General features: G+C 66.2%; 58 protein-coding genes and 1 pseudogene (2 of these 59 cut by a window edge). 10 read left to right on the top strand and 49 right to left on the bottom strand.

Annotation, left to right across the window (positions count from 1 at the left end):
• From L540_RS11280 to L540_RS11325, 10 genes are all read right to left on the bottom strand, one after another.
• Positions 1–245 carry the 5' portion of a Bug family tripartite tricarboxylate transporter substrate binding protein gene (locus tag L540_RS11280; protein ID WP_043213225.1) on the bottom strand. It extends 706 nt beyond the left edge of the window, so only the first 245 of its 951 coding nucleotides appear in the window; its start codon is at positions 243–245; its stop codon lies beyond the left edge, outside the window.
• Between the two features lie 77 nt (positions 246–322).
• The gene (locus tag L540_RS11285) at positions 323–1,087 is read right to left on the bottom strand and encodes an SDR family NAD(P)-dependent oxidoreductase (protein ID WP_043213223.1); all 765 of its coding nucleotides are present in this window, start codon (positions 1,085–1,087) and stop codon (positions 323–325) included.
• Positions 1,088–1,097: 10 nt separating this feature from the next.
• Complete coding sequence (locus L540_RS11290) at positions 1,098–2,114, bottom strand: cyclase family protein (protein ID WP_043213221.1); 1,017 nt, start codon at positions 2,112–2,114, stop codon at positions 1,098–1,100.
• A 27-nt stretch (positions 2,115–2,141) separates the two neighbouring features.
• The gene (locus L540_RS11295) at positions 2,142–3,185 is read right to left on the bottom strand and encodes a zinc-dependent alcohol dehydrogenase (RefSeq protein WP_043213220.1); all 1,044 of its coding nucleotides are present in this window, start codon (positions 3,183–3,185) and stop codon (positions 2,142–2,144) included.
• A gap of 26 nt (positions 3,186–3,211) precedes the next feature.
• Entirely contained in the window at positions 3,212–4,474 is a 1,263-nt protein-coding gene (locus L540_RS11300) for an ABC transporter substrate-binding protein (protein ID WP_043213219.1), read from the bottom strand.
• A 42-nt stretch (positions 4,475–4,516) separates the two neighbouring features.
• Positions 4,517–5,227: an ABC transporter ATP-binding protein gene (locus L540_RS11305; protein WP_307833147.1), complete on the bottom strand. Its 711-nt coding sequence runs from the start codon at positions 5,225–5,227 to the stop codon at positions 4,517–4,519.
• A complete protein-coding gene (locus L540_RS11310; RefSeq protein WP_043213215.1) occupies positions 5,214–5,933 on the bottom strand; it encodes an ABC transporter ATP-binding protein in 720 nt (239 codons plus the stop codon). The genes L540_RS11305 and L540_RS11310 overlap by 14 nt, the downstream gene beginning before the upstream one ends.
• Entirely contained in the window at positions 5,926–6,933 is a 1,008-nt protein-coding gene (locus L540_RS11315; protein WP_048026293.1) for a branched-chain amino acid ABC transporter permease, read from the bottom strand. The genes L540_RS11310 and L540_RS11315 overlap by 8 nt, the downstream gene beginning before the upstream one ends.
• Positions 6,930–7,814, bottom strand: coding sequence for a branched-chain amino acid ABC transporter permease (locus tag L540_RS11320; protein ID WP_043213212.1), 885 nt, complete (start codon positions 7,812–7,814; stop codon positions 6,930–6,932). Before L540_RS11320 ends, L540_RS11315 begins: the two co-directional genes overlap by 4 nt.
• 40 nt (positions 7,815–7,854) lie before the next feature.
• Positions 7,855–9,588 (bottom strand): acetolactate synthase catalytic subunit, encoded by a 1,734-nt coding sequence (locus L540_RS11325; protein WP_414734125.1) that lies wholly within the window; start codon positions 9,586–9,588, stop codon positions 7,855–7,857.
• A gap of 136 nt (positions 9,589–9,724) precedes the next feature.
• Between L540_RS11325 and L540_RS11330 the strand changes: the two genes are divergently transcribed.
• From L540_RS11330 to L540_RS11340, 3 genes are all read left to right on the top strand, one after another.
• Positions 9,725–10,423 carry a GntR family transcriptional regulator gene (locus L540_RS11330; RefSeq protein WP_165590414.1) on the top strand — a complete coding sequence of 233 codons (699 nt, stop codon included), beginning with the start codon at positions 9,725–9,727 and terminating at the stop codon, positions 10,421–10,423.
• A 35-nt stretch (positions 10,424–10,458) separates the two neighbouring features.
• Positions 10,459–11,250 carry an aminoglycoside adenylyltransferase family protein gene (locus L540_RS11335; protein ID WP_043213208.1) on the top strand — a complete coding sequence of 264 codons (792 nt, stop codon included), beginning with the start codon at positions 10,459–10,461 and terminating at the stop codon, positions 11,248–11,250.
• Positions 11,251–11,316: 66 nt separating this feature from the next.
• Positions 11,317–11,988 carry a GntR family transcriptional regulator gene (locus L540_RS11340; protein ID WP_043213207.1) on the top strand — a complete coding sequence of 224 codons (672 nt, stop codon included), beginning with the start codon at positions 11,317–11,319 and terminating at the stop codon, positions 11,986–11,988.
• Between the two features lie 167 nt (positions 11,989–12,155).
• On the opposite strand, the gene L540_RS11345 is transcribed toward L540_RS11340, so the two are convergent.
• From L540_RS11345 to L540_RS11380, 8 genes are all read right to left on the bottom strand, one after another.
• A complete protein-coding gene (locus L540_RS11345; RefSeq protein WP_043213204.1) occupies positions 12,156–13,148 on the bottom strand; it encodes a Bug family tripartite tricarboxylate transporter substrate binding protein in 993 nt (330 codons plus the stop codon).
• Positions 13,149–13,171: 23 nt separating this feature from the next.
• Complete coding sequence (locus tag L540_RS11350) at positions 13,172–13,897, bottom strand: maleate cis-trans isomerase family protein (protein ID WP_131726031.1); 726 nt, start codon at positions 13,895–13,897, stop codon at positions 13,172–13,174.
• A gap of 41 nt (positions 13,898–13,938) precedes the next feature.
• Positions 13,939–15,108 carry an FAD-dependent oxidoreductase gene (locus L540_RS11355; RefSeq protein ID WP_053073196.1) on the bottom strand — a complete coding sequence of 390 codons (1,170 nt, stop codon included), beginning with the start codon at positions 15,106–15,108 and terminating at the stop codon, positions 13,939–13,941.
• A gap of 17 nt (positions 15,109–15,125) precedes the next feature.
• A complete protein-coding gene (locus tag L540_RS11360) occupies positions 15,126–16,604 on the bottom strand; it encodes an aldehyde dehydrogenase (RefSeq protein WP_109842504.1) in 1,479 nt (492 codons plus the stop codon).
• A gap of 548 nt (positions 16,605–17,152) precedes the next feature.
• Positions 17,153–18,541: an ATP-dependent RNA helicase DbpA gene (dbpA, locus tag L540_RS11365; protein WP_043213713.1), complete on the bottom strand. Its 1,389-nt coding sequence runs from the start codon at positions 18,539–18,541 to the stop codon at positions 17,153–17,155.
• Positions 18,542–18,629: 88 nt separating this feature from the next.
• On the bottom strand, positions 18,630–19,664 hold the full coding sequence (locus L540_RS11370) for a DUF1254 domain-containing protein (RefSeq protein WP_043213200.1): 1,035 nt from the start codon (positions 19,662–19,664) through the stop codon (positions 18,630–18,632).
• A 167-nt stretch (positions 19,665–19,831) separates the two neighbouring features.
• The gene (locus tag L540_RS11375) at positions 19,832–20,749 is read right to left on the bottom strand and encodes an MBL fold metallo-hydrolase (RefSeq protein ID WP_043213198.1); all 918 of its coding nucleotides are present in this window, start codon (positions 20,747–20,749) and stop codon (positions 19,832–19,834) included.
• Positions 20,750–20,814: 65 nt separating this feature from the next.
• Positions 20,815–21,642 (bottom strand): alpha/beta fold hydrolase, encoded by an 828-nt coding sequence (locus L540_RS11380; RefSeq protein ID WP_043213195.1) that lies wholly within the window; start codon positions 21,640–21,642, stop codon positions 20,815–20,817.
• Between the two features lie 258 nt (positions 21,643–21,900).
• Between L540_RS11380 and L540_RS11385 the strand changes: the two genes are divergently transcribed.
• The 3 genes from L540_RS11385 to L540_RS11395 all read left to right on the top strand — a co-directional run bounded on the left by L540_RS11385 (position 21,901) and on the right by L540_RS11395 (position 24,473).
• Complete coding sequence (locus tag L540_RS11385) at positions 21,901–22,779, top strand: RNA polymerase sigma-70 factor (RefSeq protein WP_043213194.1); 879 nt, start codon at positions 21,901–21,903, stop codon at positions 22,777–22,779.
• Between the two features lie 106 nt (positions 22,780–22,885).
• The gene (locus L540_RS11390) at positions 22,886–23,320 is read left to right on the top strand and encodes a cupin domain-containing protein (RefSeq protein ID WP_043213191.1); all 435 of its coding nucleotides are present in this window, start codon (positions 22,886–22,888) and stop codon (positions 23,318–23,320) included.
• 157 nt (positions 23,321–23,477) lie between these two features.
• Positions 23,478–24,473 (top strand): LysR family transcriptional regulator, encoded by a 996-nt coding sequence (locus L540_RS11395; protein ID WP_043213189.1) that lies wholly within the window; start codon positions 23,478–23,480, stop codon positions 24,471–24,473.
• A 3-nt stretch (positions 24,474–24,476) separates the two neighbouring features.
• Here the strand turns inward: L540_RS11395 and L540_RS11400 are convergent, their stop codons facing one another.
• From L540_RS11400 to L540_RS11455, 12 genes are all read right to left on the bottom strand, one after another.
• Positions 24,477–24,971, bottom strand: coding sequence for an Ohr family peroxiredoxin (locus tag L540_RS11400; protein ID WP_043213186.1), 495 nt, complete (start codon positions 24,969–24,971; stop codon positions 24,477–24,479).
• 2 nt (positions 24,972–24,973) lie between these two features.
• Positions 24,974–25,741, bottom strand: a complete 768-nt coding sequence (locus tag L540_RS11405; RefSeq protein ID WP_043213184.1) for an SDR family oxidoreductase — start codon at positions 25,739–25,741, stop codon at positions 24,974–24,976.
• Positions 25,742–25,750: 9 nt separating this feature from the next.
• Positions 25,751–26,230 carry a carboxymuconolactone decarboxylase family protein gene (locus L540_RS11410; protein WP_043213711.1) on the bottom strand — a complete coding sequence of 160 codons (480 nt, stop codon included), beginning with the start codon at positions 26,228–26,230 and terminating at the stop codon, positions 25,751–25,753.
• 149 nt (positions 26,231–26,379) lie between these two features.
• A complete protein-coding gene (locus L540_RS11415; protein WP_043213180.1) occupies positions 26,380–26,640 on the bottom strand; it encodes a hypothetical protein in 261 nt (86 codons plus the stop codon).
• 169 nt (positions 26,641–26,809) lie between these two features.
• A complete protein-coding gene (locus L540_RS11420; protein WP_043213178.1) occupies positions 26,810–27,718 on the bottom strand; it encodes an SDR family NAD(P)-dependent oxidoreductase in 909 nt (302 codons plus the stop codon).
• 26 nt (positions 27,719–27,744) lie between these two features.
• On the bottom strand, positions 27,745–28,686 hold the full coding sequence (gene kce, locus L540_RS11425; protein WP_043213176.1) for a 3,5-dioxohexanoate:acetyl-CoA acetone transferase: 942 nt from the start codon (positions 28,684–28,686) through the stop codon (positions 27,745–27,747).
• A 48-nt stretch (positions 28,687–28,734) separates the two neighbouring features.
• Entirely contained in the window at positions 28,735–29,457 is a 723-nt protein-coding gene (locus L540_RS11430) for an ABC transporter ATP-binding protein (protein WP_043213173.1), read from the bottom strand.
• On the bottom strand, positions 29,454–30,209 hold the full coding sequence (locus tag L540_RS11435) for an ABC transporter ATP-binding protein (protein WP_043213171.1): 756 nt from the start codon (positions 30,207–30,209) through the stop codon (positions 29,454–29,456). Before L540_RS11435 ends, L540_RS11430 begins: the two co-directional genes overlap by 4 nt.
• Positions 30,206–31,483, bottom strand: a complete 1,278-nt coding sequence (locus L540_RS11440; protein WP_043213170.1) for a branched-chain amino acid ABC transporter permease — start codon at positions 31,481–31,483, stop codon at positions 30,206–30,208. The genes L540_RS11435 and L540_RS11440 overlap by 4 nt, the downstream gene beginning before the upstream one ends.
• 4 nt (positions 31,484–31,487) lie before the next feature.
• A complete protein-coding gene (locus L540_RS11445) occupies positions 31,488–32,429 on the bottom strand; it encodes a branched-chain amino acid ABC transporter permease (protein ID WP_043213167.1) in 942 nt (313 codons plus the stop codon).
• Positions 32,430–32,436: 7 nt separating this feature from the next.
• The gene (locus L540_RS11450; protein ID WP_043213165.1) at positions 32,437–33,684 is read right to left on the bottom strand and encodes a branched-chain amino acid ABC transporter substrate-binding protein; all 1,248 of its coding nucleotides are present in this window, start codon (positions 33,682–33,684) and stop codon (positions 32,437–32,439) included.
• 52 nt (positions 33,685–33,736) lie between these two features.
• Positions 33,737–34,528, bottom strand: coding sequence for an SDR family oxidoreductase (locus L540_RS11455; RefSeq protein WP_043213710.1), 792 nt, complete (start codon positions 34,526–34,528; stop codon positions 33,737–33,739).
• 130 nt (positions 34,529–34,658) lie between these two features.
• Here L540_RS11455 and L540_RS11460 point away from each other — a divergent pair, with 130 nt between their 5' ends.
• Positions 34,659–36,632 carry a helix-turn-helix domain-containing protein gene (locus tag L540_RS11460; protein WP_043213163.1) on the top strand — a complete coding sequence of 658 codons (1,974 nt, stop codon included), beginning with the start codon at positions 34,659–34,661 and terminating at the stop codon, positions 36,630–36,632.
• 55 nt (positions 36,633–36,687) lie between these two features.
• Here L540_RS11460 and L540_RS11465 read toward each other — a convergent pair whose 3' ends face one another.
• The 9 genes from L540_RS11465 to L540_RS11505 form a co-directional block, all read right to left on the bottom strand.
• Positions 36,688–37,761: an ABC transporter ATP-binding protein gene (locus L540_RS11465; RefSeq protein WP_043213161.1), complete on the bottom strand. Its 1,074-nt coding sequence runs from the start codon at positions 37,759–37,761 to the stop codon at positions 36,688–36,690.
• Positions 37,762–37,829: 68 nt separating this feature from the next.
• Positions 37,830–38,651 carry an ABC transporter permease gene (locus L540_RS11470; protein WP_043213159.1) on the bottom strand — a complete coding sequence of 274 codons (822 nt, stop codon included), beginning with the start codon at positions 38,649–38,651 and terminating at the stop codon, positions 37,830–37,832.
• On the bottom strand, positions 38,648–39,490 hold the full coding sequence (locus L540_RS11475) for an ABC transporter permease (protein ID WP_043213158.1): 843 nt from the start codon (positions 39,488–39,490) through the stop codon (positions 38,648–38,650). The genes L540_RS11470 and L540_RS11475 overlap by 4 nt, the downstream gene beginning before the upstream one ends.
• 15 nt (positions 39,491–39,505) lie before the next feature.
• Positions 39,506–40,567: an ABC transporter substrate-binding protein gene (locus L540_RS11480; protein WP_043213156.1), complete on the bottom strand. Its 1,062-nt coding sequence runs from the start codon at positions 40,565–40,567 to the stop codon at positions 39,506–39,508.
• A 40-nt stretch (positions 40,568–40,607) separates the two neighbouring features.
• On the bottom strand, positions 40,608–41,660 hold the full coding sequence (locus L540_RS11485) for an ABC transporter substrate-binding protein (protein WP_043213154.1): 1,053 nt from the start codon (positions 41,658–41,660) through the stop codon (positions 40,608–40,610).
• Positions 41,657–42,613 carry an amidohydrolase family protein gene (locus tag L540_RS11490; protein WP_231584776.1) on the bottom strand — a complete coding sequence of 319 codons (957 nt, stop codon included), beginning with the start codon at positions 42,611–42,613 and terminating at the stop codon, positions 41,657–41,659. The genes L540_RS11485 and L540_RS11490 overlap by 4 nt, the downstream gene beginning before the upstream one ends.
• A gap of 39 nt (positions 42,614–42,652) precedes the next feature.
• Positions 42,653–44,371, bottom strand: coding sequence for a M28 family metallopeptidase (locus tag L540_RS11495; RefSeq protein ID WP_043213152.1), 1,719 nt, complete (start codon positions 44,369–44,371; stop codon positions 42,653–42,655).
• Positions 44,372–44,374: 3 nt separating this feature from the next.
• A complete protein-coding gene (locus L540_RS11500; RefSeq protein ID WP_043213151.1) occupies positions 44,375–45,409 on the bottom strand; it encodes a phosphotriesterase family protein in 1,035 nt (344 codons plus the stop codon).
• Between the two features lie 82 nt (positions 45,410–45,491).
• The gene (locus L540_RS11505; protein ID WP_043213149.1) at positions 45,492–46,199 is read right to left on the bottom strand and encodes a FadR/GntR family transcriptional regulator; all 708 of its coding nucleotides are present in this window, start codon (positions 46,197–46,199) and stop codon (positions 45,492–45,494) included.
• 176 nt (positions 46,200–46,375) lie between these two features.
• Between L540_RS11505 and L540_RS11510 the strand changes: the two genes are divergently transcribed.
• The 3 genes from L540_RS11510 to L540_RS11520 are packed head-to-tail and all read left to right on the top strand — an operon-like array spanning position 46,376 to position 48,678.
• The gene (locus L540_RS11510) at positions 46,376–46,795 is read left to right on the top strand and encodes a DJ-1/PfpI family protein (RefSeq protein ID WP_043213145.1); all 420 of its coding nucleotides are present in this window, start codon (positions 46,376–46,378) and stop codon (positions 46,793–46,795) included.
• Between the two features lie 27 nt (positions 46,796–46,822).
• Positions 46,823–47,503, top strand: coding sequence for a type 1 glutamine amidotransferase domain-containing protein (locus tag L540_RS11515; RefSeq protein ID WP_048026299.1), 681 nt, complete (start codon positions 46,823–46,825; stop codon positions 47,501–47,503).
• Positions 47,500–48,678, top strand: coding sequence for a C45 family autoproteolytic acyltransferase/hydolase (locus tag L540_RS11520; RefSeq protein WP_053073198.1), 1,179 nt, complete (start codon positions 47,500–47,502; stop codon positions 48,676–48,678). Before L540_RS11515 ends, L540_RS11520 begins: the two co-directional genes overlap by 4 nt.
• A 31-nt stretch (positions 48,679–48,709) precedes the next feature.
• On the opposite strand, the pseudogene L540_RS21970 reads toward L540_RS11520, so the two are convergent.
• From L540_RS21970 to L540_RS11570, 10 genes and pseudogenes are all read right to left on the bottom strand, one after another.
• Positions 48,710–48,958, bottom strand: a pseudogene (locus L540_RS21970) (fumarylacetoacetase); the annotation flags it as partial.
• A gap of 216 nt (positions 48,959–49,174) precedes the next feature.
• Positions 49,175–49,897: an arsenical resistance protein ArsH gene (gene arsH, locus L540_RS11530; RefSeq protein WP_043212090.1), complete on the bottom strand. Its 723-nt coding sequence runs from the start codon at positions 49,895–49,897 to the stop codon at positions 49,175–49,177.
• Positions 49,890–50,312 (bottom strand): arsenate reductase (glutaredoxin), encoded by a 423-nt coding sequence (arsC, locus tag L540_RS11535; RefSeq protein WP_043212093.1) that lies wholly within the window; start codon positions 50,310–50,312, stop codon positions 49,890–49,892. Before arsC ends, arsH begins: the two co-directional genes overlap by 8 nt.
• Positions 50,313–50,343: 31 nt before the next feature.
• Positions 50,344–51,531: an MFS transporter gene (locus L540_RS11540; RefSeq protein WP_043212096.1), complete on the bottom strand. Its 1,188-nt coding sequence runs from the start codon at positions 51,529–51,531 to the stop codon at positions 50,344–50,346.
• A 3-nt stretch (positions 51,532–51,534) separates the two neighbouring features.
• Positions 51,535–51,894: an ArsR/SmtB family transcription factor gene (locus tag L540_RS21545; protein ID WP_082149613.1), complete on the bottom strand. Its 360-nt coding sequence runs from the start codon at positions 51,892–51,894 to the stop codon at positions 51,535–51,537.
• 107 nt (positions 51,895–52,001) lie between these two features.
• Positions 52,002–52,637 (bottom strand): isochorismatase family protein, encoded by a 636-nt coding sequence (locus tag L540_RS11550; RefSeq protein ID WP_043212100.1) that lies wholly within the window; start codon positions 52,635–52,637, stop codon positions 52,002–52,004.
• Complete coding sequence (locus L540_RS11555) at positions 52,634–53,692, bottom strand: M29 family metallopeptidase (protein ID WP_043212102.1); 1,059 nt, start codon at positions 53,690–53,692, stop codon at positions 52,634–52,636. The genes L540_RS11550 and L540_RS11555 overlap by 4 nt, the downstream gene beginning before the upstream one ends.
• Before the next feature lie 23 nt (positions 53,693–53,715).
• Entirely contained in the window at positions 53,716–54,537 is an 822-nt protein-coding gene (locus L540_RS11560) for an alpha/beta fold hydrolase (protein WP_043212103.1), read from the bottom strand.
• 16 nt (positions 54,538–54,553) lie between these two features.
• A complete protein-coding gene (locus L540_RS11565) occupies positions 54,554–55,306 on the bottom strand; it encodes a maleate cis-trans isomerase family protein (RefSeq protein WP_043212105.1) in 753 nt (250 codons plus the stop codon).
• A 36-nt stretch (positions 55,307–55,342) separates the two neighbouring features.
• Positions 55,343–55,957: the 3' portion of an amidohydrolase family protein gene (locus tag L540_RS11570; RefSeq protein ID WP_231584777.1), read on the bottom strand. Its footprint extends 339 nt past the window's final position; 615 of the gene's 954 nt are visible here — the last part of the coding sequence; the start codon falls outside the window, past its right edge — the gene reads right to left on this strand; its stop codon occupies positions 55,343–55,345.

Here is a 55,957-nt window from a genome sequence, read left to right on the forward strand (position 1 = left end):
TCCGCCGGCTGGCGCGCCACATAGGCCGGCCCCAGCGTCGCCTGCCCGCCCGGCTTGTTCTCGACCACCACAGGCTGGCCCAGGCGCGCCTCCAGCGCCTTGACCATCACGCGCGTGGCGACATCGGTCACGCCGCCCGCGCCGTAATTGACCACCATCCGAATCTCCCGCTCCGGATAGGCGGCCTGCGCGCCGACCGAGCCCGCCAGGCAGAGCGCCGCCACCACATGCTTGAACCCTTGCATCGTTGTCTCCTCCGGCCTCTTGGGCCTGTTATCCGGCGCCGTGCGCCGTGCTTGCCGCCGCGTCCGGACGCGCGCGGTCAGGGCATATAGCCTCCCCCGTTCACATCGATAATCGCGCCGCTCACGAAACCCGCCTCCTCCGAGGCCAAGTAGGCCACCGCGCCGGCGACATCGCCGGGCGTGCCCAGCCGCCCGACCGGAATGCGCTGCAGATACTGGGCGTTGGCCGCCGCGCCGGCTTCGGCAGCCATGGGCGTCATGATGCGTCCGGGCGCCACGCAATTGGCCGTGATCCCATCCGGGCCGCCCTCCAGCGCCAGCGTGCGCGCCAAGCTCAGCAGGCCGGACTTGGACGCCGCATAATGCCCGCCCGCGATGGCCGACACCATGCGCGCGGCCTGCGACGCGATGTTGACGATGCGGCCATAGCGCTGGCGCCGCATATGCGGCAGGCAGGCCTGGGCACAGAGCAAGGCGCCGGTCAGGTTGATCTCCAGCACCCGCCGCCACTCGTCCGGATCGACCGTGGCGGTGGGCGCGCGCACGCCCCCATGCTTGGGCGAAATGCCGGCGTTGTTGACCAGGATGTCGATGCGGCCGTAGCGCTGGACGGCCGCATCGGCCAGACGCGCCGTATCGGCCGCGCTGGCCACGCTGCCGCCGACCGCCATGGCCCGCGCGCCGCTTGCGTCCAGGCTGGCAACGGCCGCCTCCAGCTGCGGCTCGTCGAGATCGAAGAGCACCACGCTGGCGCCCTCCTCGCACAGGCGGGCGGCCACGGCCAGCCCGATGCCGCGCTGCCCTCCCGTCACGACCGCCACACGGCTGTCAAAGCGTCCCATGGGTGCGCTCCTAGACCGTGGCCACCGGCGTGACAGGCGAGCCGAATGAACCGGGCAGGCGCAAGGGCGGGCAGGTCAGCATGAAACGATGGCGTTTGTGTTCGCGCAGCCAGGCGGCCAGCGGGGTCAGATACCAGAGTTCGCCCAGGTGGATGCCCAAACGGAACAGGCAGGCCTGGTGCAGCGGCAATCCTTCGCAATGCGAACAATCGCCGTGATCATAGGGATAGCCCTCGACCGCGAAGTTATCGGCGATCAGCACCGATATCCCGCTTTCGTCTATCCAGCGCAGAAGCTCGGGATCGCGCCCATCCAGCACGGCGCAGCTATGGTGCAGCACACGGGGATCGGGATCGCCGCCCATGTCGATCAAGCGCTGGGCAAAGCCGGTATGCAGGCAAAGCATGTCGCCGCGCTCGACCTCCACACCATCGGCGCGCATGATGGCGCGCAGCTGCTCATAACCCACATAGACGCGCTCATTGCCCAGATGGGCATGCAGATCGACCAGCACGCCCCGGCCCTGCACGCCGGTCTCGGCCATCTTTTCTATGCCCAGCCGGCGCGCCACCGGCCCGCCATCCTGCGGCGCCAAAACATCCTCGCCACCGCGGAAACCGTTGTAATAGAGCGGTTCGGCCACGCCGTCGCCATCGGCATCGAAATGCTGGCCCACATGGGACAGCGCATCCCATTGGGTGGAGTACTGCGTGAACAGCGTCACGGAATCGTCGCTGGAGCAATCGATATAGCGCTCATCCTCCAGCCGCAGCGGATAGTTGACACTGGGCCGGCCCTCCTTGCGCTGGGCCACGTGCCGCACCGGCGGATGCCGGTTAGGATTGAGCGCCGTGCCGCCAGGCAGATCCAGGGGCAGACTCAGGCAGAACACCTCTCCAGTACGCACCTCGCGCGCCGCCCGCAGCCGCCCTTCGGGCGTGAGCAGGTTCAAGCGTCCCAATTCATCGTCCGGCCCGAAGTCGCCCCAATTGGACCCGGGGGGCCGCTGTTTCCATCTCCCTGCCATCGCTATCTCCTTTGAGCGCGCGCCGGTCTAGTCGCCGGGACGCAGAATGATCTTGGACACCGCGCGTGCGCGGCACTGCGCAAATCCCTGCAGGCCCTCGGCCAGCGGCAGCTCGGCCGACACCATGGGCAGCACGTCCTCGGGCTGTTCGGCGATGCGCCGCGCGATGCTCAACCACGATGCCCGCCGCGAGGCGTGCGCGCCGCGTATCTGCTGACGGTTGCGCACCAGCGCCGTCATGTCCAGGCTGGCGGGCCGGGCATGTATGCCGGCGCTCACCAGGACGCCGTCCTTGCGCAGGATGGACAGCCCGTCGGCAATGCTGGACGGATGCCCCGTCGCCTCCACCACCACGTCAGCCTGTCCGGCGCCCAGAGCCTGCTCCAACGCCTGGGGCAGCGTCAGCCCCTGTTCCAGGTCGATGGCATGCGTGGCGCCCACGGCCAGCGCCGTGCGCAGGCGCGGGCCGTCGCCCTTGCCCACCACCACGACGCGCTCGGCGCCGCGCCAGCGGGCCGCGCGCGCGATCGCCTGCCCTATCGTGCCCGGGCCCAGCACAACCACCGTATCGCCAAAACCGATCTCGCCTACCAGCGCGGCGTTGTCGCCCACGGCCAACGGTTCCAGCATGGCGGCCAGGGCAGGCAGCGTATGCCCGGCCAGGCGGATGCAGCTCAGGGCCGGCACCCTCACCTGCCGGGCGAAAGCGCCATCGCGCGTCAGACCCAGCGTGGAGCGCGACAGACAGCGCTGCGGCTGGCCGGCCGCGCACAGCTGGCACTTCATGCAGCTGGCCGTCGGCACCACAGCCACCAGGTCACCTTCGGCCAGCCCGGCGGCCTGGCTGCCCAGCGCCACGACGCGACCGCAGAACTCATGCCCTATCGTCACCGGCAGACGGGCGCGCATGAACGCATAGCTCGCATCCCAGTCGTAGACGTGCAGGTCGGAACCGCAGATGCCTGCGGCCTCCACCTGTATCAAGGCCTCATCCGGGCCAGGCGCCCCCGGGGCCGCGACTTCTTCGAAATTCAGGCCCGGCTGCGGGCCCGTTTTGCGCAAGGCAAGCATGCGATCTCCTTGTGAAATGGCCGCGCCTATTTGCCGACGTTGGCGCGCTGCCTCCAGGCCGGCAGCGGCGTGGTAATGCGGTCGGTGACGCCGAATTCGGTGGGATAGATGGTGCGGATCTGCTGTTCCTGCCACTGGTCTATCATCGGAAAGGCGCGGGTGTTGTTGCCTGTCTGCGGATCGAACTTCAGGCCCCAGCCGACCATGGTCGAGCCCACCGGCTTGTCCAAGGCCAGGAAAGCTTCGCGCACTTTCTTCGGGTCGGTGCCGCCGGCAGCCGGCAGCACATCGCTCAGGAGCACCCACATCGCGTTAAAGCCCATGGCCGAATGCGCCGAGGGCTTGCGGCCGAACTTCTTCTCGTACTCGCGGTGGAAATCGCGGAACAGCTGCGCCGCCTCGGGCTTGAGGCCTTCCGGATTGAAATACGCCGAGGTTCCGGCATTGAAAATGCCATTGACGTCATCGCCCAGGGCCTGCGCGAAATCCGGAATGTTGTGTGCCCCGCCATTGCCTATCATGGCCTTGAGTTCCAGGTTCGCTTCGCGCGCCTGGCGCCAGAACAGAATGCCGTCGGGCGTATACGAGCAGGCGATCACGATGTCGGGGCGGCTGGCCTTGAAGCGCTGCACCACCGAGGACAGGTCGGTGGTCCGATAGCTATAGCTGGCCGAATCCACCACCTGCACGCCTTTTTCCTTGAGCCACTTGCGCGCGCCCTCGGCCACGGCCTCGCCATACGAGCTGTCCTCGTTCATGATGGCGACCCGCGTCTTGCCGGGCTCCAGGCCGAGGCGGGGCAGGAGCTCATCGGTGGCGTACTGCGCCCCGCCGCGCCCCAACTCGGACGCGGGATAAATAAAGCGGAACAGATTCTTGAAGCCACGCTTGGTGATGTCGTCCGCCACCGCGCCCTGCTCGACATAGATCACGCCATTGCGCTCGGCCACCTGGCTGGCGGCAAAAGAAATCGAACTGGCGTAAGAGCCCACGATCACCTTCACGCCGTCGCGCGTGATCAGGCGCGTGGCCTGCGAGGCCGCTTCATTGGAGCCCGGCACGTCCACGGTGACGAAGCGCACGCTCTCGCCCTTGACCCCTCCCTTGGCGTTGACCATCTCTCGGGCCAGCTCGAAGCCCCGGTTGACGTCATTGCCCAGGGAGGCCAGCGGCCCGGTCAGCGGCAACACCACGCCGATCTTGATCTCGGCCCGCGCCGCCGTCGCGGCGCCCAATGAAACCGCCGCGAACAGGGCGCCCAGCGCCGCCGCCCAACTTTGCTTGAACATCATTGTCTCCTCCGCCCGTTCATGCGGGCATGTGTTTTCGGGTTAAATCCCCAGATAGGCCCGTCGCACCTCGGGGTTGTCGTTCAACTCATCACGGTCGCCGGCCAGCACCACTCGGCCCTGCTTGATCACATAGCCACGGTCGCAAGCCTTGATGGCCTGGCGCACGTTCTGCTCCACCAACAGCACCGAGGTGCCCAGCGCGCGGATGCGGGCTATGGCCTCGTAGACCTTGGAAACCACCACGGGCGCCAGGCCAAGCGAGACCTCGTCTATCATCAGCACACGCGGCTGGGCCATCAGGCCGCGGCCGATGGCGCACATCTGCTGCTCACCGCCGGACATCGTCCCCGCCAACTGCGAGGCGCGCGCCTTGAGCACCGGAAACAACTCGTAGACGGTCTGCAGCGTCTGCTCGCGCCCGGCCCGGGCGTGCGGCGTAAAAGCCCCCAGTTCAAGATTGGTCTTCACGCTCAAGCGCGGGAACAGACGCCGGCCTTCAGGCACATAGACCAGCCCACGCGCCACGGCGTCATGCGTGGCCGTGCCGGTCAGGTCGCGGCCATCGAGGCGGACACTGCCGCTGTCGGCCGGCTGCAACATGGCGATGGCGCGCATCAGCGTGGTCTTGCCTGCCCCGTTGGCGCCAACGATGGCCACCACCTCGCCCTGTTCCAGCGTGATGTCCACGCCGAACAGCACCCGGGTATCGCCGTACGAGACGTGCAGCGCGTCGATTTCAAGCAATGACACAATCGTCTCCCAGATAGGCCCGCACCACGTCGGGATGGTCCAGCACCGCCCTGGGCGCGCCATCGGCGATCTTGCGGCCCTGGTCCAGCACCACCACCCGGTCGGCCACGCTCAATACCGCTTCGATGTTGTGTTCGACCAGCAAGACCGTCATGCCGCCGTCCCGCAGCGCGCGTATCAGGTCGAGAATGCCCGCGACTTCGGCCATCACCAGTCCCGCCATGACTTCATCCAGCAGGATCATGCGCGGCCCCGTGGCCAGGGCGCGCGCGACCTCCAGGCGCTTCTTGCCGCTGATGGTCAGCGTCGCGCTCGGCTGCTCCTCGCGCCCGCCCAGGCCGACCCGGTGCACGACTTCCCGGGCAAGCTCTCGCGCGCGTCCGATGTCGGCATGGCGGCGCAAGGCCCCCACCATGACGGTATCCAACACCGACATTGAGCTGAACAGCTGGGGAATCTGGAAAGTGCGCGCCAGTCCGCGGCGGCAGGTGCCGGCGGCATCGCCCGCGGGCAGCGCCTCGCCCTGAAAGCGGATAGCCCCCGCGTCCGGCGCGAGCGCGCCGGCAATCAGGTTGAATAGCGTCGTCTTGCCAGCCCCGTTGGGACCGATCAGGGCGAGGATTTCGCGCTCGGCCACCGAGAGGCTGACCTTGTCGACGGCGCACAGGCCGCCGAAACGTTTTTCCACGGCATCGACATCAAGCATGGCGCGCCGCCTCCCGGGTTCGATTTACCTGTTTGCGCCGGCGCTGCGACCAAGCGCCGACCACGCCTTGGGGCATGATCATCACGATGACCACCAGCAAAGCGCCATAGACCGCCAGATGCGCGCCGGCGCCGGCCGAACCCAGCCAGTCGCGCAGGAATTCCTGCAAGGGCACCGCCACGGCCGCCCCCAGCAACGGGCCGGCCAGCGTGCCCAGCCCGCCCAGGATGGACATCAGCGCCAAGTCGACCGATATCGCCAGACTGAACACCGTGCCCGGTTCGATATAGAGCACGTACTGCGCCATCAACGTGCCGCCCAGCGAGGTGAAGGCCGCGCTCAGCAGCAGGGCCAGCAGCTTGTAGCGGCGCAGATCGATGCCGCTGGCGCGGGCCGCCTCCTCGTTGTCGCGCAGGGCGTTGAGGTAATAGCCCGGCCGGCTGCGCGACAGCACGTAGGCCACGGCGCAGACCATCAGCATGAACAGACCGCCCAACAGCGCATAGCTGCGCGGCTCGGCGAACATCATGCGCGCCAGGCCCGGCTCATAATTGATGCTGATGCCATAGGGGATCTCGGCATAGCGCCGCAACCACAACAGCACGATGCGCGCCGTCTCGCCGACCGCGATGGTGGCCATGGAGAAGAACACGCCGCGCAGGCGGAAGGTCGGATACGAGATCAGAAAAGCCAGCAAGGCCGACAAGGCCACGCCGGCCAGCGCGCCTACCCAGGGCGACACGCCCGCCATGGTGTAAAGCAGCGTCGAGGTATACGCGCCTATTCCGAAGAAGGCCGTGTGGCCGAGCGAGAACTGGCCCGCGAAGCCGCCGAGCAGATTCCAGGCCGAGGCCAGCCCGCCGTAGAGCATCACCAGGAACAGCAGGTTCAGATAAAAGCGGTCCTCGACCACGAAGGGCAGGCCCAGGGCCAGCGCCAACAGCGCCAAGGCGCCGGCGCCATCTCCCCGCCGCCGGTCCAGCCAAGCAAGCGCTTTCATTTCAGCCCCTCCTTTTCCGCGCCCTTGACGCCGAACAAGCCATTGGGCAGGCAGGCGAGCAGCACGATGAGCAAGACAAAATGCGTGGCTTCCTTCAGGTCCGGCTCGAAAAAGCCGACCACGGTTTCGATCAGGCCCAGGATGAGCCCCCCGGCCACCGTGCCGGCCACATTGCCCAGGCCGCCCAGCACCACCACCACGAAGGAAATCAGCACAAAGCTCGAGCCCACGCTGGGAAAGGCATAAAAGCTGGGAATGAGCACGCCGCCGGCCAGCACCGTCAGCCCGATGCCCAACGCGAATGCCACGCTGAGCACCCGGTTGACATTGATACCGACCAGTCGGGCCGCCGAGAGATCCTGCGAGACGGCCTCGATGGCCTTGCCCAGGTAGGTGCGCTTGATGAAGAGCAGCGTGCCGCCCATCGCCGCCACGGCAAACAGAAACGACACCAGGCGCGTGGTGCTCACATAGGCGCCGAACAAAGGCAGGGACTCCCGCTGCGGCGGCAGGATCTTCACCGTGAGATAGTCGGCCGAGAAGGCCATCAGGGCCACGTTCTGCAACACGATGCCCACGCCCAGCGTGGCGAACACCTGGGTCATCTCAGTCTTGTAGATCGTGTAGCGGATCAGACCTTGATAGAACACCAGGCCCAGCACGGCCCCGCCGGCGAAGATCAGCGGCGAACCCCAATACGGATTGATGCCCGTCAGGGTCCACAGCCAATACGCCGCATACATCCCTATCATCAGGAATTCGCCATGGGCGAAGTTCACCACCTTGGCCACGCCGAAGATAAGGTTCAACCCCATCGCGCCCAAGGCATAGACGCCGCCCAGCAGGACGCCTGATATCAACAACTGCACAACGGTTTCCATCCTGGCCCTCCAGAAACCGGGTTGCGAGAAGCGCGGGCGTTCAGGCGCCCTCGTACCAAGTCACCGGCGGGTAGGCGTTCGGGTCGGTCACCACGTCCAGCAAGGTGACCGTGCCAGCCTTCAAGGCCTCCTGTAGCGCCGGCGCCAGATCGTGGGCCTGTTCGATGCGCTGGCCGCGCGCGCCCACCGCGCGCGCGATGGCGGCATGGTCGACCGGCGCGAACTCGCAAGCATCCGTGTAGGCGCCGAACTTGATGTTCTCGGCGTGCTTCTGATAGCCCAGGATGCCGTTGTTCAACACCACCAGCACCACCGGCAGCTTCATGCGCACAGCGGTCTCCAGCTCCGCCCAGGCGTGGGCGAAACCGCCGTCGCCGACCAGACAGATAACCGGCGCCTCGGGCCGCGCCACGCGCGCGCCCAGCGCCATCGGCAAGCCCCAACCCAGGCCGGCCAGGCCGCGTGGGGTAATGAAACGGCTGCCCACGCCACGGGCGCGCAGGCAGTTGGCCACCCAGATCGAGGAATAGCTGGCGTCGGCCACCACCAGGGTCTCGGGAGTCAGCAGACGATCGATCTCGCGCATCAGCCGCTCCGGACGGATGGGCGAGGCTGCGCTGCCGTTGACATCACCAGTCTGGCGCTCATAGGCCTGGCGGCCTTGCGCGATGGCCGCCTCGACGCCGGCGCGCGCGGCGCGTCGGCGGCCCAGGTCCTGCTGCTGCAATGCGCGCGCCAGGGCCTCCAGGCTCAGCCGCGCATCGCCCACCAGGCGCAGCGCCTCATAATTGCGGCCCACCTCCTGGGGATCGACGTCGATGTGGATGTAGCGCGCATCGCGCGGATACAGCTTCCAGGAATCCGTGCCGTTCTGATTGGTCCGGTTGCCCACCAGCAGCACCACATCGGCCTCGGCGATCAGGGGCTTCATCGGCCGCGCCGCGCCGTTCTCGCCCATGAAGTACGACGCCACCCCGATGGACAGCGGATGGGTCTCGTCCACCGCGCCCTTGCCCATCACGGTCGTGGCCACGGGCAGCGAGGCGGCCTCCTGCAAGGCGGCCAGCGCCTGGCTGGCGCCCGACAAGTGGACACCGCCGCCGGCGATCACCACCGGACGCTCGGCCTGCGCAAGCAGGCGCGCGGCCTCCTGCAGCGCCTCGCCGGCCGGCAGCCCTCGGTCCAGCGGAAAGTGGCCCAGGCTGGCGCGGCGCACGGCCAGGTCCGGCTCGGGCGCGGTCTCCAGCAGAAGATCGGCCGGCAAGAGCAGCACGGCGGGGCCGGGACGGCCGCCGCAGGCGGCGGTAAAGGCCATGTCCAGGTAATCGTCGATGCGGCCGGCGTCGATGACGCGGCGCACCCACTTGGCGCAAGAACGGAACATGGACTCGTGGTCCAGCTCCTGGAAGGCATTGCGGTCGGTCTGGTCGCGATTGACGTCCTGCACCAGCGCGATCACCGGCACCGAGGCCTTCAGCGCCTCGGACAGCGGCGCCACCAGCAGCGCGGCCGCCGGTCCGTTCTGCGCGGTCACGATCCCGGGCTTGCCGCTCACGCGCGCATAGGCGTCGGCCATATAGCCCCCCGTGTTTTCCTGGCGATACGCCACCTGGCGGATGCCGAACTCGCGGCCAGCCAGGTGCACCAGCGAAGGCAGGCTCTGCCCGAACAGAAATTCCACACCGTGGCGCTTCAGGCCGGCGGCGATGCGATGGGCGACCGTGCCGTGCTGCAACAGGCCGCGGGAATGCAATGCGTGCGTGACGCTCATTATGGTGTCTCCTCCTTGGTCTTTTTTAATATTCTATAAAATATAATTTGTGTCAACGTAACAACTGTATCTCCGCCGCCGCCCTGCGCGGCGCCGGTTGTGTGGTATGAAGCTAAAACTTTCCGCAACGCCCCTATCGATGCCGCCCGATTCCCTCTCTCTTGACGATGCCGTCCCCGGCGAGCGCATTGCCCACAGCAGCCTGTCGTCCAAGGTCTATCAGTCTTTGCGCGCCTCCCTGGCCAACGGTGAATTGCTGCCCGGCCAGAAGCTGACCGGCCGCATGGTGTCCGAACGCCTAGGCGTGAGCCAGACACCCGTGCGCGAGGCCATGCTGCAACTGGTCGCCGAGCGCGCGCTGACCATGAACCTGAACCGCTCCGTCACGGTGCCGGTCCTGAGCAAGGCCCAGTTCATTGAATTGCGCGATATCCGCGTGGCGCTTGAACGCCTGGCCAGCCGCTGCGCCGCGCCCCACGCCAGCCCGGCGGCTATCGAAGCGGTCGAGGTCCTGCACCAACGCATGATCGCGGCCAAGCGCGCCGGCGACTATCCCGCCACCATGCGGCTGAACCGAGAGGTGCACTTCGCCATCTACCAGCTGAGCGAACGCCCGGAGCTGGTAGCCCTGATCGAATCGCTCTGGATACGCACCGGGCCTTATCTCAACCTCATCTATCACCACGTGGACCCAGCCGCGATCGAGCCCCATCCGCACGAGGGGCTGTTGGAGGCCCTGCGGGCCGGCGACCCCGAAGCCTGCGCCGCCGCGATCGAGCGCGACATCATCGATGGCGGCCGCGCCATCCTGGTGGGGCTGGAGGAAACGGCGGGCTGACCGGGCCCCGGCGCCCTGACGGCTATCATGGCGCCATGAACCGTCTCGTCCCCACCGAAATACGGCCACAGCTTTCCCTGGCGCTCGATGTCATCCAGCGCCACCTCCCCACGAGCCTGATGGCAGTCCATCTCTACGGCTCGGCGCTGTACGGCGGCCTCAAACCTCTGAGCGACATCGACCTCCTGGTGACCGCGAGCGCCAAGCTGGACGAGGCGCAACGGCGATCGCTGGTCGCCGACCTGCTGCGCATCTCGGCGCCGCCCGGCGACGACCCGGCATTGCGGGCCCTTGAAGTCACCCTGGTGCTTCACACCGATATCGCGCCGTGGCGCTATCCGCCCTTGCGGCATCTGCAATTCGGCGAATGGCAGCGACAGGACATCCTGGCCGGGATCATCGAGGCCGACACCCTCGATCCGGATCTGGCGATACTGTTCGCCAAGGCTCGCCAGCACAGCATCGCCTTGGTCGGCCCTCCCGCGGATCGCTTGTTCGCCCCCGTTCCCAAGACGGACTTTTACGCCGCGCTCTCCACCACGCTGGACCTCTGGCGCACGCCCGACGACTGGTCGGGGGACGAGCGGCACGTGCTGCTCACACTGGCGCGCGTCTGGTATAGCGCGGCCACCGGCGCCATCGCTCCGAAGGACATGGCGGCCGACTGGGCCTTGGCACGCCTGCCCGAAACATACCGGCCCCTGCTTTGGCAGGCCCGGCAAGCCTATCTCGGACATGCCCAAGACAGATTCGCCGCACAGGGCCAGGCCCTGACCGCCGCCATCCTACACATGAAAAGTAAAGCCGCCGCAGCCCTGGCCGGCTGAGGCGCGGCCGGGCCGCCCTCGTAAAAACGTTGACAGGTGAAAGCCGTCCTTCTACCTTTACGCCCCATGAAGGACAGGCCTATTACGACCATCGACAAAGACGGCATCGACGCACCGCTTACCGACGTGGTGTATCAGCGCATGCTGGACAGCATCTATGCTGGCGCGCTCGCCCCGGGCAGCGTGATCAACGAGGTCGAGCTCGCGCGCGAGTTCGGCGTCAGCCGCGGCCCGGTGCGCGAGGCCGTGCGCCGCCTGCAGGGCATCCAGATCGTCACGCGCGAGCCCTACACCAAGGCGCGCGTGGTCAGCATGACGGCCGCGTCCGCCCTGGAGCTGTTCCAGATGCGCATGGGCCTGGAGGGCGTGGCCTGTTTCCTGGCCACGCAACGCATGAGCGACGCCGATATCGAACAGTTGCAGCGCGACCTCGAAGCCCACCAGCGCGCCAGGCAAGACGGCGCCGAGCGCCACTTCGATCTGCACGAGCGCATCGTGCGGGCCAGCGGCAACAAGCGCATCATCACGGCGCTATGCGACGACCTCTACCATCTGCTGCGCATCTACCGCCGCCATTCGGGCTCCGTGCTCGAGCGCAAGGACGATGCCTTCGAAGAGCACTGGCAGATCGTGCGGGCCATCTCCCGGCGCGATGCGCGGCTCGCCGAGTCCCTCATGCGGTCGCACATCGAGCGCGCGGCCGACCACGTCGCCGCCCAACTCGGCGCCCTTCCGTAAGCCGCCCCCTCGCGTCTCTCCTCGTGCCGCTGACCAGGCGGGAGTCTGCCGGTCGCCGGAGCATCATTCCGGCGTCCGTGCGCCAGCGCCGCCGCGGACTTTGGCTTAAAACGATTGCCTATTGCTGCGCATCGTCGGCTCGTGTTCACGAATCGCCGCGTCGCGCTTCAATCGAGCGAAATACCGCCGGCCTTGACCTCGGCCGCCCAACGCCTGATCTCTTCGAGATGAAAGGTCTTCATCTCGTCGTAGGGCTTGAACCAGACTTCGAAGCCCGCCGCCTTGAGCGTATTGATCACCTCGGGTTCTTTCAGCACGCTGGCCACGGCATCGCTCCAGGCGCGCGCAATATTCTCTGGCAGTTTGGCCGGACCGTAGAGGCCAACCCAGGAATCGAGCGACAGCGTTGTCAAGCCGAGCTCGGTAAACGTGGGCACTTCCGGCAACTCGGCATCTCGTTGTTCACCGGTGATGGCCAGCGCGCGCAGCTTGCCGTCGCGGATATAGCCCGCGACGCTGCCGTAGGTGGCAGTACTGAAATCGATCTGGCCTCCCAGCAAGTCCACCATCAGAGGCGCGGAGCCTCTATAGGGAATGTGGTTGGCCTGCATGCCCGCGGCCCGCTGCAAGGCATCGCTGATGATGTGCGAAGAGGATCCCACGCTCGGCGAACCATAGTTCAGGTTCTGGCGCTTGCCCGCGGCCACCAAGTCCTGATAGGTCTTGATGGGTGAGTCCTTGCGCACCACCAGCAGATGCTTGGTCCGAGTAAGCATGGCCACGGGCGTGACGCCGCGGGCGATGTCGAAGGACGGCTTGGCGAACAGCGACGCATTGGTCGAATAGGTCTGGTTATTCCCCATCACCAGGGTGTAGCCATCGGGCGCGGCGCGCGCGCCTTCGGCCGTACCTATCATGCCGCCCGCCCCACCCTTGTTCTCGATGACGACCGTCTGGCCCCAACGGGTAGTGACGCCCTTGGCGGCGAGGCGGGCCACGATATCAGTAGTGCCGCCTGCCGGAAACGGCACGATCATCCTGATAGGTCTGTCGGGATAGTCCGGCAACGGCCGTTCGGCGTGCGCGCCAGCGCCCAGGCCAAGCATCGCGGCCAGGGCCAGCATGAGATGGCGGACGCCGCGTTTCGGATGGTTTTTCATTATGTTCCCCTTGAGTATTCGCGTCAGAGCAAGGCGCTGGGCAGGGCGGCTGCCATCCATGGCGCAATGTTGCCGCCGGGGATACGCCGTGCCAGGCTCCACACGCTGCAAAGATTGGAAGACAGCAATGGCGTGATGCCCTGGGCCTGATGCAGCGCTTCAAGGGTGCGCATCCCGGTACCGCTCATCACGACCGCGCCGCCCGCTTCGGTTCGGGTCTCGAGCAGAGCCCGCGCCACCTCCTCCGGCGTCACCGAGTAAGCCACCAACTTGTCGTCGAAGGCCTGGATGTGATCGACTTTGAAACCCGCGCTCTCCCAATAGGCCACGGCCAAATTGGTCAACCAGTTCGGATAGGGCGACAACAGGCTCAGCCGCTCGATACCGAGGGCCTTCAGGGCATGATAGAGCGCCATGCTGGCCGTCTCGACCGGCACCTCGGCCGCCTCCGACAGACGCTGGCACAGCGCCACGTCACCCTCAAACAACAGGCGATACTGCGGGCCGGTCATCGCCACGGCGATGGCATCGAGCTTGAGCGAGCCGAAACCTTTGATGCATTCGGCATAGGCTTGCACATAGCCACGATTGCGTGCGTCCAGGTCGCCAGGAATGACAGGCAGACGCATGGCGTGCAGGGCCACGCCAGCGGGCAGCAATGCGGGGTACTCGATCTCCACGGTGGGATTGGCTGGCGGAACCAGCACGCCCAGTCGGAACTCGGGATGGGGAAGAGAAGGTAGCGTCATGGAAACGGTCTATTGCAATGGGCGGTTCGGATGGCGAGGACTCAGGCGGAGAAATCCACCATGTCGAGCATGGCGGACTTGTAAAGATAATCGCGCGCATGGGCGGCATCACCAAGCAGCTGGCTGACACGCTCCATCCAGCTACCTTCTTGCGTCACCATGGCATCGGTGCGCGGCAAAAGGATCTCTCGGGCCACTTCCAGACGCCTGGCCGCAGCGAGAGCCAGGCCAGTCCGGTCGCCATCGCGCAGCGCGGTGACCATGGCGCGAGCCACGGCATCGCTATCGTGGATGCCGCAGTTCATGTTCATGCCGCCGCGCGTATTGGTCAGATGAGCCGCGTCGCCACACAAGAACACGCTGCCCTTGTGATTCTCGACGGCAACGGCCTTGCTCGCGCCGTAGACATCGCGGCCGACCAGGTCAGGCAAGCCGCCCATGGTCGGCACCAGCGCCTGCATGCGATCGAGGATCCACGCATCTTCCATGGCCTGCTCATCGCTGACCCCGGCCGGAACACGCAGGATGATGCGCCAGCAATCCGGCATCCGCAGGAAGCTGGCCGAATGCGTTTCGCTCACCAGATAGGTGATAGCCTGCATGCCCGGCAGAATGCGCTCCAGGCTGTCCGGCTCGGCTCGCGCGCGCAGCACGCGGCCCGGATAAGGCGTGGCGTCAAAAGCGATGCCCGCGGCCTCGCGCACACGGCTATGCGCGCCATCGGTGCCGATAAGATAGCGCGCCTGCAGTTTCCCCTGCCCTTGAGCGTGACTCAGGCTGACTGTCACCCCGTACTCGTCATTGGCCTCGATATCATCGAGCGCCGCGCCGAACAGCACGCGCGCGTTGGGCAGGCCGCGCAGCTTTTCCAGCAGCAGCGGCGTCAAACGCGATTGCTCCAGGTGCTTGCGGAAAGGATGGCTGGTCAGGCCCTTGAGTTCATCATAGGCAAGATTGCCTATCACGCCCCGCTCGGTACTGCGGTATTGCTGCGAGCCGACATGCTGGGCCTGGGTTTCCATGATGCCGAACACCCCCAGGCGGTCGAGAATGGCCAGCGTTGGGGGATGAAATGTCGAGGCCTTGGACGCTTGATTGAGCTGATCGCGCTTCTCCAGCAACAAGACCTGCACGCCGGCCTGTGCCAGCGTCAAGGCTGCCACCAGACCCACGGGTCCGGCGCCTGCCACGATAACTTCCGTCTTTTCCATCTTTGCGGTTCCCGCGCCTAACGGCGCACGAAGGGGTTGGGAATATTCGTTTCAGTGGAGATCCATACACTCTTGATCTCCATGTACTCGCGCATCCCGGCAATCCCGCATTCGCGGCCCACGCCGCTCATCTTGAAGCCGCCGAAGGGTGAGGTCACGCTGGTGGATCGATAGTTGTTGACCCATACGGTGCCGGCGCGGACGCGATTGGCCATGGCGAAGGCGCGCGTGATCGATTGCGTCCAGATGCCCGCGGCCAATCCGAACTGGATGTCATTGGCTATGCGCACCGCGTCGTCTTCGTCCTTGAAGCGGATGATGGACAACACCGGGCCGAAGACTTCTTCCTGCGCGATACGCATGCTGTTGTCCACGTCCACGAAAATGGTCGGCTGGAAGAACAGGCCCTTGGGACACTCGGGCACCGATGCCGGGCGGCCACCCAAGACCAGGCGCGCGCCGTCTTTCAAGGCAATATCCACATATGCCTTGACCTTTTCCAGCTGCGGCGCCGTCGAGATCGGCGCGATCTGCGTGCGGGGATCGGCCGGATGGCCAAAGCGCGCCCCGCCGACGATGTCCAGCAGCTTCTCGACGAAGGCATCATGGATGCTGTCCTGCACCAGCAGGCGCGAACCGGCCACGCAGGTCTGTCCGGAAGCCGCGAAAATACCGGCGATCGCCCCCTTGACGGCTTGGTCCAGGTCGGCGTCCTCGAACACGATATTGGGAGACTTGCCGCCCAGCTCCAGCGTCACGCGCTTCATGAGGCGGGCGGCCTTTTCGTTGATGATACGTCCGGCCTCAGGCCCGCCTGTGAACGCGATACGCTCGACATAGGGGTGGCTGATCAGCGCATCACCGACCTCGGCGCCCAGTCCGGTCACCACATTGAAAATGCCTTTCGGCGCGCCCGCCAGATCAAACAGCTTGGCCAGCTCAAGCAGCGAGGCGGAGGTGAACTCCGATGGTTTGCACACCACGGTATTGCCCGCGGCCAGGGCCGGGGCGATTTTCATGCTGGCCAGCGGCAATGGCGAATTCCAGGGCGTGATGCACGCCACCACGCCCAGGGGTTCGTACTTGGTGTAGTTGAAGACCCCAGACTTGTCGGTTGGAATGACCGACCCTTCCATCTTGTCGGCTAGGCCGCCATAGTAGTAATAGTAGTTGGCCATGTAGCGCATCTGCATCGACAGCTCGGCGATCAGCTTGCCGTTGTCGCGCTGCTCGACATAGGCGAGCCAATCCGCGTGCTCGGCCACCAGATCGCCGATGCGGCGCAACAGGGCGCCACGCGCGCTTGGCGTGTAGGCTGGCCATTCGCCTTGCGTGAATGCCCGATGCGCCGCCTCGACGGCGCGCGACACATCCCCGGCCGTGCCATGCGGAATGCGCGCCCAGACCTCCCCGCTGACCGGATCGACCGAATCCAGCATCGCTCCGTTCTCCCCATGCGTGAACTCGCCATCGATATACATCCCATAGTGCGCGATGCCGCTAGGATCGCTGGGCGTGGCCGCCAGCGTGGTGGCAGGAGGCGTGGCGTGAGTGACCGGGAGATGCATGACTAACGTCCTCAGGAATGTGCCGGCATCGACAACCGCGATGCCCGGAAAATAGCGCCGAACGCATGCGATCCCGGCGATTCGCCCGGCGGCATATCCGGAAAGGACGCGCTCATTAGTGTTGACAGGCTATCAAGCAACCCAAAAAAGTGTCAACTCTTTTGCGACTTAAGGATAAACCCTGGCATTACAAAAAAATGCCTTGTTTATAGGAAGATACGGCGAGAAGGAAGAAGGCGAATCGGGAAAACCCTAGGAAATAAGGCGTGACGGCACGCATCATCGCGCGCCGAAGATCCACATTCGCCTGAGCATAAGTGGCACCAAAGCTTCACCAGCATCCATTTACTGTTAACAGTAAGCATCGGCGCGCAAGCACCCTCCTGCGGCGCGAAGGGGCGGCCAAACTGAGGGAGGGAACATCCCCACGGGCCCGCGGGGAGAGGGAGAAACGCTGCCGGGCCGCGGCGCGGGGCTCAGAACGCTTCCAGAAAGCGCATGCGGAAGCGACGGCCCTTGATGTTGCTATTGGAGATGCGCGAGAAAGCCTGCTTGGCGATCTGGCGGTCCAGGGCGACATAGGCGGTGAACTCGGTGATATTGATCTTGCCCACCTGCTCGAATGTCAGGCCGCCGTCGCCGGTCAGGGCGCCGAGCAGGTCGCCAGGCCGCAGCTTGTCTTTCTTGCCGCCCTGGATGCACAAGGTGACCATGGGCGCGCGCAAGGGGCGGTCCGACTTGGGACGCAGCGTCTTGATATCGGCCCATTTGAGCGGCGCGCCCTGGTACTGCTCGATCAGATTGGCCCAGCGCATTTCCTCGGCCGAGCACAGGCTCAAGGCCAGCCCTTTCTGCTCGCCCCGGCCGCTGCGGCCGATGCGATGCACATGGACTTCGGTGTCCTTGGTCACGTCCACATTGATCACCGCGCCCAGGTTCTGGATGTCCAGCCCCCGCGCGGCCACATCGGTGGCCACCAGCACGGCGCAGCTCTGGTTGGCGAACTGGATCAGGATCTCGTCGCGCTCGCGCTGCTCCAGGTCGCCGTTGAGCGCCTGGGCGCTGATGCCCGCGGCCTGCAGGCGCTCGACCAGGTCGTGGCTGCGGATCTTGGTATTGCAGAACGCCAGCGTGGACAGGGGCCGGAAGTGCGCCAGCAGGGCGACCACGGCGTCCAGCCGCTCGTCCTCGCCGATTTCGTAGAAGATCTGCTCGATCTGGCTGGCGTCATGCTGGGCCTCGACCTTGACCTCGGCCGGGTTGCGCAGGAAGCGGGCGCTGAGCTTGCGGATATTGTCCGGATAGGTGGCCGAGAACAGCAGGGTCTGGCGCTTGAGCGGGCAATGCGAGGCAATGGCGGCGATATCGTCGTAGAACCCCATATCCACCATGCGGTCGGCTTCGTCGAGCACCAGGGTTTTCAGGCCAGACAGATCCAGGCTGCCGCGCGCCAGATGGTCCTGGATGCGGCCGGGCGTGCCCACCACCAGATGGGCGCCCCGGGCCAGCGACTCGGCCTGCGGACGCGCCGCGGCGCCGCCGCACAGGGTCAGGATCTTGACGTTGGGGATGAGCCGGGCCAGGCGGCGCAATTCCTGCGCGACCTGGTCGGCCAGTTCGCGGGTCGGGCACAGCACCAGCCCTTGCGGCACGAGGCGGCCGACATCCAGCGTCTGCAATACACCCAGGCCGAAGGCGGCAGTCTTGCCGCTGCCGGTCTTGGCCTGCGCGATCAGGTCGCGGCCCTCCAGGATGAGGGGCAGGCTCTGCGCCTGGATGGGCGTCATCTGCTCAAAGCCCAGGCTCTGCAGATTTTCCAGCAGCGCCGGCAGAAGCGGCAGGGAAGAAAAAGACGTATCGGTCACGATAGGAACGGATGGCGACATCCGCAAAAAAACAGGGTAGACCGACAGTGTATGCGCTGCGGCCCTTTGCTTGCCGCCGACGCGGCGACTAGCGCGCCACGAGCCGGGGTTCCGGGAAGCGCCAGCTGCCGTTCAGGATTTCCTCGCCCGGCTGATATAGCCTGACGGTGTAGTTCCAGCCGGGTGTCGTGGGCAGGCAATTGGGGATCTTGCCGTCGCAGCCCCCGAATTGGATGATGATCTTGCCATCGGCGTTTCGGCGCGAGGTCAGGTTATTCAAGGAGTAGGCGTCGTAGGGGTTTTTCTCGAAATATCCCTGCGCGTTATAGACGCTCACGGACCAGAAACCCTTGACCGGCACCGGGCCGACCTCCAGCCGGTAAATGGACTTGCCGTCATTGGTCGGCACCGCCCCGCCAAGATAGGTGGCATCCTTGGCCGGGTTACCGCCCCAGCCGACCGCGGCTCCGATCAAGTGGTCGATGGGGTCGACCGCGCCACGGGCGCCAAACGCCCGGTCGTAGTTGGGAAGCGTGGCGCCAAGGACCAGCAAGGCGTCGCGCACGGTCTTCTGGCTTTTCTGATCCCAATTCGGCACCTCGAATGTTCCGGCGCGCGCCTGGCTCACCTGGATCGCATCCTGCAAGGCATGCACTTGCTGCAGATCCTTGGGGTCGGCCGGGTCCGCGAGGATGCGGATCGCGACAAAGGCGTAGCGCGTGCCCACGGATTGCCGGGTCAGCGTATGCCGCCCGGCGCCATAGTAGACGGCCGGCACATAATGGTCTTGGCTGACCACCTGCATGGAAACGAAACGCTTGCCGGCCCGGGGCACGGTAATGGTGACCGGGGCGGCATCGAGATCGAACACCGCGCCGGAATACAGCGTATCGCGGTTCATCCGGATGATTTTCTGCGCCTCGATGGCGACCGGCTGCCGGTCATGGACGAACTTGCCAAAACTCCCGTCGGCGGCCATTTTCGCCATGTACAGGTCGGACTCCGCGCGGACAAAGTTGCCCACGCCCACCGTGGCCGCGCCGTCCGGGACAGGCTGCGCGGCCGCGCTCCCGAAGACCGCCGATACCAGGACAATGCCGCGCAAAATCGTGGAATATGACATCCGCATCCTCCGAGAGGTCTGATCCGCTGCCCGCGCCGCGGCCCAGGCATCCGGCGCCGGGCCGCCGCGGGCGGCACGATTGCACTGTACCGGATGCGATGGCGGCCCGCTGGCCGTTTTCAGCCCCCCGCGGCACCGCCATCAAGCCGGGACGATGCGCCGGCCGGTCAGTAATCCCAGATGACAGGCACCCAGCGATAGGCCTGGCCCTCGACCGCGACCCGCCCCAAGGACGGAAATGGCAGATGCGCGGCAACCAGCAGGCCGCGATTCTCGGCCAGCTCATTGAAAAGCGCGATCCGCACGCGCGCCGACTCTTGCGGATCGTGCTCAAAACCGTTGTGCCACTCCGGGTGATCGAACCCCACCGGAAATATCGCATCTCCGGCGAAGGTAAGCCGTTGGCCGCCGGATATCAGGTCGACCACGCTATGGCCTGGCGTATGGCCGCCCGTGAGGCGGGCCACCACGCCGGGAGCGACTTCGCGCGTGCGCTCGAACAGGCGCAGCCGGTCGCGATAGCTGTCGTAGAAGCTCTTGGCCGTGGAGCGCAGGACCGCGGGGACCGGCTTGGGCATGACCGTATGGCTGAAATCGGGCGAAGTCCAGAACGCCACCTCGGCCGCCGACACATGAATGCGGACGTCCGGGCGCAGGCCCTGCCTGACCTCATCCACGAGCAAGCCTCCCACGTGGTCCATATGCATGTGGGTGACGATCACATCGGTGATCGAGTCCAGGGCGATCCCGGCGGCCCGCAGACGCTGCGGCAGCTGCCCGGCCCGCGGAAAACCGGCGAACTGGCCGCCCAGGCCGGCGTCGATCAAGATGGTTTGTTCTCCACTGCGCGCCACCATGACGTTCAGCGGCCAATCGAAGGCGTCCGGCGGCATGAACATATGATCCAGCCAGCTGGCCAGGTCGGCCGGTGCGGCGTTGATCGCCATCGTGGCCGTGGGCAGCGGCAATACACCGTCGCTGATCACCAGCGCTTCGATCTCCCCGATGCGCAGCGCGTAGCGCGATGGCACCAGGTCCGTGGGTGTCTGGCTGGCGCTGGCGGCCGGCTTGCTTGCGGTAAGCATGTCAGTTTCTCCCTATGGGTTGGGCCCTGCCCGGGTGTCGGGCGGCGGCCCGGAATGAACAAGAATCAGGCGCGCAGAAAGGCCAGCAGATCCGCGTTGACGCGATCCTGCAGCGTGGCGGTAAGTCCGTGGGCGGCGCCGGGGTAATAGATTTCGGTTGCGTGCTTGACCAGCCGCGCGGCCTTCCTGGCCGAATCGTGCACCGGCACGATCTGGTCGTCCTCGCCATGCATGAACAAGGTCGGCACCTCGATCTTCTTCAGGTCTTCCGTGAAATCCGTCTCCGAAAAAGCCTTGATGCAGTCATAGGCGTTTTTCTGCCCGCTTTGCATGCTCCACAGCCAAAACTGGTCCAGCAGGCCTTGCGAGACCTGGGCGCCGGGCCGGTTGGCCCCATAGAAGGGGATGGCAAGATTCTTGTAGTACTGCGAGCGATCGCCCGCCACGCCCTTGCGTATCTCATCGAAAACCTCGATGGGCAGACCTTCCGGATTGGCGGCCGACTTGAGCATGACGGGAGGAACGGCTCCGATGAGCACCGCGCGCGCCACGCGCCTGTTGCCATGGCGGCCGATATAGCGCGCCACCTCGCCGCCGCCGGTGGAATGGCCGACCATGCTGATCTGCTTCAGATCCAGCGCCTCGATCAGCTGCGCCAGATCATCGGCGTAGCCATTCATGTCGTTGCCCGAGGACGCTTGCGAGGAGCGGCCGTGGCCGCGTCTGTCATGGGCGATCACGCGAAAGCCGTGGCGCGCCAGGAAGTGCATTTGCCCGTCCCAGGCATCCGCGTTGAGCGGCCAGCCGTGAGAAAAGGTGACAACGGGGCCCTCGCCCCAGTCCTTGTAGTAGATCTGTGTTCCATCCGAGGTGGTAATGATATTGCCGGTCATGGTCGATCTCCGGTTCGATTGAGGGAGGTGTCGCGCGATCCAGCCGTGGACCTTCGCGTCCTCGCTGGATGGAAGTCATGGTAGGCAGGCGCTCAGATGCCCGGTAGACATGCGCCGGGAAGCATGTTGTTGTGCGGCGCGCACCAATGCGGCCCGCGCCATGCGGCGCGATCATGTTCCGGCCGCGCTTGTCCTGCCCGTCGCGCTACGGCAAAATCCCCTGTCCGACGCTCTCATCCACGGGCGCCGACCCTTTCCATGACCGACTCCACCCTGTTATTCGACCGCCATCGCCCGCGCCTGTTCGGCATCGCCTATCGCATGCTGGGAGCCGTCGCCGAAGCCGAGGACGTCGTGCAGGACGCCTGGTTGCGCTGGCACGGCGCCGATCGTTCAGCGATCGACAACGCGGAAGCCTGGCTGGTGAGCGTCACCACGCGCCTGGCCATCGATCGCCTGCGCGCCGCCAAGGCCGAGCGCGAACACTATGTGGGCGTCTGGCTGCCCGAGCCCATGCTCATGGCCGCGCCCGCCACGCCGGAAGAGATCCATGAGCTGGCCGACGACGTCTCGGTGGCGTTTCTGTACATGCTCGAACAGCTCTCGCCCGACGCGCGCGCGGCCTTCGTGATGCGCGAGGTTCTCGACGCGGGCTACGGAGACATCGCCCGCACCCTCGACAAGACCGAGGCCGCGGCGCGGCAGCTCGTACACCGCGCCCGGCAGCAACTGCGCCGGGGCGCGCCGCGCCAGTCCGTGCCCCGCGCGACCCTGCAGCGCCTGCTGCTGGCCTTCTCCGAGGCCATGCAACGCAGCGATTTCCATGGCCTGCACGCCTTGCTGAGCGAGGACGCCGAACTCATCGGCGACGGTGGCGGCAAAGTCTCCAGCTTTGCCAGCCTGGTGGGCGGCAAGCGCCTCGCGCAACTCTTCTATGCCGGCAAGCGCCGCTACCGGGAGGCGTTGCATACCCGCGTGGTGCAGGTCAATGGCCAATGGACTTTGCTGCGCTTCGTCGACGGCGCGCTGGAGTCCGTGCAATCCTATGACACGGACGGGGAGCGCCTCACCCGCGTGCTGGTCCAACGCAATCCGGACAAGCTGGCGCGCATCGCCGCCGCGCTGGCGCGGCCCTGACGCGCCTGTTGCGCATCAGGCAACACCGTGCTCCCTTGTTTGTCTCTACCGCGGCGGCGCCCGCGTTCCTACCATGCTTCTGTCACGCCACCACCCAGGACAGATCATGACCAAACTCCCGCACTTTTACGCGCCGCTGTTGGCCGCCGGCGTCCTCTTGGGCTCCCTTGCCCACGCCGCCCCGGATCAGCATGCCGCGCCCGCCCGTCCCGCCGACCCCATCGTCACCGAGCTGATGACCCGCGCCCTGCCGCAGGCGGCCGGCAAGGAGGCCATGATGATCCTTGTCGACTATCCTCCCGGCGCGGCCGACCCCATTCACCGCCATGACGCCTCCGCCTTCGTCTACGTGCTTGAAGGCAGCATCGTCATGCAGGTCCAGGGAGGCCAGGAGGTCACCTTGACGCCGGGCCAGACTTTCTATGAAGGCCCCGAGGACGTGCACACGGTAGGCCGCAATGCCAGCAAGACCCAGCCGGCCCGGTTCCTCGCCGTGCTGATCAAAAAACAGGGCGCGCCCGCCCTCATCCCAACAAACTAGGGACGCATTAAATACCTTCTGGCGCATCCCATTCCAGGCTCGTCCGGACAGACTCCCCGCGTGGGAGTCACTTTTTTTGGGGCGTCCCCGTCACAAAACGCCCCACGCAACCGTCTTAGGAGATAGGATCAACCCAAGCCGCGGCGCCGCCACCACCATGTCGACTCCCCAACCCGACCCATCAATCCCCACACCCCCGGCCTCGCTGGCCGACACCTTCGCCGCCAGCTACGCCGGCGTCATGGCCTTTATCGCCGTGGCCACGGAAGGCAATTTCGCCAAGGCCGCGGACCGCCTGGGCATCGGCCGCTCCGCCGTCAGCCGCAGCGTGCAGAAGCTCGAAGACCAGTTGGGCGTCCGGCTGTTCGTGCGCACGACGCGCAACACCTCGCTGACGGCAGAAGGCAAGCGGTTCTATGAGCAATGCCAGCCCGGCGTCGAACGCATCATCCGGGCCCTGGATGACATGCGCGAATTGCGCGACGGCCCGCCCACGGGCCAGCTGCGCGTCTGCTCCACGGTCGGGTTCGGCCGCAAGATCGTCGCGCCGCTGCTCAAGGGGTTCCGGGAGGCCTATCCGGCCATTTCGGTGGAACTGCTGCTCGATGACGCCCCCACCGACTTCGCCGCCGACCGCGTCGACCTGTCATTCCGCAACGGCCGCATGGACGACAGCCAGGTCATCGCCAAGAAGATCATCCCCATGCAGATGATGCTCTGCGCCTCGCCCGACTACCTCGCCCGGCACGGCACGCCGGCCAGCGTGGACGAACTGTCCCGCCACCGCTGCGTGAATTTCCTGTTCGCCTCGGGCCGCGTCTATGAGTGGGAGTTCAAGATTGACGGCCAGATACGCAAGTTCGCGCCGCCCGCCATGCTGACTTTCAATGATGCCGACCTCGTGCTCCAGGCAGTGCTCGACGGGCACGGCATCGCCCAGATGGCCGGCTACCAGGTCTGCGAGCATCTGCGCGCCGGCAGGCTGGCCTCCTTCCTGCCGCAATATGCGCCCGACGACCGGGGCCACTACCTGTGCTTTCTGAGCCGCCAGCACCTGCCGGCCCGCATGCGCCTGTTCATCGACTACATGACCGAACACATCCGCGCGCTCGATTTGCTGAGCATGGACAGCCTGCTCGCCCGGCCGGCCTAGCCGCTATTGCGTCAGGACAAGCACGCTCTCTATCCCGTCCTGGGTCATCTTGACGTAGGGGCAAAGGCGCTCGGTATTGCGCAGCAATTCCTCGGCCACCGGCCTGGCCACGCCCGGCAAATGAAGATTGACCTCCGCCCTCAAGGCGAACAGGCCGTCGACCGGATCGCGGCCAAACGCCACGCTGGCCGTGACGGAAGCCTCGCCCAGCGCCACGCCGGCGCGTTCGGCCAGCATGGCCAGCGCCCCATGAAAACAGGCGGCATAGCCCGCGGCGAACAACTGCTCGGGATTGGTCCCCCCGCCCGAGCCTCCCAGCTCCACCGGCAGCCGCAATTCCACGAGCAGCTCGCCATCATCGGAGATGGCGATGCCGCTGGCGCGGCCGTGCCCGGCCTGCCCGCCGCGCACGGTCACGCTGGTCGTATAGAGCGGCTGAAAGTCTCTGCCCCGGTACTTATCCAGGAGAGACTGCGCGGGCGGGCGCGGTCCGCTCATCGCTAACCCTGGGCCTGGCCTCGGGTCGGCGCGCCCGATCGCTCGAACCAGGTCTCGAAGTCGATCGATCCCAGACGCGGGCCGGGAAGCAGCGTGTCTTCGTCGAGCAAGGCGCCGAAATAGCGCGCGCCCGGGTCGGCGTGCAAGGCGCGCGTATCGCCCATCTTGTCCATATAGCGCCGCGCCAGCTCCGCCAGCGGCACCCGGTCCGGACCGGCGATTTCCACCGTGTCGTTCAAGGGCGGCGCCAAGGCCACGTCGGCCATGGCCTGCGCCACGTCGTCCGAGGCGATGGGCTGCACGAAGGCGCGGGCCAGGCGCACCTCATCGCCCACCGTCCCGGACTGCACGATTCCGCCCAGAAACTCGAAGAACTGCGTGCTTTGAACGATGGTGTAGGGGATATTTCCCGCCTTGATCAGGTTTTCCTGGGCGATCTTGCCGCGGAAATACCCGCTGTCGGCCAGCCGGTGCGTGCCCACCACGGACAGGGCCACATGATGGCGCACGCCCGCGCGCGCCTCGGCCGCCAGCAGATTGCGGCCCGAGGTCTGGAAAAACGCCAGCACCGCCTGGTCTTCGAAAGAGGGCGAGTTGGCCACATCCACCACCGTCTCCACCCCCGCCAGGGCCGCATCCAGCCCCTCTCCGGTGAGGGTATTGACGCCGGTCGCGGGCGAGGCGGCGATCGCCTCGTGGCCGCGCGCGATCAGCCGTTTCACGAGTTTCGAGCCAATCAGGCCCGTGCCGCCAATGACGAGGATCTTCATGGCGGCTCCTTAGTTGAACTTGGCCTTGTCCAGGCCATAGGCCTTGTCGGCCGATCCCGGCACGGTCCGGAACCCCACGTTCAACCGGTTCCAGCCATTGATCGCCATCACCGCGAAGCTCAAATCGGAGATTTCTTTCTCCGACAGCTGCTCGCGCACGCGCTCATACACCTCGTCGGGCACGCCATGCGCCCCCAGCGTGGTCAGCGCCTCGGTCCAGGCCAGGCAGGCCCGCTCGCGCGGCGAGAACTCGGCCGACTCCCGCCAGATGGCGACATGATGCAGGCGCAGCTCGTGTTCGCCATGGATCTTGGCCTGTTTGACGTGCATATCCAGGCAGAAGCCGCAGCCATTGATCTGCGAGGCGCGGATTTCGATCAGATCCAGGATGGACTGCTCGATCGCGCCGGACTTCAGCAGCATGCCGAATTCGACAAACTTCTTGAACAGTTCGGGAGACTGCGCGAACGCATTGACACGTTGACTCATGATGATTCCTCCGAGGGCCGCCGGCGGGTGCCGGCCGATGATGAACACACGGCCTCATCGTAGGTTTGGGGAGTCAAGGGCGGAAGACCTGGAGAGGGGATCACGATGTTGCCCCGGCGGCAACAATCGCCGGGCCGGCCCCGACGGTCTCAGTTCCGGTTGATCCAGTCCTGGGTGTCCTGGATGAACCAGGGCAGGATCAGGCGCTCGCCCTCGCCCGACTGTATGGTCAGGCGGCGGCCCGACAAATCCCCGCCGCCGTTTGCCTGCGTGGCGGAGGACGGCTGGCTGCGGTAGTCCATGGAACTCGGCCGGGGCGGATGGTCCGCGCCGCAGCCGGCGAGCGATGCGCATGCCGCCATGGCGAGAATGGCCAGCCATGACCGCGCGGCGAAGTGGGTGGTCTTCATAGGCGTCTGCTTCCTGCTGGGACGGGCCCGGGAGGGCTGACACCACTATAACGCGGACGTCTGCCCTGCCTTGCCTTGCGTCCCTCGGATGGGCCCGACGCCTGCGCCGATGTGCGCAACAAGTTCCGCTCCCGTCTCCTCCCCGGCGCCAGGGGCCCGCGTGTGGCGCTCAGAGCACGCCAGGCAGGGCCATCTCGAAACCCGCCTTGGCCAGCTCGAACTGGCATTGCTCGAACCCGGTGGACGGCACGAGTTCGCCATCGCGGTCCCGGATCTCGGCCAGGCGCTCCCGGATCTGCCCGGCGGCATCATCGGATTCGCCGATAAAGATGCCGCGCGTCATGGTGATGTGGGCGGCCTCGACGCTGCCGCCGCCGGCCAGCAGGATGCAGCGGCTGGGCGCATCCTGGTCGACAAGCGCCACCAGCGCCGGGCTGACCTCGGCCGGCGCCAGCCGCGCCATGGCCTCGGGCGTGAGCACGCCCTCGGTCATGCCGGTGGCCGCCGTGGGCGCCAGGCAATTGACGCGGATACCGTACCTCTCGCCTTCCAGCGCAAGCGTCTGCATCAGTCCGACCAGCGCCATTTTCGCGGCGCTATAGTTGGCCTGGCCGAAATTGCCGTAGAGGCCGGAGGACGAGGTCGTCAGGACGACCCGGCCATAACGCTGGGCGCGCATGGTTTCCCAGGCGGCCTTGACGCAATGGACACTGCCCATCAGATGCACGTCCATCACTACCCGAAAATCGTCCAGCGACATCTTGGAAAAGCTCTTGTCGCGCAAGATGCCGGCATTATTCACCAGGATATCCAACGTGCCCCAGCGCGCGACCGCGCCGGCCACCATCTCCTGCACGGCGTCATAGTCCCTGACGTCCGCGCCGGCGGCCACGGCCTCGCCCCCCTGGCGGCGGATTTCCTCCACTACGGCGCTGGCCGGCGACCCGGCATGCGCGCCGGCCACATCATTGACCACCACGCGCGCGCCCTGCCGCGCCAGTTCCAGGGCGTGGGCGCGGCCCAGTCCGCTGCCGGCTCCCGTGACAAGGGCAACGCGGCCCTGTAGTACTTTCTTCATCAATGCTCCAGTGAGTGTCCGCGCGGTCAGAAACCGACCGCGTCCCTGCCCTTGAGGCCCAGCATGGCGCGCGCCTCGTCCGGCGTAGCGATCTCCAATGACAAGGCTTCCAGGATAAGCCGGATGCGGGCGACTTGCTCGGCGCAGGATTTGGCCAATTGGCCCTTGGCCAGGTAGAGGCTGTCCTCCAGGCCCACGCGCACATTGCCGCCCATGATGGCGCCCATGGTCACCAGGGGCATTTGGTGGCGGCCCGCGCCCAGCACCGAGAACCGGTAGCCGTCGCGCCCGAACAGTCGGTCGGCGGTGGTCTTCATCGTGGCGAGGTTCTCCGGATCTGGCCCCATGCCGCCCAGGATGCCGTAGATGCTCTGTATGAAAAGCGGCCCCTGCACCAGCCCCTCGTCGACGAAGTGCGCCAGGTTGTACAGATGCCCCAGGTCATAGCACTCGAATTCAAAGCGCGTGCCGCAATCCTCGCCCAGCACTTTGAGAATGTGGCGGATGTCGCGAAAGGTATTGCGGAAGATCAAGTCCTCCATGCCCTCGACATAGGGGCGCTCCCAGTCATGGCGCCATTGCGAGATGCGCCGGGCGGCGGGATGGATGGAGAAGTTCATCGACCCCATGTTCAGCGAACACATCTCGGGCTTGGCGCGCAAGGGATAGGCCAGGCGTTCTTCCAGGGTCATGCGCGTGCTGCCGCCAGTGGTGATGTTGATCACCGCATCGGTGGCGTCGCGGATGCGCGGCACGAACTGGTCGAAGATGGCGGGATCGGCGCTGGGCCGGCCGTCGCGCGGGTCGCGGGCATGCAGATGCAGGATGGCCGCGCCGGCGCGCGCCGCCTCGATCGCCTGTTCGGCGATCTGCTCGGGCGTGAGCGGAAGATGCTCGGACATGGTCGGCGTATGCACCGATCCGGTTACCGCGCAGGAGATGATCACCTTGTCTTGGCTATTCTTCATGTCGATATCAGCTTCGCTAGGATGAGAAATCGGAAAAGCCGGCGGCGCTCATACCGCCAGCCATTGGGAAACCAGCGCCTCATTCGTGCCCAGTTCCTGCGGGCTGCCCTCGAAGACGATGCGGCCGTGGCCCATGACGCATATCCGCGTGGAGACCTTGAGCGCGATCGTCAGTTTCTGCTCGACCAGCACCACGGAGACGCCCTTGCGATGCATATCCCGGATGCATTCGCCGACCTGGGCGACGATCTTGGGCGCCAGCCCCTCGGTGGGCTCGTCGATCAGCATCACCAGCGGATTGCCCAGCAGGGAACGGCAGATGGTCAGCATCTGCTGTTCGCCGCCCGACATGCTGCCGGCCTTGGTGTTGCGGCGCTCTTTCAGGCGCGGGAAATAGTCGAACATCTGCTCCACCGTCCAGCGGTGGGCACCGGGCACGGGCGGCTGCTCTCCCATGCGCAGGTTCTCGTCCACCGTCAGGTTGGCGAAGACTTCGCGCTCTTCGGGCACATAGGCCAGGCCCGCGCGGCAGATCGCATAAGGACGCGCGCCCGCCAGCTCGCGCCCGCGCAGACGGACCTGCCCCGCGCTCGGCCTCACCAGGCCCATGATGGCCTTCATGGTGGTCGAGCGGCCCGAGCCGTTGCGGCCCACCAGGCTGACGACCTCGCCGCGTCCGACCTGCAAGTCCACGCCATGCAGGACATGGCTTTTGCCGTAATGCGCGTGCAGGTTTTCGACGCTCAGCAGCGTCGTGCTCTCGGCCTTCATGCTGTCACCTCATCGCCCAGGTAGGCCTCGCGCACCGCCGCGTTGGAGCGGATCTCGCTCGGCGCGCCGGTGGCCACCACCTGCCCATACACCAGCACGCTGATGCGATCGCTCAGGGAAAAGACCACATCCATGTCATGCTCGACAATCATGAGCGTGCGTCCCGCCGTGGCCTCGCGTATGAGTTCGGAGGTATAGGCGGTCTCTTCTTGCGACATCCCCGCCATGGGCTCATCCAGCAGGATGACCCTGGGGTCGGAGGCCAGCGTCATGGCGATCTCCAGCGAGCGCTGCTCGGAGTAGGCCAGCTCGCCGGCAATCGCATGGGCCTTGGCCGTCAGGCGCACCAGATCGAGCAGGCGTTCGGTCTCGGCGCGAATGCGGCGGTCCCGGTCGATGAACTTCCAGAACACATATTGCAGGCCATGGGCGCGCATGACGGCCAGGCGCAGGTTTTCATAGGTGCTCAGGCGAGGAAAGAGATTGGTGATCTGGAAAGAGCGCGCCAGGCCATGGCGATTGATCGCCTGGGGCGCGTCGCCGGCGATCTCGCGGCCTTGCAGGCGGATCGAGCCCGAGGTGGGCGCCAGATGGCCCGACACCAGATGAAACAGCGTCGATTTGCCGGCGCCATTGGGGCCGATGAGCGCATGCCGCTCGCCCTCGCGCACCTCCAGGTCCACGCCGCGGATGATCTCGGTCTGCCCGAAGGACTTGCAGAGATTCCGGATACTCAGAATGGCTGTGCTCATGCCGCCTCCCTGCGACCCTGCGCGCCCGCCCTCGGGCAAGGGGTATCGGCGGCGTCCCGGGCCGCCAGGCGTGCGCGGCAACGCCAGGCCAACAGGCCGGCGGCCAGGAACAGCCCGGCCGGCAGCGCCCAGGTCGCGGCCGACGCGACCGGCCAGGCATGGCCATACAGGCTGACATCCGGCCAGGCGCCATCGGAGCCAAGCCGCAGCATCCCGCGGTATTCCTGCGAAAACAGGCGTTGCAGCAACTCGACCAGAAAGACCGTGCCCGCCGTGGCGGCCGCCGCCGCGGCCAGCGCCAGCAGGAATACCGGGATCATCCGGGCCAGGCCATGGCGCCGGCACAAGCCGGCGGCCAGCCCGGCCAGGCCGCTCAAGCCGGTCGGCATGAACATCATCACGAGCACGAACAAAATGCCTTGGTAGAGCAACCAGGAGCGTGTCATGTCGGATACGGCATAGCCGAAGAAGGTCATCAGCGCCGCGCCCAGGGCCGGCCCCAGGAAAACCTGGACGCCGCCGATATAGGTATTGAGGACAGCGGCGGCCGATAGCGCCGGGTCGAAGACGACGTAGTTCGCCGACTCGTTCGAGATAACCTGCAGGCTGCCGGCCACGCCGGAGAACATGGCCGACAAGGCAAAGACCAGCGTGGCCAGGCCATGCACGTTGTAGCCCAGGAAGCGCAGCCTATGGCTGTTCTCGCGCAAACCCAGCGTCAGTCTGCCCAAGGGCGTGCGCGTCAGGAAGTACAGCGCCGCCAGGGATAGCAATACCCAGGCCAGGGTCAGGTAATACACCTGTGTGGTGGACCCGAAGTCCAGGCCCCAGGCCGGCATGCGCATGGTCGAAAGCCCCGCCTCGCCGCCGAAAACGCCTTTCAGGTGCGGGGCCAGGGAATGCACAAGCTCGGCGATGGCCAGCGTGATCATGGCGAAATAGGTGCCGCTGCGCTGCGTGGCGAACCATCCCGCCACCCCGCCGAAGACCAGGCCGGCGGCGGCGCCGGCCAGGGGCATCAAGGGCGTGGGCAACAGCCCGGCGCCGCCGATGGCGTTCATGGCATGCACGGTGGCGAAGGCGCCCACGCCGAAATAGGCCGCATGGCCAAAGGACAGCATGCCGGCCTGGCCGCAGAGCAGGTTGTAGGCGCTGGCGAACAGGGCGGCGATCAGCATCTGGATGGCGGCATTGAGCAGCCCCTGCGACAACAGAAAGGGCAGCGCGGCCATCAGGACAAGCGCGGCCAGGACAGAAATCAAACGGGTTTTCATCACGTCAGCTCTTCTCGCCCAGCAGGCCGCCGGGCCGCAGCAGCAGGATCAACAACATCAACGCGAAAGGCAGGGTCGCCGCCAGGCTGGACAGCTTGAGGGTCATCAGCCCCCCCAGGCTGCGCGCCCATTCGCCCGCGCCCACCAGGGCCAGCGCGTCGGCCAGGCTGCTGTCCACGGTCACGGCCAGCGAGGTGATGACGCCGATCAAGAGCGAGGCCAGCATGGCCCCGGCCAGGGAGCCCAGGCCGCCCACCACGACCACCACGAACACCATCACGCCCAACTCCAGCGCCATATTGGGATTGGTGGTGTAGAAGGCGCCGGCGACCGCGCCCGCCAGTCCAGCCAGGGCCGCGCCCGCGCCGAACACCCCCATGAATACCCGCGGCACGTTGTGCCCCAGGGCTTCGGCCATTTGGGGTTTGTAGATGGCCGATCGCACCACGATGCCGACCCGCGTGCGCGTCAAAACCAGATAGATCGCCGCGAACATCGCGATCGCCACGCCTCCCATCAACAGGCGATAGAAGGGATATTGCGTCGCGCCGATGCTGAATGCCGAAAAATCCAGCGAGGGCGGTATCCGGTAATCGACGGGATAGTTGCCGTAGAAGAGCTTGACGGACTCGGCGATGATGAAGGACAGGCCGAAAGTCAGCAGCAGCTCATGCGCATGGCCATGGCGATGCACCCGGCGCAGGAAGTAACGCTCGACCACCACGCCGATCACGCCGACCAGAAGCGGCGAAACGACCACGGCCGCCCAGAAGCCGATGACCCCCTGCAGGGTATAGGCAAAGTAGGCGCCCAGCATGTAGAAGGAGGCGTGCGCGAAGTTGAGCACGCCCATCATGCCGAAAATGAGCGTCAAGCCGGCCGACACCATGAACAGCACCAGCCCGTAGACGATGCCGTTCATCAAGGAGAACAGAATCTGTTCCATGGCGCGTTCAGCCCGGACGCTTCATCTGGCAGCTGGCCTGCGGCGGGGTGGCGGCCTGTTCGGCCGACAGGCGCAATGCCGGCGTAAAACCCATATCGGTCCCATCCACCTTCAGCGTCGCCGCGCGCGAGACGACCGAGACCACCATGGGCATCTGCGCTTGGTGATCCTGGGCACGCATGCTCATCTCACCCATGGGGGTCTGTATGCGGGCCGACTCCAGCGCCTTGGCGAAGGCGTTGACATTCAGTTTGCCATCCTGCGCCGGCGTGCGCTTGAGCGCATCGGCCGCCATCAGCATGCCGAACACCGTCTGCGGCTCGATAAACACCGGCGCCGCGCCGGTCTTGGCCCGGTAGTCGTCAACGAACTGGCGCGCATCGGCTTCGCCGGCCTCGGCATTGAAGGTATGGACCACGAAATTGCCTTCGGCCAGCTCGCCGGCGTTGGCGAGATTGCCCGGCTGGTCCAGGTAGACCGTGCCGTAGCGCACTTTCAGGCCCGCCGCCTTGGAGGCCTTCATCAGCAGCAGCAGATCGTTGGACCAATTCCCGGTGATGACCGTATCGGCGCCCGAGGCGGCTATCCGGGCGACATAGGGAGCGAAGTCCTGGATGCGGTTGACGTCATGCAGGGTCTTGGCCACCACGGTATAGCCGCCCGCTTTCTGGTTGTCGACCGTGGCCTGCTCCATGTCCTGGCCCCAGGAATAGTTCTGGTTGATCGCATAGACCTTGGTGCCCAGCGCATTGGCCTTTTTCATGCCTTCCACCAGCGCCTTGGTGCGGACCTGGGCATTGCTCGCGAAACGGAAGTGATAGAAGCTGCACTTGTCGCCGGTCAGCTCCAGCGCCTCGGCGCCCATATTGAGATAGACCATCTCCTTGCCCGGATTGCGCAGATTGTGCTTGCGCACATCCTCGGTGATCTGGCCGCCGATGGCCGAGGACGCCCCCTGCACGATGAGATGCACACCGTCGGCCGCGGCCGCCTTGAGCTTGTCCGCCGCGCCGGCCGGCCCCCCCTGGTTGTCATACTCCAGCAACTGCACCGGCTCGCCATTCCAGCCGCCGGCCTGGTTGATCTTGTCCACCGCGTAGCGCACCGCCGCGCGATAGGCCTGCCCCGACGAAGCCTGCGGCCCCGACAGCGTCTCCACCAGACCGATCTTGACGGGAGCCGCCCCCGCGGGAAACGCGCAGGCCGCGGTCAGCGCGCAGGCGCCGGCGAGATGGGATAGATCCAGCTTGCTCATGGTTTGTCTCCTTTGTTGTAGTGAAAATGCCAGGGGCGAGCCCGGCCGTACCCTAGAGGTATTCCACGTTGCCGTCCACGCTGATCGCCTGGCCCGTGATATTGCGCGCCGCCGGCGAGCACAGAAACAGCGCCGTGGCCGCGACGTCCTCGGCCGTGACCATGCGGCGCAGCGAGATCTTGCGCAGATACTCCTCGCGCATGGTCTGCGCGGGCACGCCCGCCGCGGCCGCGCGCGCGCCAATCACGCCGTTCATGCGCTCACCCTCCACCGTGCCGGGCAGGATGGCGTTGACCCGCACGCCATGCGGGCCCAGCTCGATGGCGAGCGACTTCATGAAGCCGACCAGCGCCCATTTCGTCGAGGCATAAGGCGTGCGCAAGGCATAGCCCAGGCGGCCCGCGACCGAACTCATGGCGATCAGGCAGGGGTTGTTGGCCGACGCCTTCAGCAGCGGCACGGCCCGGCCGGCGAAATAGAAGTGGCTGTTCAGATTGACATCGATGGTGCGCTCCCAATCGCCGCGGCCCAGGGCTTCCACCGGGCCCGTCGGGCCGGCGATGCCGACGTTGTTGACCAGCACGTCCAGGCCGCCCAAGGCATTCTTGACGTCGTCGAAGACCGCGTCCACATCGCGCGGCACCGAGGCATCGGCGACGCTTGCGGTAATGCCGGGCGCCTCGGCCGCCAGGCGTTCCAGCGCCGAGCGGTCAATGTCGCAGACATGCACCCGCGCGCCCATCTCGCGAAAAGCCCCGGCCACGGCGGCGCCTATGCCCGAGGCCCCCGCAGACACCAGCACGCGCAGGCCGGGCGGCGGCCGCAGCGCATCCATGAAACTGATTTGCACGAAGAGCTCCTCCTCTCTGATGGGGGCAGTGTCCGATAGATTTGAGCGAGGATCTATGTGCATACTGAACATAAATAACCGGTAACTCATATACACTTAGAACATATTCCTCCGGTTTACGCCCATGCCATCGTCCGAGCCGCCTGCGAGCCGCCCCTCCCCCAGCCAGCCCGAGGCCATCGCGGCCGACCTGGTCGGCCTGCTGCACGAAAACGCGCCGGCCGACGCCTTCGCGGCGCGCCTGGCCAGCATCGAAGCCCTGCCCGATGGCCTGCGCAACAAACACGGCCTGATCGAACTCGCGCGCATGGCCATGTCCCTGCGCCATCGTCTCGAACAACACGAGGAGCGCGAACGCGGCATGCTCGCCGTCATCGAGTCGGCGCAGGACCTGGCCGGCCGCCTGGACCTGCCCGAACTGCTCAGGGCCATCGTCGTGCGCGCGCGCCGGCTGTTGCGCGCCCATGTCTGCTGGCTGACCATCTACGATGAGCAGGCAGACGAATTCAAGGTCGTCGTGGCCGACGGCGCGATTTCCGAACCCATCGGCCGCATGACCGCGCAGCGCAACCGGGGCGTGGCCGGCGTGGTCATGACCACGCGCATGCCCTTCTCGACCCCGCACTACCTGCAAGACGCGCGCTTCGAGCACGACCCGGTCCTCGACGACATCTTTCGCGCCGAAGGCGTCTCGGCCATGGTGGGCGCGCCCCTGATACGCGACGACCAGGTGATCGGCCTGTTGTTCGTGGCCGACCGCTACCATCGCACCCATACCGCGCTCAACATCTCCATCCTGTCGACCCTGGCCACCCATGCGGCCGTGGCGATCACCAATGCCAAGGCCTTCGCCGATACCCAGTCCGCGCTCGATACCGCCAACCAGGCCCGCGCCGAGCTGGAACGCCATGCTCACGATGTGCAAGGCGCCATCGAGGCCCATGAACGCCTCACCTCCTTGCTGGCCCGGGGAGCGACGCTGAGCGAACTCTGCCAGTCCATCGCCGGATTGCTGCAAGGCAGCGTTCTGGTGCTCGACGAAACCCACCACGTCACCGCGCGCGCCGACCCCGACGGACACCGCAGCCCGGCGGCCGACGCCTACGCGCCGCACGGCCCGCACAATGCGGCCTTCACACAGGCCCTGCGGGAGAGCCGGCGCGCCGGCCGCTCGACGATCGCCTATGAAAGTCACGGCGAACAATGCCGGGTCATCGCGGTGATAGGCGGCGGCGGGGTGCTGGGCTCGGTCCTGCTTTTCCGCCAGAAAGCCCTGAGCGACACCTCCATCCGCACCTTCGAGCGCAGCAGCAGCGTCATCGGCATCGTGCTGCTCTCTCAAGAACGCATGGAAGAAAGCCGCCATCGCGACGTCTCGGCGCTGCTGCAAACCCTGATATCACCGCGCCAGGGCGAACCGGCGCTGGCGCGGCATCGCGCCGAACGTCATGGCCTGGACATCTCGCAGCCCATGGTGCTCATCCTGCTTGACCCCGGCCAGCCGGAAGCCGGTTTCCTGGCGCGGCGCGCGCGCGCCGCCCTGGCCATGCCCGGCGTGGTGCTGGATGAAGTCGACGGGATGCTGGCCGCGGCCTGCGGCGCGGCGCGGGCGCCAGCCCTGCGGGACGCCCTGGGCGAGTTCGCGCGCCGCGAACTGGGCGGCGGGCACTTCGGCGTCCTGTCCCGCGCGGTATACAGCGCCGCGGAGATGCCCCTGATCTACGCCTCCCTGAGGCGGGCGCTGCCGGTCGCCGCGCGCCTGGGCATGCGCGGCCGCATCGTCGAACAAAACGAAATGGCGCTGTATTCGGTCCTGTTCGAGACACAGGACCGCAGCGGCCTGGACCGCTTCATGGCGTCGACCATCGGCCCGCTCGCCGCGCAGGACGCGCGGCGAGGCTCGGAACTGACGGCAACGCTGCTGGCCTATCTCGACAACAAGCAGAACGCCACGCTGACCGCGGCCGCCATCGGCATACACGTCAATACCGTCAGGCAGCGGCTGGCCAGCATCGAGGGGCTGATAGGCAAGTGGCAGGATCCGGCGCGCGCCCTGGAGATCCACATGGCCCTGAGGCTATGGCGGATCGACGCCTAGCGCCCGCCCAAAGCGGCGGGTCCCGCCTCCCGGCGCCGCTCAGGGGATGCCGCGCCTAGTCCGCCAGCACGTAAGCCTGATCATGCGGCCAGCTCATTGCCAGGCGCGCCCCCGTGTGCACAAGGCCAGGGTCCAGATTGACCGCCATGGCCTTGACGTCCTGCCTGCCGACTTTACCGTGCACCAGGGCCCTGTCGCCGTAGTTGAGCACGCTCTCCACCGTGAACACCCCTCTTTCCTGGCCGGGCTCCCTCAAGGGCGCGAATGTCATCGCCTCCGGCCGGACCATGAGCTGGGCCCGCGCGCCTGCCGGCAGCGTGCTCGGCAGGGCCCGCACGGCCCCCAAGAGTTCGCTGTGCACGCGGCCTTCGGCCGGATCGTCGATCACGATGTCGAAGAGATTGCTGTCGCCGATGAAGGTCGCGACAAAGCGCGTGGCCGGCCGCTCATAAACCGTCAGCGGGGCATCGAACTGCTCGATCTTGCCGCTGTTGAACACGGCGATGCGATCCGACATGGCCATCGCCTCGCTCTGGTCGTGCGTGACGAACAGGGTGGTCATGCGCAACTCGGTATGCAGACGCTTGATTTCCAGCTGCATCTGCTCGCGCAGGTTTTTATCGAGCGCGCTGAGCGGTTCATCCAGCAGCAGGACGTCGGGCTCGAAGACCAGCGCGCGCGCCAGGGCGACCCGCTGCTGCTGCCCGCCCGACATCTGGGTGGGCAATTTCTCCAGATGCCCGGACAAGCCGACGCTGGCCAGCGCCCGCTTGGCGCGGCCCATCGCATCCTGGGTATTGACCTTGCGCATCCGCAGCGGAAACGCGACATTCTCCTGCGCCGTCATATGCGGGAACAGGGCATAGTTCTGGAACACCACGCCGATATTGCGCTGATGCACGGGCACGCTGACCAGCGAACGGCCATTGATGCTGATATCGCCGTCGCTGGGCTGTTCGAATCCCGCGATCATCGACAGCGTTGTCGTCTTGCCCGATCCGCTGGGCCCCAGCAGGGTGACAAACTCGCCCTTGCGTATCTGCAAGTCCACGCCGTCCACCGCGCGGCCCAGACCATCGTAGCTTTTGCACAGGCGGGACACAGAAAGATAGCTGGCCTGCGTTGACATGCATGAGGCCTGCGCTCCCTGTACGTTCCGCGCCGCCATGGTAATTGCGGACATGATTCCCCCTTGTATTAGCGATATGAATGCGAAACGCGCGCGGCCCGCCGCGCTGGGCGCTGGCGTTGCCGGACGGAACGGTAGTGCCTGGATGCCACATGAAGCAGGGTCAACAAGAGCACCGCCGCCAGCAGCAGCGTCGAGACGACCGACATCACCGGATCCGACTCCATGCGCAGGCTTTCGAACATCTTTCTGGGCAGCGTGGGAACGTCCCGCCCGGAGATGAAAAGCGCCACCACCGCCTCGTCGAAAGAATGCGCGAAGGCAAACAGGCCGGCCGCCAGGAAGCCCGGGCGCAGGACGGGAAATGTCACCAGCCAGAACGTCTTCATGGGCGAGGCGCCCAGGCTGCGCGCCGCGCGCTCGAGATTGACGTCGAAGTTCTTGACGTTGGCCTCCAGGATGAGATAGGCGATCGGCACGCTCAAACAGGCATGGGCCAGGATCACTCCCAGATAGGTCTGGGTCAGTTTCAAATTGCCCAGGTAAAGGTAGTAGCCCAAGGCCATGACGATATTCGGCACGATGAGGGGCAGAATCACCAGGGCGCGTCCCAGGGCGCGTCCCTTGAAGGGGTGGCGCACCAGCGCGAAGGTGGCCGGCACGACCAATAACAGGGTCAGCAGCGCCGTCGCCAGGCCGATCAAGAGGCTGTTGGCGGTGGGCAACAGCCATGCATAGTCTGAAAAATAGGCCGCGTAGTGCTGCCAGCCGTAGCCCGGCGGCGGGAAAACCAGCGAGGCCGAGGTGCTGAAAGACATCGGCACCACGATCAGCAAGGGCGCCCCCACAAGCACGACCAGGGGGATGGCCAGCCAGTACATCCATCTCATTGCTTTGCTCCCCGGCTCTCGCGAGCGTCGAACCACCAGCTGTAAACGCCATAGAGCAGCAGCGTGACCAGCGTCAACACGACCGCCATTGTCGAGGCCTCGCCGAAATTCCCCATCTCGTCCATCTGCTGTCCGATCACGCCGGCGATCATCTGTTCGCGCGGCGACCCCAGCAAGACGGGAATGACGTAAAACCCCAGGCAGATGATGAAGATCATGGTGCAGCCGTTGATCACGCCAGGCAGCGTCTGCGGGAAAAACACCCTGCAGAATGCCGTCCAGGGGCGGGCTCCCAGGCTGCGGGCGGCGCGGACATAGACCGGGTCGATCTTCTTCATCACCGAGTACAGCGTGATGGCCATGAGCGGAACCAGCACATGCACCATCGCAAGCGTGGAGCTCAAGCGCGTAAACAGCAGCTCCGGCGGCGAAGACCAGCCCAGCGCCCGAAGCGCGTCCAGCACGGGCCCGTTATTGCCCAGCAGGATCATCCATGCGTAGGTGCGCACCAGAAAGCTGGTCCAATAGCTCAGCGCGACCACCAGGAGCGCGATGCCGCCGGCGCGGCGCCCGGCGTTGGCCATGAAATAGGCCAGCGGATAGCCCGCCAGCAGACAGAAAAGCGTCACGATGCCGGCCGTCGAGAACGTGGTCCCCAACACTCGCCAATAGAAGGGGTCGGAGAAGAAATTGCGGTAGTTGTCCAGGCCGGTCTCGGGATCCGTGAAACTGAGCGCAAAAACCTCCAACAGCGGAAACAGAAAGAAAGCCATCAGAAAAACCAGCAGCGGCGCCAGGAGCAGATAGGGCAGCGGCCGGTTGGCGGAGTGAGGATTCATGCTCCATGGCCTCCTTCAGCGCATGACCCAGCGGTCAAAACGTTGATTCAATTCCTGCAACTGCGGTGTGAGCTTGGCGAAATCCTGCTGCACTGTCTTGGCGTAGTTGTCGGGATAGGTCGGCATATAGCGCGCGGCGTCTTCCGGAATGTGGGCGAACACCCGCTGGTCGATCGGGCTGTAGTCCGCGTCCATGCAGAACCCGGCCAGCCGCTCGGGGCGCAAGGCCGAGGCGATGAAGCGCCAACCGGCCTTGGCGCGGGGCGAACCCTTGGAGACGACCCAATAGGCCTGGTCGATCTGCGCCTGGTTCCACACGATCTCGATGGGCACGCCCTCCTTGGCCATATGCACGGCCCGTCCATGCCAAATGCCCATGGCGGTCACCTCGCCGTCGCGCAGCAATTGATAGGACTGCTGCCCTTGGGTCCACCAGACCCGGATCTCGGGCTTGATGCGGTCCATGGCGGCAAAAGCGCGGTCCAGGTCCAGGGGATACAGCCCGGCGGGCGCGACGCCATCGGCCATGAGGCCCAGGGGCAGCACCCTGGCGGCGTAACGCTGCAGGCTGCGCGAACCGGGATAGGTCTTGACATCCCAGAACTGCGCCCAGTTCTGCGGCCCCTCTTTCAGTTTGTCTTTCCGATAGGCGATCAAGGTGGCAAAGACATGCGAACCGATGCCGCTGCCCAGACGCTGGCCCGGCGCCAGCGACGCCACATCCACGATGCTCTCGTCTATGGGCTCGATCAGGCCGGCGCGCTCGGCGCGAATAAGCTCCGAGCCGCTGATGGCTGTCACATCGAAGTCGTAGACGCCCGTCTTCGCCTGGGCGGCCAGCCGCGAATAGGAAACGGGCGAGACGGTGCGTATCGGGATACCCGTTTCCTTGGTGAAGGGATCGAACAAGTGGGCCTGCGCGGCCCGGTCCCAGATCCCCCCCCAGGTATTGACGAACAAGGGCTCCTGCGCGCGCGCCGTGGATACATAAGGCGACAAGGCCATGCCCAGCGCCGCGGCCCCCAGACGCTTGACCGCGGAGCGGCGCGCCGGATCGGCCAATGTGCTTTGTGTCATGATGGAACCCCCTCGAATTGGCTTGTGTTTTCTTTGTGGTCTAGCGCATGACCCAGCGGTCGAACCGGCTTGTCAGCGCGTTGAGCTGCGGCGCCAGCGCGGCGAAGTCCTGCTCGATGGCCTGGCGATAGTTGGCCGGATAGGTCGGCATGGCGACCGCGCGCGCCTCCGGGATGTGCTCGAACACCCTTGGGTCCACCGGGCTGTAGCCGCCCAGCATGCAGAACTTCGCGGCCCGTTCGGCGCGCAGGATGGACGCGATGAACTGCCAGCCCGCCCGGGCCCGGGGCGACCCCTTGGACACCACCCAGAATCCACGGTCTATCTGCTGCTGGTTCCAGGTGAAGTCCACCGGGGCGCCATCGGCCATGAGCTGTTGCACCCGGCTGTGCCACATCCCGATGGCGCTCACCTCGCCACCGCCGAGCAATTGATATGACTGCTGCCCTTGCGACCACCATGTCCGTATGCTGTTCTTGATGCGGTCCAGCGCAGCGAAACCCCGGTCCAAATCCAGGGGATAGAGATGCCGGGTGTCCGCCCCGTCGGCGACCAGCGCCAGGGGCAGGACCCGGGCGGCGTAGCGCTGCAGACTACGGGCGCCGGGAAACCGTTGCGTGTCCCAGAACTCCGGCCAGGACCCGGGCGGCTGCGAGAACTTGTCCTTGCGCCAGGCGATGACGGTCGAAAAAGCCATGACCGCGATGCCATTGCCGATGAGCTGCCCCGGCGCCAGCGACTTCACATCGATGATGCTGGTGTCTATCGGCTCCAGCAGATCGGCATCCATCGCCCGCATCAGCTCGCTGCCGCCGATCTCGGTCACATCGAACTCGTACACGCCGGTGCGCACCTGAGACGCCAGGCGGGAAAAAGACACCGGGGAAACCGTGCGGATGGGAATGCCGGTATCGCGGGAAAACGGCTCGAACAGGCTTTGCTGCGCGGCCTTGTCCCATGGACCGCCCCAGGTGTTGATGTACAGCGGATCGGCGGCCCGCGCGGGCCCGACCCAGGGCGCCGCCAGCGCGGCCGCCGTGCCCTTCAAGAGGCCGCGCCGGATCTGGAAACGGGACTGCGGGGTCTTGCTCATGCCGGTACTCCATTCTGAAGCGCCTGCCCGGCTCGGGCGGACAAGCGCGGAAACAGGGATTGCGCGTTGCCATGCGATATCGCCTCGCGCTGGGCCGCATCCAGCGGGCAAGCGTCCAGCAGCCGAGTGAAGTGATCCACCCGGCTCGCCGAGGCATGTGGAAAATCGCTGCCGAAAGTGATCTTGTCCGGATCCGCGAAGGCCAGGAGACAGGCAAGCGCATAGGGACTGGAAGACAAAGCCGTGTCGAAATAAAAGCGGCGCAGATTCGCCAGGCCGGCCTCGTGGTCCCCATCGGCGGAACACTGGCGCGCCACCCGTTCGGCGGCATAGGGAAGAAATCCGCCCGCGTGCGACAGGATGATCTTGAGATCCGGGAAACGCTGCATATACCCGGCTCTCGCCATATTCATCGCCGCGCGCGTGGTATTGAGCAGGAAGTCCGCCGCGTGGCCCGGTATGCCGGGCAGTTCCGGCGCCGCGAGTTCGTTAGGGTGCACCAGCACCACCGCCTTGCGGCGGTTCAGCTCCGCCATCAAGGGATCCCATGCCGCCTGGCCCAGATAGGCGTCGCCGACATTGCTCATCAGCACCACGCCATCCGCCCCCAGCACATCCAACGCATAGACCGCCTCTGCGATGGCGCCGTCCACGTCCGGCAGGGTCAAGGTGGCGAAAAAACCGAAACGGTCCGGCCGCGCGGCGACGACTTCGGCCGTGTAGTCGTTGACCTCCCGCGCCTTGATCCGGGCCTGGCGGCCGTCGCCCAGATGCACCCCGGGCGTGGATACGGAGAGCACGGCCGAGGCGATTGCCTGGCGATCCATCATCTCCAGCGCGATGGCGGGCGACCAGCGCGGATGCGGCATGCCGGGTATGCCGTTATCGGTCAGCCAGGCCGCGTAGGCGGCCGGCACAATATGCTGATGCGTATCGATACGGGCAAGCGTCACGATGGGTTTCCTTCAGTTTGCTGCGGCCAGGCCCGGCCTTCAGAGCACGGCCTCGATGGTCTGCAGCGCATCCCGCGTCGCGTCGGCCACACGGTTACGGGTGCGCCAAAGCTCGGTTTCCTGGCGCCAGCGCGAGGGCCCCGGCGCCAATGCCTGCCACGCCGGCAGGTCATACAGGCCGGGCAGCAGCGTGCTCTGGGCGGTCAGCCCATAGGGGTCATGGCCATAGCGGCCGCAGGCACTGGACTCCAGGTGGATCAGCTGGCGGCTAAGCCGCTTTTGCGCCTCGTCCAGCCGCTCGATGCGGCCGTCCCTGGGATTGCGATTGCAGGCCTGGACCGCCCGCGCCAAACCGCCGGCCTTGTCGGCCAGGCGGTCCAGCCTGGCGGCCAGCGGCGACAGCGCCAGGGGGTCGCCCTCGCCCGCCAGCATCCGCAGCCGTTCGGCCAGGCCGGCGGCCACCTCCGAAAAATCGAAGGGCATCAGCGGCAGCGTGCACAAATCCCAGAGATAGGATGCATAGGCATGCATATGCCGCTCCAAACTGGCGAAATCGACCTTGTCCAGCGTGTTGCGGGCCGTGTGGTGCCACCAGCCGAAAGGCGCATTGGCATTGGCGCTCAAGACCTGCGGCGAATACGAGGCCAGCCCGGCCAGCATGGGGATGCCCAGCCCGAAGAAAGAGGCATCGCCGATCTTGGTTGAGCGGCGCCAGCTGCGCTCGGTATCCGGGAACAGCCGGGCATCGCAATCCTGGACATAACGGCGCAGCTGCGTATTCGAGTGGCTGCTCCAGCGTGTCGCCCCGCGGCAGCCCGGCTGGTCTATCTGAAGATAGGCCACGGCGTGATCGCCCAAGCGTTCCCAATTGCGATCCGCATAGTGCGCCGAACTCAGCATCCCGCCCGTCTCATGCCCTTCCCAGAAGGCGAAGACCAGTCCACGGCGCAACTCGGCGCGCCGCGGGCCGAACAAGCGCGCCAAGGCCAGCAGACAGGCGCTGCCCGTGGCATTGTCCGTCGCCGACGGCCCCTGCCAGGAATCCTGGTGGCCGCCCGCGATGACGAAATCCTGGCCCTGCCCGGCAAGTTCGCCCACCGTGTAATGCACGGTGCGCCAGCCATTCTCGGGCTGCACATGCAAGCGCAGCGCCAGCGGCCTGCCCTTGAGCCTGGCCCGCAGGTCCAGGCCATCGCGGCGCGAGATCCCCGCCGCGGGCAGGGCGGCCTCCAGGTCCTGCAGCTCATGCTGGCTGGCGGGGTTACCCCAGACGCTCTTGACGGACCCATAAGGCAGGGCATCGCCAGCGTCGCTGCCCCAGTTGATGGTAATGAGGCCGACGGCGCCGGCCGCCCGGGCCAGCCGGTGCTTCTCGGGACGCGAGGGCGGCAGACCCAGATCGACCAGGACGATCTTGCCGGCCGCGGACGCCTTTTCCAGCTCGCCGGCCGTGCCGCCGCCGGCATAGACGACCTCCGCCAGCAGGCCGCTCAGAGGAGTCGGGCCGCAATGCGCGCAGGTCTGCAATGCATAGCCCAGGCCCTCTCCCTCCAGGCGGGCCGGCCCCGGCACGCTGACCAGGCCCGGCGTGGCCACCACGCGCGCATCGACGCCCGCCTGCACCAGGCGGCCGGCGCTATAGCGGGCCATCTCGTCGCCCGCGGGCGTGCCGGCCAGGCGGGTCGGGATATGCTGGCTGATGTGCTCGACATCGCGGCGCAATGCCGTCATGTCGATCTGCTGAAGCAGGCGATCCATGGCTCAGAACGCGAGCAGGCGCTTGGGATTGTCCACCAGCATGGTGTCGAGGTCCGCGCTGCGGAAGCCCTTCTTCTCCAGGCGCGGCAGGAAATCGGTGTAGAGGTAGCCCATCTCCACCTTTTCATTCAGCAGCTGCGGATTGAGCTCCGTGGCGCCGCCGCGCGGATTGAAGAACCAGCGGTCATAGGTGATGACCATCCGGTCCAGATAGCCGCCGCTGGCCAGTTCGCACATCAAGTTCGCCAACTTCTCGTCCAGCTCGTCCGTATTGCCGTGACGCCAGGGGATGCCCATGTGGTCGATCTGCACCGTCGCGCCCCGGTCGCAGATATCCTTGATCTGTTGCAGCGAGCCATTGACGAAGGCGTGGCCGATGATGATTTTTCCGGGATCCGCGCCCTCCTCCGCCATCAGTTCGATCTGGTCGATGCCGGGGTTGCCCACCGTGTAATCGGTGGGGTCGGTATGCGTGTTCACACAGCAGCCCAATGCCTTCTGCGCGCGCCCCGCGCCGCGGATGGCGCGCTCCTCGAACTTGCCCACGCGGCGGCCGCTGGGGCCGACAGGGCTGGGCCGGGGATTGACGCTGTCCATGCCGGTGGCCACTTTGATGATGCCGGCCTTGATGCCGGTCTTGGTGCCGGCGAACACCATGCCCTCGGTGATGTCGCGGATGAAGAATTCGGCGAACTCCTCGATGGATTGGGTGCGCCACCAGTAGGGCAGGCCCAGGTGTTCCGGGAAGAAGCCGGTGGTGCCGATGATGTTGCAGCCTGACTTGACCGCGACGTCGTGCATCAGCTGCGGATGGCGGCCCACCTCGCAGGGCGTCAGATCGACCATGGACGTGAAACCGTAATCGCGCACCGCCGCGCCCAGCTCGGCCGCGATGCGCTCGGTGGTCTCGGCCAGATCGAAGGCGCAGCGATGGTCGACCTCGGAACCCGGCGTGCTGTAGAGCAGGTGTTCGTGAGTCAGCGTTCTGCCGAGGGAGGACGGGTCGATGTCACCCGTGACGGTACGGACAATGGCCATGCTATCTCCTGCGAGTTTTATCGGAAGACGAAACCGGTAGTCGCCCTGGCGCCACCGGAAAGGGAAGATGCCGGGCTTGCTCCTAGCGTGGCGCGGAGCCGCCGGGCGGCAACAAGGAAAATGAGTTATCCGCCGCATTGACGTGCGCGGCCATGGCGCGGGCGGCCGCCTCGCCGTCGCGCTGCAGAATCGCCTCATAGACGGCGCGGTGCTCCTGCACCGCGGCCGAGCGCCGGCCGGGCACGGTGGCCGCGGCGCGCGAATGCTCTTCGAGCACCGTGCGCAATTCTTCGATGAGCTTGACGTACAGCGGATTGCCGGTGGCATGGGCGATGGCCACATGGAACGCCACATCCAGCTGATTGCGCTTGTAGGCGTCCTCTTCGGTTTCCATCGCGTTGATGATCTCGGCCAGGGTGCCCAGGTCGGCCTGCGACCGGCGTTCCGCCGCGGCGCGGGCCGAGGGCACCTCCAGGCAGCGGCGCACCTCGTTGAGCTGCTCCGGCGTGTACTGCCCCATGAGCATGGGCGTGGCGACCGTGCGCGAAGCGACGTAGCAACCGCGGCCGTTGATAGTCTTGGTCAGCCCCAGGGCCTGCAAACCCACCAGGGCCTCGCGAATGACGGGCCGGCTCACGCCAAAGCTGCGCGCCAGGTCGTTCTCGGAAGGCCGCTTGGAATCTACCGCCAGCTTGCCCGTTTCGATCAGCGTGATCAGCCGGGCGCGGACATCCTGGGCGGCGCTGCGCTTGAGGACGGGGGCAAGTTCCAGATTATCGGTCAGGTGCATGTCTGTATAGCTGTATGACAGTTGATGAGGGGATTCTAAATATCGAATTCAATAAAAACAATAGAACCTAGTGTTTTCACTAGGTTATGCCAAAAAAGCGCATTCAAAGATTGCCAATCTTTCGGACGATCCCTACCATGCTGTATTACAGCCTTACACTCAATAAAGAGGAAACCATGCATCAATCCAGCAAAAAGGTAGAGGTGTTGCTGCTTCCCGGCTTCCAGGAACTGGAATTCTGGTATCCGGTGCTGCGCCTGCGCGAGGCCGGAGTGGCCGTGACCGTCATCGGCCGCGATGACACGCAGACCGTGTTCAGCCGCCTAGGGTATCCGGTCGTCGCCGAGCAGGCCGAGGGCGGAGCCGGCGACCTGCTGATCGTGCCGGGCGTCGTCGGGCAAGCCGACGCGGCCACGCGCGAGCAGGCCCTGGCATCGATGCGCGCGGCCCATGCCCGCGGCGCGCTCATCGCGGCCAGCGGCAGTTCGGCGGCGCTGCTGCAGGAAGCCGGCGTGGATCCCGCCAAAGCCATCACGGCCGCCAGCGTGGACGATATGCCCGCGTTCATGCAAACCGTGCTGTCCCGGATCCGCTGACCCCTGACCGATAGATATAGGATCGCCATGAATCTCGCTCAAGCACAAATTGCCGTCCTCGCCGAACACCACTATCAGGAACTCGAACTCTGGTACCCGCTCATGCGGTTGCGCGAGGCCGGCTGCAACGTCCTGGTCGTCGCCCCTTCCGATACCCAGATCTACGGCAGCAAGCTCGGCTACCCCATCGTTGCCGATCTGGCCGCCGAACAGGCCGACGCGGCGGATTTCGATGCCGTGATCATCCCCGGCGGCTTTGCCCCCGAGGGCTTGCGGCGCAATCCTGCCATCGTCAACCTGGTCAAGGGCGTCCATGACCGGGGCGGGCTGGTCGCCGCCATCTGCCACGCCGGCTGGGTGCTCGCGACGGCCGGCATCGCCCGAGGCCGCGACCTGACCTGCGTCTCCCTCATCAAGGATGATGTCATCAACGCGGGGGCCAACTACATCGATCAGCCTGTGGTGCAAGACGGCAACCTCATCACCTCCCGCCTGCCTGGTGACCTGCCCGAATTCGGCCGGGCCATCGTGGATTACCTCGCCACCCACCCGTCCACCCGCGACAACAACCGCCAACGGCTGCCCAGCCGCTCGCGCGGCTACGCCAGCGCGGCCTATGAAGCGCCCGCCAAGGTTGTCATGACCGCTCGCGGCAAGGCGTCCGCCAACTACATCATGACGGTCGTCTCGGAGGGGGATGGCAAATGAATGCCCGCGAAGAAACCGGCTTGCCGCGCATCGTCTTGCGGGGGTCTCCCTACGAGCGCGGCGTGCGCTACGGCCAGCTGGCGCGCGACCGGATACGGCGCTCGATGGCGTTCTACCGTGAGGTCTTCCAGTACCAGGCTGGCTTGTCCTGGGACGACGCCCTGCGCCTGGCCGGACGCTATCGGCCTTATATCGCCGACTTTTCCCCCGACAGCCTGCTGGAAATGCAGGGCATCGCCGAGGGCGCTGGCCTGACCGCCGACGACATCCTCGTGCTGAACGCGCGCAGCGAACTGATGTTTTCCGCCGCCACCCGCCCCGCCGCCGCGGCGGCCGGAGAATGCACGTCTTTTGCGATCCTGCCCGATATGACGGCCAATGGACACACCTACGCGGGACAGAACTGGGACTGGATCCCCACCGCGCTGGAAACCGCCGTCGTGCTGGAAGTGCACCGCGACGACAAACCCAGCTATGTCACGGTGGCGGAGGCGGGCCACCTGGCCAAGGCGGGCATGAATGACGCGGGCCTGGCCGTTTGCACCAATACCCTGGTGTCCAGCCTGGACGGCGATCGCCTCGGCGTGCCCTATCACATCATCCTGCGCTCCCTGCTCGACGCGCCGACCATCTCGGCGGCCACCCGCCTGATCTACGCGGCCCAACGCGCGTTCTCCGCCAACTATCTTCTGGCCCATCGCGACGGGCTCGCCGTCAATGTCGAAACCACGTCCGGCGACACGCGCGGCGTCAGCACGCGCCTGCCCAAGGACGGCATGCTGGTCCACACGAATCATTTTGCCGCCGATGACTTCAAGCAATACGACATCCGCGTCAACCTGTATCCCGGCAGCCTGTTCCGCCTGGATGACGCGCGGCGCAACCTGCGCCGCGAAGGCCAGGGCGTGACGATAGCGGGCATCCAGCACGCGCTGCGCAGCCATCACAATGCCCCGGACTCGGTCTGCTGGCACCCCGACACCGCCAAACCCGCGCTGGACCGCAGGGCGACGATTGCCTCCATCATCATGGACCTCGATGCCGGTGAATTCCTGTTTACCGCGGGCCCGCCCTGTCTTTCGGACTACACCTCAGTGCGCCTGGATGCTGAGCCTCGCGGTCAGGAAACCATGCGGCAAGGGCGGCGCCATCCGGGCCCCGTCTGCGCGCAATAGTGGCCAGGCTTGCCCGGGAGATTCTGGCGGCCTACCCGGCCATGACCACCCTTCCGGCAAGGTCGCCAAAGCCGATGCGGTAGCCGCTGCCTTGGCACCAGCCGCGGATCGACACTTCGTCGCCGTCGAGCAAGAAACGCCTGACACTGCCATCCGGCAGGGTCAGGCTGGTCTGGCCGTTCAGGGTGATCTCCAGCAGGCAGCCCAACGAGTCCGGCGTCGGGCCGCTAAGCGTTCCCGAACCCATGAGGTCGCCGACGCGCACGTTGCAGCCCGACAGTTCGAAATCGAGTTTTTCGGACGGGCCAAACACCGGCCTGGGCTCACCTGGCTGGACGCGCTGGCCCTGGGGCCTGCGCACCGGCGTGCGCCGGCTACCACCGTGCTGGCGTGGGCCGCAGGTGCACGCTCCCGACCAGAAGTAGTGCGTGGTCGTGGCGCTGCGATGGCCCTCGCGGGCCCCGCGTAGCGCCAACACCGCCCCGGCCCGGCCCGCTCAGAGGGACGATTGCCGCGTACGGGCGGACAGGGCGGCGGCCGTTTCCTTGCGCTCGCTGTAGCGGTCCACCAGATAGGGCGAGACATCCCGCGTCAGCAAGGTGAATTTCATCAATTCCTCGACGACATCGACGATGCGATCATAGTAAGGCGAAGGCTTCATGCGCCCCGCATCGTCGAACTCCTGGTAGGCCTTGGCCACCGATGACTGATTGGGTATGGTCAACATCCGCATCCAGCGGCCCAGCACCCGCATCTGGTTCACCGCGTTGAAGGATTGCGACCCGCCCGAAACCTGCATGACGGCCAGCGTCTTGCCCTGTGTGGGGCGCACGGCGCCCACGGACAGCGGGATCCAGTCAATCTGCGTCTTCATCAAGCCCGTCATCGCGCCATGACGTTCGGGCGAACACCAAACCATGCCTTCGGCCCACTGGACCAGTTCATGCAGTTCACGGACTTTGGGATGACTCTCGCTGGCATCGTCGACCAACGGCAGGCCGGAAGGGTGGAACATGCGGGTTTCTCCACCCAGCGCCCGCAAGAGCCGAGCCGCCTCCTCGGCGGCCAAACGGCTATAGGAGCGCTCGCGCAACGAGCCATACAGCAACAGAAAGCGCGGGGCGTGCGCCGCCCGCCGGGCCGGGAACAGGGCAGCGGTGTCCGGCGCGTCGAACAACGCTGGGTCGATGTTGGGCAAATCGGCAAGGACGTCAGACACGATTGCCCTCCGCATCGATGAGCGGCTCGCCATCTTCTTTGTTGAAAGCCCCGCGCTGGCGTTGGGGAAGGATATCCAGCACCGCTTCCGACGGGCGGCACAGGCGCACGCCCAAGGGCGTGACGACGATGGGGCGATTGATCAGGATAGGGTGCTCGACCATGAAGGCGATCAGTTGCTCATCCGTCCACTTCGGGTCCGACAGCCCCAAGTCATCGTAAGGCGTGCCCTTTTGCCGGAGCACCTCGCGCACGGGGATGCCCATGGCCGAGATGAGGGATGTCAGTGTCTGCGCGCCGGGAGGCGTTTGCAGATACTCAATGATGGCGGGCTCGTCGCCGCTATTGCGGATCAGCCCAAGCACATTGCGCGACGTCCCGCAGGCGGGGTTGTGATAGATGGTGATAGAACTCATGCAAAGCCTCTCTTGATGCAAGACTGAAATTTCAAGGCGCCAATGGCCGCGCGCGCAGCATCAGCAGCGCGGCGCAGGCCGCGAGACCGACGCCGCCCGAGAGCCAGAGCGCCTCGGCGCCCCAGGCATCCAGCGCCAGGCCAAACAGAAATGGCGCCAGGGCTTGCGCGAAACGCGCCGGCATCATCAGCCAGCCCTGGCGCGCGCCATAACCTTGGGGCCCGAAGAGCGCCAGCGGCAGCGTGCCCTTGGCGATGGTCAGGATGCCATTGCCCGCCCCATGCAGGATGGCGAACAGCGCAGCCATGCCGGGGCCGCCCGCAAGCAGCACGGCCACTCCGGCCGGATGCGCGAGGGCCGCCAGGCGCGCCGACAGCAAAGGATGGACGCGCCGCAAGAGTCCAAACTCCAGCAATCGTCCGGCCACCTGCGCGGGACCGATAAGCGCGCCGACGGCGACCGCCGCGGTCAGCGTGGCGCCCATTGTTTCCAGCATGCGCGGCAAATGCGTGGCCATCGCGGTGCTGATGAACCAGGTCGCCGCAAAGACAAAGGCCAGAAGGGCAGTGGCAAACCCTTGCCGGGCCGGTGCGGACGAAGCCGGAACATGCGCGCTTGGCTCCCCGGCGGGCGGCCGCGCCTCGGCCCTCGCCGTGGCCGGTGCCTTGGGCAACCAGGCATTCAGGGGCAAGCCGGCCAGCAGATGCAAGGCGGCCCAGCCAAAACAGGCGCCCCGCCAGCCGAACTGCGCCTCCATCCAGGCCGACAACGGCCAGCCTACCGTGCTGGCGAATCCCGCGATGAGCGTGATGCCTGTAATGGCGCCGCGCGCATGATGGCCGTACAGCCTGACCAGGCTGGAAAACGCGGCCTCATACAGCCCGGCGCCCATCGCCACGCCGATCACAAGCCAGGCGGCGGCCATGGTCGCGACACCCTGGGCGGCGCCCAGCATGATCAGGCCCAGCGCGAACAGCAGACTCGTTCCGGCCAGTACGGCGCGGCCGCCGCGATGGTCGATGGCCTGGCCCGCCCATGGGCCGACCAGCGCCGATACCGCCATGGCCGCGGAGAAGGCCGCATAGATCGCGGGCGCGCCCATCCCCAGCTCGCGGGCGATAGGATCGGCAAGCATGGCCGGCAAATAGTAGGAGGACGCCCAGGCGAGCGTCTGGGCCGCGCCCAGGGCGCCCACCACGCGAAGCGGTGTTTTGCTCATGAATCAAGTCCGCCTGGCGCCGCCGCACCGCTTTTGAGCGGCGGCCCGAGCTGTTTGCGGACCGGCAAGCTCGCAATCCGTGCCCTGGCAGCAATGTTCGGTGAGATAGCCGAGCAGCCCGTTCATGCGGGAGAAATCGGCGCGGTAGATCAGATTCCGGCCCTGCTGTTCAACGCTGACCAGGCCGGCATGGGCCAGCTCCTTCAGATGGAAGGACAGCGCATTCCTTGCGACACCGAGCTGGTCCGCCAGCACGCTGGGCGTGAGGCCCGGCGGGCCGGCGACAACCAGGGCGCGGAAAGCGCGCAGCCGCTGGGGGTGGGCAAGGCCGGCGAGCGCGGCGATGACTTGATCTTCTTTCATTAGACAATAATACAACGATTATTGAATTATTGCGCCATCATCCGGGCGCATCGATGCGCCCGGACTCGCCCGGTGCCGAAGGTGATGGAAGCGGGAAGACCGAGGGCTCAGCCGCGCGTGGCCTCCAGCGCCTCGTCGCGCGTCATCAGCGCCGCGTACTTCTGCTCCATGTCGAACAGATTGGCCTCGTGGGGACCGATGGCGCGGTCGCCCACGCAGTCGGTCACCACCAGCGGCCGAAAGCCATACTGCATGGCATCGACCACGCTGGCGCGCACGCAGCCGCTGGTGACGGCGCCCGCCACCAGCAGCGTCCGCACCCCGTGGAACGACAGCCAGGCCGAAAGGCCCGTGCCAAAGAAGGCCGACGGGACATTCTTGCGCACCACCAGTTCACCGTCCGCGGGCGTCAGCTCGGGGACGATGGCGCTGTCCCGCCCCGCCTCCTTCAGCCCCAGCATGCCCGGCACCTTCAGCGAAAATACGTTGGCGTCGGCATCGTCGTCGGCATAGACGATGCGGCTGTGCGCCACCGGCCACTTGCGCTGGCGCGCGGCTTGCAGCAGGCCCACGGTACGATCGATGGCCGGCCGGATATTGCCGCCGCCGAACACCGCCGGATCGGCGAAACCGTTGACGAAGTCCACGATCAGCAGCCCATAGGGCGCTTTCAGGGGCAAGGGCGTGCCGAAGCTTTGCCGGCGGTAGACCTCGGTCTCGGCATTGTGTGCGGTCTGAGTCATGACGGGTTTCCTGTCTGTTGCGGCGGGTACAGCACCTTGCCGTCCTTCACCATGGTGTCGCCGTCCAGCCGCACGGTGCAGCGGCGCAGCGGAATGTCGATGTGGCAAGCCGTGGTGCGGCTGCCGCCGGCCTCGTTGTTCGGGCCCAGCGAGAACAGGAAATTGCCCTCGAAGGCGCGCGCGTCCATGCCTATGGTGGCCTCGCGGTCATAGAGCGACAGCGTGGTCCAGCTGGCGCGCGGCTGCAGCCCCCAGCCGATGTGAGAGATCGCGTACCCCTCCGGGTCGTTGAACGAGGCCATGTATTCGCTTAACAGCGCGGCGTCGATGCCGCCCTCGATGCGCGTGGCGTAGCCGCCCTGCACCGTCAGCCGGATGGGCTCGTTTACATAGCATTTTTGCGGCAGCAGAATGTCGCCGCGGTCTATGACGATCACGCCCTCGGCGCTGCCCTCGTCCGGCCAGGTCAGCGAAAATCCGCTGGGCCAGTGGTCCCAGCGGCCCGGCTCGTCGACATAGCCGTACTCGCTGATGGCAGGGAACTCGCCCAGCCTGAAGCGCACGTCGGTGCCGCCTGGCGAGGTCACATGCATGGTCTTGGCGGCCGCGATGCGCGCGGAGGCGGCCTTGACGCGCTCACGGTCGGCGGCGGTAGGCACCATGCGCGCCAGGATCTCGGGCGGCTCCACCGCCAGCAGGATCTTGGTGCCGCCGGCCAGGATGTCGTGCTGCTCGGGCGAGAACAGCAGCGTCATCAGGTCCAGCACCAGGTCGCTGGCCTTCAGGGCCGCGATGGCGGCCCGGTTGCCGGTCAGCGGCGTGGTGCCCAGGTAGGCCAGCGTGTCGCGGCTCAGGGCCTTCTCGCCATTGACGGGCGGCAGGTCCAGGCGGTTGACGATGGCGCCCAGGGACTGCGCCGCGATCAGCGCGGTGGACAGGGTCTGGGGATGGGTGGTCGCCCCGGTCAGGATGGTGACGGTCTGTCCCGCTTGCAGGCGGGACAGCGTCAGCACCTCTTTCCAGGCTTCGATCATGGCATAGTCGCTGACTGGCATGTCGTGCTCCTGTATGGATGGATTTAGCGCGCCGGCAGCGCCGCGCCCAGGAATGCGCCGAAGGCCTGGTAGAAGCCCTCTTCGTTGTCCCATGGGATCATGTGCCCCGCCTCGGGCACGCGCACATGCTGCGTACCGGGCGCAAGCCGCTGGATTTCCGCCACATCCTCGTCGCGCACCACCTCGCCGCGCTCGGCGGTGATCAGCAGCCGCGCGGCCTCGATGGACGGCAGGTCGGCGTGGACATCGTCCAGGTGGAAACCGTCGAAGCTGGCCAGGATGGCGCGCTCATCGCAGGTGTGCAGCCATTGGGCGCGCAGCCGGCGCTGCTCCTCGGTCCAGGTCGGGCAGTAGGCCAGCATGTCCTCGGCCGTCATGCCGGCGCGCGCCTGGGCCATCGAACCCACATACCATGGGAGCTTGGCGGGATAGGGACGGCGGCCCGGGCCGGAGACCGGCGGGTCCACCATCACCAAGCGGGCCAGCGCCGCGGGCCGCGCGCGCGCGGCCCGAATGCCGATGCGCGCGCCCATGGAGTGGCCGACCAGGCTGTAGCGCGCCAGGCCCAGCGCCTGCGCGAAGGCGAGCACGTCGGCCGCCTGCGCGTCCAGGCCGTAGTCCAGCGAGGCGTCGGCCTGCGACAGCCCCCGGCCGCGCACGTCCAGCACATAGGTGTCGAACACCTGGCCGAAACGCTCGGCCACGAAGCCCCAGGTGACCGCCGGGCTGGTGATGCCCGGCACGATGATAACCGGATCGCGGTCCTTTTTGTCGCCGCCATAGCGCAGGTAGTGCTGGCGGATGCCGTTGGCGTGCACGTGCGCGCCGTATTGGAAGGTGCTCATGGGGATATCCTCAAGATCAATACGCGCCTGACAGCAGCGCGCCCGCGCCCGGAACCACCGGTTCCAGACCCAGCGACTTCAGCATGGCGTAGGTGGTGGCCACCGCGGCCGTCACCACGGGCTTGCCGGTCAGCGCCTCGACCTTCGCGATGGCCGGCAGCGAAGGCATCTGCACGCAGGCCGACAGCACGATCACGTCGGCGTCCTGGTACTTCAGGCCCTGCACGATCTCGGGCAGGCGCGCGGCATCGTGCCGCCCCACCTCCAGGTTGTCCGGGATCTCCAGCGCGCGGTAGTCCACGACCTCGTAGCCTTCGTTGGCGATGTAGCTCACCACCAGCTCGGTCAAGGGCTTCATATAGGGCGCGACCACGGCGATCTTCTTGGCCTTCATGATCTTCAGCGCATCGACCAGGGCGCCCGCGCTGGTGATGACGGGCGCGCTGGCGCCGTTGGCCGCCGTATGGCCCGTCAGGCGCTCCTGCGAGACACGGTGGTAGCCGTGGCCCATGGCCATGATGGCCACCAGGCAGGCGTAGCCCAGCACGTCCACGCGCGCATCCGACAGCTCGACGGCGCAGCGGTCGGACTCGGCATCCATCGCGGCCAGCTCCTCCTTCACCACCTTCTTCATGCGCATGCGGCTGGAATGAAAGGTGAAACGCTCCGGACGGATCAGTTCGCGCGCGCGCAGCATCGCCGGGATCTCCGTCTCCATCGTGGTGTTCGAGCTCGGCACGATCTGGCCGATGCGATAAGTCTTGGTCATGATTCTCCTCCGGGGAAAGACGGGATGAAGAAGGGTTCAGAGCTTGAAGATGCGCTCGGCGTTGCCATGGCACACCAGGGCGCGGGTCGCCTCGTCCAGCGGCGCCGTGTCGATGAACTCGGCGGCGATGGCGCTGGATTCGTAGGGATAATCGACCGAGAACATCACGGCCTCGGCGCCCATCTCGGCGATGGCGCCCACCAGCGTGGGATGCGAGCACACGCCCGAGGTGGTGATGAGGATGTTGGATCCCAGGTAGGCCGACGGCGCGCGGTCCAGCGTGACGCCGTGCGGATACACGGCGAAGCGGCTGTCGAAGCGCCAGCGCTGGAAAGGCAGCCCTTCGCCCATGTGGCCAAGGATGAGCTTGGCCCGCGGGAAGCGGTCGAACACACCGCCGAACAGCAGGCGCAGCGCGTGCGTGGCGGTCTCCACGCCCCAGCCCCAGGTGGCGCGCTCGATGACGGGATGGCCCGCGTAGGCCTGCGGCATCAGGTAGGCATCGGCCGGATGCAGGTAGATCGGCACGTCCAGCGCCTGCACGCGCTCCCAGAAGGCGTCGTACTCGCGGCCGTCGTAATACGTGCCGTTGGTGTGGCCGTTGATCAGCGCGCCCTTGAAGCCGTAGTCGCGCACGGTGCGCTCCAGCTC

Source organism: Bordetella pseudohinzii (genome assembly GCF_000657795.2).
In the GTDB taxonomy this organism is placed as follows: Bacteria; Pseudomonadota; Gammaproteobacteria; order Burkholderiales; family Burkholderiaceae_B; genus Bordetella; species Bordetella pseudohinzii.

Excerpts from the sequence above, each read along its gene's own strand:
- L540_RS11565 (WP_043212105.1), bottom strand. The coding sequence starts at position 55,306 with ATGACCAAGACTTATCGCATCGGCCAGATCGTGCCGAGCTCGAACACC.
- L540_RS11290 (WP_043213221.1), bottom strand. The coding sequence starts at position 2,114 with ATGGCAGGGAGATGGAAACAGCGGCCCCCCGGGTCCAATTGGGGCGAC.
- L540_RS11310 (WP_043213215.1), bottom strand. The coding sequence starts at position 5,933 with ATGCTTGATGTCGATGCCGTGGAAAAACGTTTCGGCGGCCTGTGCGCC.
- L540_RS11465 (WP_043213161.1), bottom strand. The coding sequence starts at position 37,761 with ATGTCAACGCAGGCCAGCTATCTTTCTGTGTCCCGCCTGTGCAAAAGC.
- L540_RS11340 (WP_043213207.1), top strand. The coding sequence starts at position 11,317 with ATGAAGGACAGGCCTATTACGACCATCGACAAAGACGGCATCGACGCA.
- L540_RS11550 (WP_043212100.1), bottom strand. The coding sequence starts at position 52,637 with ATGACTCAGACCGCACACAATGCCGAGACCGAGGTCTACCGCCGGCAA.
- L540_RS11495 (WP_043213152.1), bottom strand. The coding sequence starts at position 44,371 with ATGGATCGCCTGCTTCAGCAGATCGACATGACGGCATTGCGCCGCGAT.
- L540_RS11540 (WP_043212096.1), bottom strand. The coding sequence starts at position 51,531 with ATGAGCAAAACACCGCTTCGCGTGGTGGGCGCCCTGGGCGCGGCCCAG.
- L540_RS11475 (WP_043213158.1), bottom strand. The coding sequence starts at position 39,490 with ATGAATCCTCACTCCGCCAACCGGCCGCTGCCCTATCTGCTCCTGGCG.
- L540_RS11355 (WP_053073196.1), bottom strand. The coding sequence starts at position 15,108 with ATGGAAAAGACGGAAGTTATCGTGGCAGGCGCCGGACCCGTGGGTCTG.
- L540_RS11410 (WP_043213711.1), bottom strand. The coding sequence starts at position 26,230 with ATGAGTCAACGTGTCAATGCGTTCGCGCAGTCTCCCGAACTGTTCAAG.
- L540_RS21545 (WP_082149613.1), bottom strand. The coding sequence starts at position 51,894 with ATGAAAGAAGATCAAGTCATCGCCGCGCTCGCCGGCCTTGCCCACCCC.
- L540_RS11320 (WP_043213212.1), bottom strand. The coding sequence starts at position 7,814 with ATGGAAACCGTTGTGCAGTTGTTGATATCAGGCGTCCTGCTGGGCGGC.
- L540_RS11500 (WP_043213151.1), bottom strand. The coding sequence starts at position 45,409 with ATGGCCATTGTCCGTACCGTCACGGGTGACATCGACCCGTCCTCCCTC.
- L540_RS11555 (WP_043212102.1), bottom strand. The coding sequence starts at position 53,692 with ATGCCAGTCAGCGACTATGCCATGATCGAAGCCTGGAAAGAGGTGCTG.
- L540_RS11385 (WP_043213194.1), top strand. The coding sequence starts at position 21,901 with ATGACCGACTCCACCCTGTTATTCGACCGCCATCGCCCGCGCCTGTTC.
- L540_RS11450 (WP_043213165.1), bottom strand. The coding sequence starts at position 33,684 with ATGAGCAAGCTGGATCTATCCCATCTCGCCGGCGCCTGCGCGCTGACC.
- L540_RS11480 (WP_043213156.1), bottom strand. The coding sequence starts at position 40,567 with ATGACACAAAGCACATTGGCCGATCCGGCGCGCCGCTCCGCGGTCAAG.
- L540_RS11520 (WP_053073198.1), top strand. The coding sequence starts at position 47,500 with ATGAATGCCCGCGAAGAAACCGGCTTGCCGCGCATCGTCTTGCGGGGG.
- L540_RS11435 (WP_043213171.1), bottom strand. The coding sequence starts at position 30,209 with ATGAGCACAGCCATTCTGAGTATCCGGAATCTCTGCAAGTCCTTCGGG.
- L540_RS11485 (WP_043213154.1), bottom strand. The coding sequence starts at position 41,660 with ATGAGCAAGACCCCGCAGTCCCGTTTCCAGATCCGGCGCGGCCTCTTG.
- L540_RS11505 (WP_043213149.1), bottom strand. The coding sequence starts at position 46,199 with ATGCACCTGACCGATAATCTGGAACTTGCCCCCGTCCTCAAGCGCAGC.
- L540_RS11440 (WP_043213170.1), bottom strand. The coding sequence starts at position 31,483 with ATGAAAACCCGTTTGATTTCTGTCCTGGCCGCGCTTGTCCTGATGGCC.
- L540_RS11420 (WP_043213178.1), bottom strand. The coding sequence starts at position 27,718 with ATGAAGAAAGTACTACAGGGCCGCGTTGCCCTTGTCACGGGAGCCGGC.
- L540_RS11380 (WP_043213195.1), bottom strand. The coding sequence starts at position 21,642 with ATGACCGGCAATATCATTACCACCTCGGATGGAACACAGATCTACTAC.
- L540_RS11335 (WP_043213208.1), top strand. The coding sequence starts at position 10,459 with ATGAACCGTCTCGTCCCCACCGAAATACGGCCACAGCTTTCCCTGGCG.
- L540_RS11400 (WP_043213186.1), bottom strand. The coding sequence starts at position 24,971 with ATGAGCGGACCGCGCCCGCCCGCGCAGTCTCTCCTGGATAAGTACCGG.
- kce (WP_043213176.1), bottom strand. The coding sequence starts at position 28,686 with ATGAAGAATAGCCAAGACAAGGTGATCATCTCCTGCGCGGTAACCGGA.
- arsC (WP_043212093.1), bottom strand. The coding sequence starts at position 50,312 with ATGAGTTCTATCACCATCTATCACAACCCCGCCTGCGGGACGTCGCGC.
- L540_RS11350 (WP_131726031.1), bottom strand. The coding sequence starts at position 13,897 with ATGACGCTACCTTCTCTTCCCCATCCCGAGTTCCGACTGGGCGTGCTG.
- L540_RS11515 (WP_048026299.1), top strand. The coding sequence starts at position 46,823 with ATGAATCTCGCTCAAGCACAAATTGCCGTCCTCGCCGAACACCACTAT.
- L540_RS11390 (WP_043213191.1), top strand. The coding sequence starts at position 22,886 with ATGACCAAACTCCCGCACTTTTACGCGCCGCTGTTGGCCGCCGGCGTC.
- L540_RS11345 (WP_043213204.1), bottom strand. The coding sequence starts at position 13,148 with ATGAAAAACCATCCGAAACGCGGCGTCCGCCATCTCATGCTGGCCCTG.
- L540_RS11300 (WP_043213219.1), bottom strand. The coding sequence starts at position 4,474 with ATGTTCAAGCAAAGTTGGGCGGCGGCGCTGGGCGCCCTGTTCGCGGCG.
- L540_RS11375 (WP_043213198.1), bottom strand. The coding sequence starts at position 20,749 with ATGCTTACCGCAAGCAAGCCGGCCGCCAGCGCCAGCCAGACACCCACG.
- L540_RS11315 (WP_048026293.1), bottom strand. The coding sequence starts at position 6,933 with ATGAAAGCGCTTGCTTGGCTGGACCGGCGGCGGGGAGATGGCGCCGGC.
- L540_RS11395 (WP_043213189.1), top strand. The coding sequence starts at position 23,478 with ATGTCGACTCCCCAACCCGACCCATCAATCCCCACACCCCCGGCCTCG.
- L540_RS11460 (WP_043213163.1), top strand. The coding sequence starts at position 34,659 with ATGCCATCGTCCGAGCCGCCTGCGAGCCGCCCCTCCCCCAGCCAGCCC.
- L540_RS11445 (WP_043213167.1), bottom strand. The coding sequence starts at position 32,429 with ATGGAACAGATTCTGTTCTCCTTGATGAACGGCATCGTCTACGGGCTG.
- L540_RS11510 (WP_043213145.1), top strand. The coding sequence starts at position 46,376 with ATGCATCAATCCAGCAAAAAGGTAGAGGTGTTGCTGCTTCCCGGCTTC.
- L540_RS11415 (WP_043213180.1), bottom strand. The coding sequence starts at position 26,640 with ATGAAGACCACCCACTTCGCCGCGCGGTCATGGCTGGCCATTCTCGCC.
- L540_RS11295 (WP_043213220.1), bottom strand. The coding sequence starts at position 3,185 with ATGCTTGCCTTGCGCAAAACGGGCCCGCAGCCGGGCCTGAATTTCGAA.
- L540_RS11285 (WP_043213223.1), bottom strand. The coding sequence starts at position 1,087 with ATGGGACGCTTTGACAGCCGTGTGGCGGTCGTGACGGGAGGGCAGCGC.
- L540_RS11370 (WP_043213200.1), bottom strand. The coding sequence starts at position 19,664 with ATGTCATATTCCACGATTTTGCGCGGCATTGTCCTGGTATCGGCGGTC.
- L540_RS11470 (WP_043213159.1), bottom strand. The coding sequence starts at position 38,651 with ATGAGATGGATGTACTGGCTGGCCATCCCCCTGGTCGTGCTTGTGGGG.
- L540_RS11560 (WP_043212103.1), bottom strand. The coding sequence starts at position 54,537 with ATGAGCACCTTCCAATACGGCGCGCACGTGCACGCCAACGGCATCCGC.
- L540_RS11330 (WP_165590414.1), top strand. The coding sequence starts at position 9,725 with ATGCCGCCCGATTCCCTCTCTCTTGACGATGCCGTCCCCGGCGAGCGC.
- L540_RS11405 (WP_043213184.1), bottom strand. The coding sequence starts at position 25,741 with ATGAAGATCCTCGTCATTGGCGGCACGGGCCTGATTGGCTCGAAACTC.
- L540_RS11430 (WP_043213173.1), bottom strand. The coding sequence starts at position 29,457 with ATGAAGGCCGAGAGCACGACGCTGCTGAGCGTCGAAAACCTGCACGCG.